The 57,671-nt window shown below is 54.2% G+C and carries 41 protein-coding genes and 1 tRNA gene (2 of these 42 cut by a window edge); 30 read left to right on the plus strand and 12 right to left on the minus strand.

What is annotated here, in order from left to right; all coding sequences use genetic code 11:
• Window positions 1-1,115, minus strand: the 5' portion of a protein-coding gene (gene hemW / locus FOE74_RS18030) for a radical SAM family heme chaperone HemW (protein WP_149100033.1). The gene continues 25 nt to the left of window position 1, outside the view; 1,115 of the gene's 1,140 nt are visible here — the first part of the coding sequence; it begins with the start codon at window positions 1,113-1,115; the stop codon falls past the left edge of the window.
• An 85-nt stretch (window positions 1,116-1,200) separates the two neighbouring features.
• Between hemW and FOE74_RS18035 the strand changes: the two genes are divergently transcribed.
• The 5 genes from FOE74_RS18035 (at window position 1,201) to FOE74_RS18055 (ending at window position 5,178) form a co-directional block, all read left to right on the plus strand.
• Window positions 1,201-2,997, plus strand: coding sequence for a BamA/OMP85 family outer membrane protein (locus FOE74_RS18035; protein ID WP_188686957.1), 1,797 nt, complete (start codon window positions 1,201-1,203; stop codon window positions 2,995-2,997).
• Between the two features lie 73 nt (window positions 2,998-3,070).
• Window positions 3,071-3,143: transfer RNA gene (locus tag FOE74_RS18040), tRNA-Met, on the plus strand.
• A gap of 478 nt (window positions 3,144-3,621) precedes the next feature.
• The gene (locus FOE74_RS18045; protein ID WP_149100035.1) at window positions 3,622-4,050 is read left to right on the plus strand and encodes a toxin; all 429 of its coding nucleotides are present in this window, start codon (window positions 3,622-3,624) and stop codon (window positions 4,048-4,050) included.
• Window positions 4,047-4,649, plus strand: a complete 603-nt coding sequence (locus tag FOE74_RS18050) for a type II toxin-antitoxin system MqsA family antitoxin (protein WP_149100036.1) — start codon at window positions 4,047-4,049, stop codon at window positions 4,647-4,649. The genes FOE74_RS18045 and FOE74_RS18050 overlap by 4 nt, the downstream gene beginning before the upstream one ends.
• Window position 4,650: 1 nt before the next feature.
• The gene (locus tag FOE74_RS18055) at window positions 4,651-5,178 is read left to right on the plus strand and encodes a hypothetical protein (protein WP_149100037.1); all 528 of its coding nucleotides are present in this window, start codon (window positions 4,651-4,653) and stop codon (window positions 5,176-5,178) included.
• A gap of 448 nt (window positions 5,179-5,626) precedes the next feature.
• Here the strand turns inward: FOE74_RS18055 and FOE74_RS18060 are convergent, their stop codons facing one another.
• Window positions 5,627-5,809, minus strand: coding sequence for a hypothetical protein (locus FOE74_RS18060; protein WP_149100038.1), 183 nt, complete (start codon window positions 5,807-5,809; stop codon window positions 5,627-5,629).
• Between the two features lie 1,192 nt (window positions 5,810-7,001).
• Between FOE74_RS18060 and ureA the strand changes: the two genes are divergently transcribed.
• The 13 genes from ureA to FOE74_RS18125 all read left to right on the plus strand — a co-directional run bounded on the left by ureA (window position 7,002) and on the right by FOE74_RS18125 (window position 17,352).
• Complete coding sequence (gene ureA / locus FOE74_RS18065; protein WP_149100039.1) at window positions 7,002-7,307, plus strand: urease subunit gamma; 306 nt, start codon at window positions 7,002-7,004, stop codon at window positions 7,305-7,307.
• A 31-nt stretch (window positions 7,308-7,338) separates the two neighbouring features.
• Window positions 7,339-7,752, plus strand: a complete 414-nt coding sequence (gene ureB / locus FOE74_RS18070) for an urease subunit beta (RefSeq protein ID WP_149100040.1) — start codon at window positions 7,339-7,341, stop codon at window positions 7,750-7,752.
• A gap of 26 nt (window positions 7,753-7,778) precedes the next feature.
• Window positions 7,779-9,614, plus strand: coding sequence for an urease subunit alpha (gene ureC / locus FOE74_RS18075; protein WP_149100041.1), 1,836 nt, complete (start codon window positions 7,779-7,781; stop codon window positions 9,612-9,614).
• Window positions 9,615-9,677: 63 nt separating this feature from the next.
• A complete protein-coding gene (locus FOE74_RS18080) occupies window positions 9,678-10,157 on the plus strand; it encodes an urease accessory protein UreE (RefSeq protein WP_149100042.1) in 480 nt (159 codons plus the stop codon).
• Window positions 10,158-10,167: 10 nt separating this feature from the next.
• Window positions 10,168-10,854 (plus strand): urease accessory protein UreF, encoded by a 687-nt coding sequence (locus FOE74_RS18085; protein WP_149100043.1) that lies wholly within the window; start codon window positions 10,168-10,170, stop codon window positions 10,852-10,854.
• A 25-nt stretch (window positions 10,855-10,879) separates the two neighbouring features.
• Entirely contained in the window at window positions 10,880-11,506 is a 627-nt protein-coding gene (ureG, locus tag FOE74_RS18090) for an urease accessory protein UreG (protein ID WP_149100044.1), read from the plus strand.
• A complete protein-coding gene (locus FOE74_RS18095; RefSeq protein WP_149100045.1) occupies window positions 11,499-12,512 on the plus strand; it encodes an urease accessory protein UreD in 1,014 nt (337 codons plus the stop codon). Before ureG ends, FOE74_RS18095 begins: the two co-directional genes overlap by 8 nt.
• A gap of 25 nt (window positions 12,513-12,537) precedes the next feature.
• Entirely contained in the window at window positions 12,538-12,888 is a 351-nt protein-coding gene (locus FOE74_RS18100) for a hydrogenase maturation nickel metallochaperone HypA/HybF (RefSeq protein ID WP_149100046.1), read from the plus strand.
• A gap of 18 nt (window positions 12,889-12,906) precedes the next feature.
• Window positions 12,907-13,623, plus strand: coding sequence for a hydrogenase nickel incorporation protein HypB (gene hypB, locus FOE74_RS18105; protein WP_149100047.1), 717 nt, complete (start codon window positions 12,907-12,909; stop codon window positions 13,621-13,623).
• Between the two features lie 6 nt (window positions 13,624-13,629).
• On the plus strand, window positions 13,630-14,115 hold the full coding sequence (locus tag FOE74_RS18110; protein ID WP_149100048.1) for an urease accessory protein UreE: 486 nt from the start codon (window positions 13,630-13,632) through the stop codon (window positions 14,113-14,115).
• A 186-nt stretch (window positions 14,116-14,301) separates the two neighbouring features.
• On the plus strand, window positions 14,302-14,988 hold the full coding sequence (locus FOE74_RS18115) for a hypothetical protein (RefSeq protein WP_149100049.1): 687 nt from the start codon (window positions 14,302-14,304) through the stop codon (window positions 14,986-14,988).
• 293 nt (window positions 14,989-15,281) lie between these two features.
• Complete coding sequence (locus tag FOE74_RS18120; RefSeq protein ID WP_149100050.1) at window positions 15,282-16,331, plus strand: helix-turn-helix domain-containing protein; 1,050 nt, start codon at window positions 15,282-15,284, stop codon at window positions 16,329-16,331.
• A gap of 142 nt (window positions 16,332-16,473) precedes the next feature.
• Window positions 16,474-17,352 (plus strand): extracellular catalytic domain type 1 short-chain-length polyhydroxyalkanoate depolymerase, encoded by an 879-nt coding sequence (locus FOE74_RS18125; RefSeq protein WP_149100051.1) that lies wholly within the window; start codon window positions 16,474-16,476, stop codon window positions 17,350-17,352.
• Window positions 17,353-17,878: 526 nt separating this feature from the next.
• On the opposite strand, the gene FOE74_RS18130 is transcribed toward FOE74_RS18125, so the two are convergent.
• A complete protein-coding gene (locus tag FOE74_RS18130; RefSeq protein WP_149100052.1) occupies window positions 17,879-19,216 on the minus strand; it encodes a M20/M25/M40 family metallo-hydrolase in 1,338 nt (445 codons plus the stop codon).
• 1,058 nt (window positions 19,217-20,274) lie between these two features.
• Between FOE74_RS18130 and FOE74_RS18135 the strand changes: the two genes are divergently transcribed.
• Entirely contained in the window at window positions 20,275-22,599 is a 2,325-nt protein-coding gene (locus FOE74_RS18135) for a T9SS type A sorting domain-containing protein (RefSeq protein ID WP_188686960.1), read from the plus strand.
• Between the two features lie 327 nt (window positions 22,600-22,926).
• Here FOE74_RS18135 and FOE74_RS18140 read toward each other — a convergent pair whose 3' ends face one another.
• From FOE74_RS18140 to FOE74_RS18155, 4 genes are all read right to left on the minus strand, one after another.
• Window positions 22,927-25,527 carry a family 20 glycosylhydrolase gene (locus tag FOE74_RS18140; RefSeq protein ID WP_149100054.1) on the minus strand — a complete coding sequence of 867 codons (2,601 nt, stop codon included), beginning with the start codon at window positions 25,525-25,527 and terminating at the stop codon, window positions 22,927-22,929.
• 58 nt (window positions 25,528-25,585) lie between these two features.
• Window positions 25,586-26,794, minus strand: a complete 1,209-nt coding sequence (locus FOE74_RS18145) for a glycoside hydrolase family 27 protein (RefSeq protein WP_149100055.1) — start codon at window positions 26,792-26,794, stop codon at window positions 25,586-25,588.
• An 87-nt stretch (window positions 26,795-26,881) separates the two neighbouring features.
• Window positions 26,882-28,585: a DUF4091 domain-containing protein gene (locus FOE74_RS18150; RefSeq protein WP_149100056.1), complete on the minus strand. Its 1,704-nt coding sequence runs from the start codon at window positions 28,583-28,585 to the stop codon at window positions 26,882-26,884.
• 1,367 nt (window positions 28,586-29,952) lie between these two features.
• Window positions 29,953-30,180, minus strand: a complete 228-nt coding sequence (locus FOE74_RS18155; protein WP_149100057.1) for a hypothetical protein — start codon at window positions 30,178-30,180, stop codon at window positions 29,953-29,955.
• A 410-nt stretch (window positions 30,181-30,590) separates the two neighbouring features.
• On the opposite strand from FOE74_RS18155, the gene FOE74_RS18160 reads away from it, so the two are divergent.
• The gene (locus tag FOE74_RS18160) at window positions 30,591-32,477 is read left to right on the plus strand and encodes a gamma-glutamyltransferase family protein (protein ID WP_149100058.1); all 1,887 of its coding nucleotides are present in this window, start codon (window positions 30,591-30,593) and stop codon (window positions 32,475-32,477) included.
• Between the two features lie 42 nt (window positions 32,478-32,519).
• On the opposite strand, the gene FOE74_RS18165 is transcribed toward FOE74_RS18160, so the two are convergent.
• Window positions 32,520-32,972, minus strand: a complete 453-nt coding sequence (locus FOE74_RS18165) for a hypothetical protein (RefSeq protein ID WP_149100059.1) — start codon at window positions 32,970-32,972, stop codon at window positions 32,520-32,522.
• Window positions 32,973-33,183: 211 nt separating this feature from the next.
• Between FOE74_RS18165 and FOE74_RS18170 the strand changes: the two genes are divergently transcribed.
• The 3 genes from FOE74_RS18170 to FOE74_RS18180 all read left to right on the plus strand — a co-directional run bounded on the left by FOE74_RS18170 (window position 33,184) and on the right by FOE74_RS18180 (window position 41,411).
• Complete coding sequence (locus FOE74_RS18170) at window positions 33,184-38,349, plus strand: ice-binding family protein (RefSeq protein ID WP_149100060.1); 5,166 nt, start codon at window positions 33,184-33,186, stop codon at window positions 38,347-38,349.
• Window positions 38,350-38,364: 15 nt separating this feature from the next.
• A complete protein-coding gene (locus FOE74_RS18175; RefSeq protein WP_188686962.1) occupies window positions 38,365-39,321 on the plus strand; it encodes a PorP/SprF family type IX secretion system membrane protein in 957 nt (318 codons plus the stop codon).
• A gap of 104 nt (window positions 39,322-39,425) precedes the next feature.
• A complete protein-coding gene (locus FOE74_RS18180; RefSeq protein WP_225840878.1) occupies window positions 39,426-41,411 on the plus strand; it encodes an OmpA family protein in 1,986 nt (661 codons plus the stop codon).
• Between the two features lie 576 nt (window positions 41,412-41,987).
• Here FOE74_RS18180 and FOE74_RS18185 read toward each other — a convergent pair.
• The 4 genes from FOE74_RS18185 to FOE74_RS18200 form a co-directional block, all read right to left on the minus strand.
• Window positions 41,988-43,781, minus strand: coding sequence for a hypothetical protein (locus tag FOE74_RS18185; RefSeq protein WP_149100062.1), 1,794 nt, complete (start codon window positions 43,779-43,781; stop codon window positions 41,988-41,990).
• A 2-nt stretch (window positions 43,782-43,783) separates the two neighbouring features.
• Complete coding sequence (locus FOE74_RS18190) at window positions 43,784-46,006, minus strand: DUF4175 family protein (protein ID WP_149100063.1); 2,223 nt, start codon at window positions 46,004-46,006, stop codon at window positions 43,784-43,786.
• 208 nt (window positions 46,007-46,214) lie between these two features.
• Complete coding sequence (locus FOE74_RS18195) at window positions 46,215-47,762, minus strand: BatA domain-containing protein (RefSeq protein WP_188686965.1); 1,548 nt, start codon at window positions 47,760-47,762, stop codon at window positions 46,215-46,217.
• Between the two features lie 113 nt (window positions 47,763-47,875).
• Complete coding sequence (locus FOE74_RS18200; protein ID WP_149100065.1) at window positions 47,876-48,361, minus strand: RNA methyltransferase; 486 nt, start codon at window positions 48,359-48,361, stop codon at window positions 47,876-47,878.
• 268 nt (window positions 48,362-48,629) lie between these two features.
• Between FOE74_RS18200 and FOE74_RS18205 the strand changes: the two genes are divergently transcribed.
• The 7 genes from FOE74_RS18205 to FOE74_RS18235 form a co-directional block, all read left to right on the plus strand.
• Window positions 48,630-49,880 carry an efflux RND transporter periplasmic adaptor subunit gene (locus tag FOE74_RS18205; RefSeq protein WP_149100066.1) on the plus strand — a complete coding sequence of 417 codons (1,251 nt, stop codon included), beginning with the start codon at window positions 48,630-48,632 and terminating at the stop codon, window positions 49,878-49,880.
• Between the two features lie 12 nt (window positions 49,881-49,892).
• A complete protein-coding gene (locus FOE74_RS18210) occupies window positions 49,893-51,374 on the plus strand; it encodes a TolC family protein (protein WP_225840879.1) in 1,482 nt (493 codons plus the stop codon).
• 403 nt (window positions 51,375-51,777) lie between these two features.
• Window positions 51,778-52,470 (plus strand): ABC transporter ATP-binding protein, encoded by a 693-nt coding sequence (locus tag FOE74_RS18215; protein WP_149100067.1) that lies wholly within the window; start codon window positions 51,778-51,780, stop codon window positions 52,468-52,470.
• A gap of 10 nt (window positions 52,471-52,480) precedes the next feature.
• Window positions 52,481-53,725: an ABC transporter permease gene (locus tag FOE74_RS18220; protein WP_149100068.1), complete on the plus strand. Its 1,245-nt coding sequence runs from the start codon at window positions 52,481-52,483 to the stop codon at window positions 53,723-53,725.
• On the plus strand, window positions 53,722-54,903 hold the full coding sequence (locus FOE74_RS18225) for an ABC transporter permease (protein WP_149100069.1): 1,182 nt from the start codon (window positions 53,722-53,724) through the stop codon (window positions 54,901-54,903). Before FOE74_RS18220 ends, FOE74_RS18225 begins: the two co-directional genes overlap by 4 nt.
• A gap of 189 nt (window positions 54,904-55,092) precedes the next feature.
• Window positions 55,093-56,475, plus strand: a complete 1,383-nt coding sequence (locus tag FOE74_RS18230) for a sigma-54-dependent transcriptional regulator (protein ID WP_149100070.1) — start codon at window positions 55,093-55,095, stop codon at window positions 56,473-56,475.
• Window positions 56,459-57,671: the 5' portion of a sensor histidine kinase gene (locus tag FOE74_RS18235; protein WP_149100071.1), read on the plus strand. Its footprint extends 119 nt past the window's final position; only the first 1,213 of its 1,332 coding nucleotides appear in the window; it begins with the start codon at window positions 56,459-56,461; its stop codon lies off the right edge, out of view. The genes FOE74_RS18230 and FOE74_RS18235 overlap by 17 nt, the downstream gene beginning before the upstream one ends.

A 57,671-nucleotide genomic window follows, 5' to 3' on the forward strand; every position in this document is an offset into this window, starting at 1 on the left:
AGGTCCAGGGCAATTTCATCGGCGAGCAGCTTACCGGCCTCTGTGAGAACCAAAATCCTTTGCTCTTTTCGCAGCAACCCCTGGGCTTCTATTTTTTGAAGGTAAGGTGCGTGCAGGGTGACCAGGTCTACGCCCCATTTCTCCTGGATGTAGGCCGTGTCACAGCCCCAGCTGGTGCGCAGGGTGGTCATCACGTACTCGTTCACCCGGTCTTCCACGGTAAGTTCTTCTACGGTGCACGGCAGTTGCCCCGCGGCCAGCGCCTGCACGTATTTGGGGTTGTGGGCGATGTTGAACTGGCGGCTCACTCCGTTGAAGGAATGCGCGCTGGGGCCTAGGCCCAGGTACGGCACCTGTTTCCAGTAGCTGCTGTTGTGCTTGCTCTCAAAACCGGGCTGGCAGAAGTTGGAGATCTCATAGTGCAGGAAGCCGTGGGCTTTGGCCTGGCTCATGAGCAACTCAAACTGCTGGGCCACGCGCTCCTCCTCGGCAGGTGTGAACTGGCCCTTCTTCAGCCGGTTCCCGAAGACAGTGTTGGGTTCAATGGTGAGCGCGTAGCAGGAAAGGTGTTGCACGTTCAGGGCGAAGGCCTTGGCTAAATCCTGCTCCCACAGCGCTGCGTCCTCGGCCGGAATGCCGTAGATCAGGTCTAGGGAGATGTTGTCAAAGCCCAGCTCCTGCGCCATCTGAATGCAGGCCGCGGCCTCTGTGGCCGTATGCGGGCGGTTCATGAGCTGCAGATGCGGGTCATGGAACGACTGCACCCCAATGCTGAGGCGGTTGATGCGGGTCTGGCGCAGGGCCTGCAGCTTCTCCAGGGTAAGGTCGTCTGGGTTGGCTTCCAGGGTGATCTCTGCAGCCGGGTTTACCGGGTGTTTTGCGTAAATGGCCTCTAAAAGACCGTTCAATTCCGCCACCGATAAGATAGACGGCGTGCCGCCTCCAAAGTAAATGGTGTTGATGGTCTCGCCGCCCAGGTAGTCTTTTTGCAGGGCCAGTTCCTGGTGCATGGCCCGGAGCACCTGCTCTTTGAGGCCCATAGACGTACTGAAATGGAAATCGCAGTAGTGACAGGCTTGTTTGCAGAATGGGATATGAAGATAGATTCCGGCCAAAATATAATAGGGCTATGGAAAGCGTTAGAGGTAAATGAAAGGGCCGTGGCCAACATTTGCCGCCTGCCCCGTACCTTTAGAAACAATGAAGAGCAGGTCTAGTTCCCGTCTGTACCAAAAGGTTGAGTGGCAAAGATACGCAATTCTGGGGCTGTTCCTGGGCTTGCTGCTTTGGTGTGGCCCTGGGCAGGCGCAAGACCGCAAATTGGTGGTGCAGGTCTCCTCTCCTGACCCTGAGGCGGTCAAGATCTGGCAGCGCCTTCAACCCAAATTCTCTTCCCGTGACTCGGTGGGGCTGCAGCAGCACCTGCGTAGCTGGCTAGCCCGGGTGCAGGAAGAAGGCTACCTCACCGCCTCTATTGACAGCCTGCGCCAGCGCCGTGATTCTGTGTGGCTGCAGGTGTACGTGGGCCGGCCGTATAACTGGGCATCGCTTAGGAATGGCAACGTGGGCGAAGGCTTGCTGGAGAAAGTGGGCTTCCGGGAGAAACTCTATAGTGGCCAACCGTTCCGGCCCGCCGAATTCGCGCAATTGCAGGAGTCCTTGTTGCGGGAGGCCGAGAACAGTGGTTTCCCTTATGCCGCCGTGCACCTGGACAGTCTGCGCCTGTACCAGGATTCCCTCAGCGGGGTGTTGCGGGTGGTGCGTGGTCCTTTGATGGTGATTGACTCCGTGCAGATCATCGGGAGTAGTCGTATGCAGCTGAAAACGCTGTACCGCTATACCCAACTGGCGCCCGGACAGCCGTATTCCTTGCAACGGATAGAGGCCGCCATGCGGGCGTTGCGGCAATTGCCGTTTGTGCGCATCACGGGCGAACCCCAGGTGCTCTTCGCCAAAAACCAGGCCCGCGTGTATTTCTTCCTGGACGAGAAAAAGGCGAACCAGTTTGACGGCATCATCGGGTTTCTGCCTGATCCAAGCTCCACCAAGGCTAAGCTGCTGATCACCGGCGAGGTGAACCTGCAGGTGCGCAACCTGCGGGGCAGCGGCAAGCAGATTGGCCTGCACTGGCGCAAGGTGGAACGCAATTCGCAGCTTCTGGATGTAGAATACCGGCACCCGCACTTCCTGAAATCGCCGTTTGAGGTGGCCGGGCTTTTCCATCTCTACAAACAGGACACGTCTTTCCTGAACCTTCGGCCCCGCCTGGAAATCGGGTACCCCTTGTCTACCACCAGCCGGGTCACCTTTTTTGCCGAGGTGGTGAGCACCCAATTGCTCTCGCCGGAGGCATTGCGGCAGCGCCGGTCAGATTCCTCGGCCATTGATGCCAACTTCACCTCTTATGGGGTGGCCTATGCCTGGGGCAACTTAGATGACCTGTATTTTCCGCGCCGGGGCAGCCAAGCCTTTCTACAAGGCGCGGTAGGCAACAAGCGCGTGCAGCGTAACGCGCGGGTAGAGGCCAGTTACTATGATACGCTCCAGATGAAGACCTCGCAGGCTTCTCTGTCAGGAAGGGTAGAGCGGTATTGGCCTGTCTCTAAAAATGGGGTGGTGCTGACGCGCCTGCGGGCAGAGGCTCTGATCAACGAGCGGCTGTACCTGAACGAACTGTTCCGGCTGGGAGGCCTGGCTTCTCTGCGGGGTTTTGATGATTATGCGTTTTATGCCTCTTCATACGCCATCAGTACCCTGGAGTACCGGCTGTACACCGGCCAGGATTCGTATGTTTTGCTCTTATATGACCAGGGCTACCTGCGCCGGGACCTAAAAAGCGAAAAAAATATTCAGTGGCCCAGCGGCGTGGGCGGCGGCATCAGCTTTTCAACGGGAGCCGGTGTGTTTCAGCTAGTTTACTCCGTAGGAAGGACTTCGCAAGAGGCCTTTAGCTTATCCAGGGGCAAGATCCATTTCGGGATTACGGGCCGTTTTTAGCCTTTTTTTGCAAAAACTTTCCCTTGGCGTTTGGAGCGTATAGAAAAAGCCCCTACATTTGTATTACAAACAGTGCGGGATGGAGCAGTTGGTAGCTCGTTGGGCTCATAACCCAAAGGTCACAGGTTCGAGTCCTGTTCCCGCTACCTAAAGTAAGATAAACCCTTGTAAGCTAAAACTTGCAAGGGTTTTTTCGTTTTACAGGTGACTAAAAAGGTGACATTTTCTAAGAATCATATCTTAATGCTTCTTAGAAGTTAGGTTGACATTCCGTAGTTCTCTAAAATTCCTGTATCCATTCCCTTTTAGGTGGACTTGGATTTAGCTTCTTTACAAAAAAATTACAGAAAACTGAGGAGTCTCCCTTCTTCATAAGAACGTGCCTGTCTCTTCGGGTACAGCGTCTCAACCTGATGTTCATTTAGCTCTGTGATGTTTTAAATAAGGTTGAAGTTTGTACATAAGTGCCAATTTGGCAAACTGAAAATAAGACTCTATTTTAGAGAGAGGGAGAATAGTGGCATTAATACATCTATTATGCAGAGAGTTATTATAGGGAGTTGCACTAGGTTCTTTAAAGGAATGCAACTTTTTAGTTGCATTCAAAGTTAAGAGGTGATAGTTTTGGGAACTGAACAAACAAGGATGCCATTTCTAGAGGAGGTAGAAGAATTTCTAAAAGAGCTACACTTTAAAATTGGATTTCGTGACAATGTCTTCTTTGAAGATGATAGGTTGAAAAACCGACTAGCACTTGCAGAGTTGCGCGATTGGGGCTATACGGGGCAAGACAGAATTAAATTTATTCAGAGTCTAACGGTCGCGAATTATTCTGAAGGGCCAAAAGCAGACAATCAAAATATCCCAAGCCAAGGAAATCTATGGATATTTGGTCTTGTTATCCAATCACAATTCAAAAAGAAAAAGAAGCTTGAATATTACATCAAGGTTCAATTAGGAAGTCCTGACTCTAACGTAGTGTGTATCTCATTTCACCCGGCGGAATCCCCTATCCAGTACCCAAAGCTACGGTCACAAAAAGCAACAATATGAAAAGCCCATATACAGGCGGGAAGGTAGAAATTATTACCGAACGCCAATCAGTACCTTTCAAAGGAGAGACTTTTGAAATGGATGTTGAAACCTTAGTGTGTGTTGACAGCAAAAAGAGGTTTACGACAGGTGAAATGGATGATAAATTTGTTGATACTCTTCACTCTTTATGGCGAGAACGCTATAAAGTACCTACAGCTCAACAGTTGAAGGCAGCTCGAGAAAAACTTGGGCTAAGCCTCAGGAGAATGTCTACCCTTTTAGGATTAGGTATCAACCAATATAGACACTATGAAGCTGGAAAGTTGCCAAAGCCTTCTCATCAGTTACTGCTTCGCTTGCTTGTTAATGAAGGGGCTCTTTCTTATATCTTAGCCCTACAATGCGATAAAGTGCCCAAAAAGACTCTTAAAGCATGGGAAAGCTACATTCATGGTGAAAAGAGCATCATAGAGGTTGAACATACCCCTAAGGTTAACAGGAAGCCTCTAATCAAAACTCCCGTACATGAAGAGGAGTATTACCGGTCAAACAATTATAAGGACATAATTGAAGCGGGTACTTCTTTAGAGTACTCAGAACTATATTCAGCAGCTTAGTATGACAACTGCAACAAGACCGATCATCGATTTCTCAAAAGTAATCTTGACCGAAGCCTCCTTTATAGAATTCAGCATAAAGAATTTAAAACCTACTGATAATCGCGATAATACTGTTGTTTCATTTAATAGCAAAGTAATTACACGTCATACTTTTAATGTTGAAGAAAAAGGAATCAAAGTAGAGATTGAAGTCACCGGACAAGGTGTTAACCAAGCTAATGAGCCAGCTGGCGCAGAAGCAACTTTCCATATTGGGTTCACTTACTTTATTGAAAACTTTGAAGAGTATTTGATACACTTCAATGACTCTGAAGAAGCGATACCTAGTCCTGTGATTATGATTCCATTAGTTGGAGCCGCGTATTCAACAGCTAGAGGTATGATAATTATCAAGGCTCAGGGTACCGCATTCGAAGGCTTTTCCTTACCCATTGTTAATGCTCAAAGTTTGATTACCCCGCCTGAAAGTCTGGTTAAGAAGAAAAAGGCTCCTAAAAAGTCAAAAAAAGATACAACTTCAAATTAATTGTACCAAGTCTTCCTTAACTCAGTGACTTTGCCATATGGTAGGGTTTTCTGTTTTAGCAGAGAAACTAAAACAAATAATTGGCCTGGTTCATTTCTAATCAGGATCTTAAACTTAATGCAAAACTCTAGATATTAGTAAATAAGCGTGCCAGATCACTAAAGACCCATCAAATAATAAGGCGCTAGGACTAAAGCTAAGCTCTGCCCAAATCGTCAACAAGCTTAAAAGAATAGACTTCCTCATTAGAAGAGGCAAGTAGTTCAACCTAAAATTGGCCCATAAGCTTTACTACATTAAGCTCTAACTTAGACGTAGTATCGTTTATTCGGATTCCGTTTGGCAGCTTACCTCCCAACAGCAATACATGGTTGCTACCTTATAAAAATGCGGCCGGCAGGAAACCCATTGGGGCTCCTTGCCGGCCGCACAAAAATAAAAGCACCGCTTATTGCCAGCCGCCGCCTAAAGAACGGTACAGGTGCACCGTGGACTGCAACACCAGTTTCTGGGTGTTCACCAGGTTCAGTTCGGCCTCCAGCACGCTTCTTTGCGCGGTGATGATCTCCAGGTAAGAGGCATAGCCCGCCCTGTACAACTCATTGGAAGTGCTCACCGCATTCTGCAGCACCTCTACTTCTTTGGCCTAGGTTTCTTAAGCTGAGCTGAAATTCTCAAAAGCCCTCAAATTCGTCATAACTTCCCAAGATCCCGTTTGCCCTGCCTTCTGGTAGTCGTAATAAGCCTGTAGTTTCTGAGCTTCAGAGTGGCTTAGTTGCGTTTTCAACCCGTTTCTATTGAGCAGCGGCGCCGACAAATTACCTACAATCCCGTATACCAATGATGTCGGCATAGAGAAAAGCAAAGAGGCTTTGAAGTCGCCCATTCCTATATAGGTGAGAGGTTCAGCGAAGGGAGAAACGCTTTTTGGGATGCAGGACCCACTAAACTTAATAAAGTACAGGAAAAAAGAACTCCCATTCACCAGGAAGCTTACCCAGTTTAGCTAGAGTAAAAGATTTTATAATAAAAAGATATAAAAAATTATAAATATGATTCAACTTTCGTATTATTACCAGCGTAAGATTTCAGCAGGAGGCAGTAATAAAACACTAGCGCGAGGGTGGCAACGCTAGCACCTGCTTCTGGCTCAACAGGCTCTAAGTCCTCCTCTTTGAAGGCAACCTTCAAATGAAATGACCCTCAGGAAAGGGTACGCTTCCTCGGCCTAAAATAGGCTCCCTCCCCCAGAGAAAGCGTTTACCCCTTGAAACTACTTCAAGTGCATCTTCTTTTACAGGACGCCTCCTCCTGCGTTCCAGAGCACAAGATGGTCCCATTGGCTGCGGTTAGAGTTAGTCCTGCTACATCAAAACTGGTTGCGGTATGTGCAGAAAGCTTTACGGTGTTTTGCTGCTCAGTATAGGTTTTAGCCTCTTGAGCTTACGGCCTGTTTTTGCTCAACACCACCCTGAGCGTGGAGATGGGCTACAACTAAACAAGAACAAAGGGAAAGACGACCATAGCCGTTCCATGGTCTGGCACCAGGTATGGGCCCGTGTGGCCGAGAACAACCCTGGCGCCCTGATTAACCACTTTCCTTAGAATCTACCTCTTTGATAGTACGTCTGCTGCCCTGCCGCGCGCCGGAAACGGGTTGGCCCCAGGCAGTGACTCCATCCTCCATTCCCCTAGCGCCACCACCCCTTCCACTACGCACAGAGACCGGTGTATTTTGCCGGTGGCCTGATGGACGGGTGCCAGGGTGAGTAGATCCCCTACTTCCAGATGTTTCTGTAATCATCATTTTTACCACCAGTACTATGCACTTAACCCCAGTTGAAACTGAAAAACTGTTGCTTCACTTGGCGGGCGAGCTCGCCACGAAAAGGTTGAAAAGAGGTGTGAAGCTGAACTACCCCGAATCCATTGCCTATATCTGTGGCATTCTGATGGAGGAGGCCCGTGATGGGAAGAAGTCTGTGGCGGAACTCATGAAATACGGCGCCCAGCTCCTGAACAAAGGCCAGGTAATGGAAGGCGTGTCTGATATGATCCCCTTTGTGCAGATTGAAGTGACCTTTCCAGATGGAATGAAGCTCATCACGGTAGACAATCCTATCCGCTAGTCCATGTTCACCACACCTTAACCACCTAGATATGAAACCAGGAGAATACATACTGCAAAAGGGCGATATAAAGGCGAATGAAAAGCGCAGAATAGCCCGTGTCACAGTGGCCAATACCGGCGACCGGCCTATCCAGGTAGGCTCCCATTACCATTTCTTTGAGACCAACAAGGCTCTTGCCTTTGACCGGGCAGCTGCCTTTGGCATGCGTCTGAACATACCATCAGGTACCGCCGTGCGCTTTGAGCCAGGTGAGAAGAAAGCAGTCTTTCTGGTGGAATATGGCGGCAACAAGCTGATCCATGGGTTTAACAACCTGGCCGAAGGAGATGTGTCAAAGAAGAACGTGCGGGACAAAGCCATAGAGAATGCTAAAAAGCAAGGCTACAAAGACGCTGCCGCGGCTACCGGAAATACCAAGACTCCTAAGAAGAAAAAGAAATAAACCACTTACTTATTTAACCAGAAACCATGGCAAACTGGAACAGACGCGAATGGATCAAGGTGGTGGGACTGTCTACTGCCGGACTTTCTTTGCTTGGCTTTGATGCATTGGGAGGTGACTCTTCTTCGGTGAAATACATAGACGGGGAGTTGTACATCCCCCGCGACCGCTATGCCGCCATCTTTGGCCCTACCACGGGTGATAAAGTACGGCTGGCAGATACAGAGCTTTTCATCCAGATCGAGAAAGATTACACGGTATACGGAGACGAGAACAAGTTTGGGGGCGGTAAAACCATCCGTGACGGCATGAGCCAGTCGGCCAGGGCTACCCAGGACGAAGTACTGGATCTGGTCTTGGTGAATGCCATGATCATTGACCACTGGGGCATTGTGAAAGCCGATATCGGGGTTAAGAACGGGAAGATCGTGGGCATTGGCAAGGCCGGTAACCCAGACACCCAGGAAGGAGTGACCAAAGGCATGATCATTGGTGCCGCCACGGAAGTGCAGGCCTGTGCGGGTATGATTGTGACAGCCGGTGCCGTAGATACCCACATCCACTTCATTGTGCCAGATCAGCTGGAAGTAGCGCTTTACAGTGGTGTTACCACGCTGATTGGCGGTGGTACCGGTCCTTCTGACGGTACGTTGGCCACCACCGTAACCCCGGGTAGATGGTGGCTGGAGCGCATGTTTGAGGCCTCTGAGTCAACCCCTTTGAACCTCGGCTTCACCAGCAAAGGCAACACCTCGTCCTTCAAGGCCGCGGCCGAGCCCGTGGAGGCCGGTGCGCTGGGCTTGAAACTCCATGAGGACTGGGGTTCCACGCCCTCGGCTATTGATATAGCCCTGCAGGTGGCAGACAAGTATGACATACAGGTTACGCTTCACGCAGATACACTGAACGAGGCAGGCTTCCTGGAAGATACGGTGAGGGCCATCAACGGCCGGGTGATTCACTCGTACCACACCGAGGGTGCCGGGGGTGGGCACGCACCAGACATCATGAAGATTGCCATGTATGCCAACGTGATCCCCTCTTCCACCAACCCCACCAAGCCTTATACCGTCAACACCGCAGATGAGCACCTGGACATGCTCATGGCCGTGCACCACTTAGACAAGAGCATTCCCGAAGACGTGGCCTTTGCCGAATCCCGGATCCGTCCGCAGACCATCGCGGCCGAGGATATCCTGCAGGACATGGGGGTGCTCAGCGTCATGTCATCTGACAGCCAGGCCATGGGCCGGATTGCGGAAACCATTCTGCGCACCTGGCAGACAGCCCACAAAATGAAGATCCAGCGGGGGCCGCTTCCGGAAGAGAAAGGCACTAATAACGACAACTTCCGCGTGAAGCGTTATATCTCCAAGTATACGGTCAATCCAGCCAGGGCCCATGGCATAGGCGACTATGTAGGCTCGGTAGAGGTGGGCAAATACGCTGACCTGGTGCTCTGGACCCCGGGCATGTTTGGGGTGAAACCAGAGCTTATTTTCAAGAACGGGATAGTGGCCGGTGCCCGTATGGGGGATCCGAACGGTGCTATCTCCTTGCCGCAACCCGTGATCTACCGCCCCATGTACGGTGCCCGGGGGAGAGCAGTCCATAAGAGTGGCTTCAACTTTGTTTCCGGCATCTCCATTGACAATGGCCACATGAACCGCTTAGGGCTGGCCAAAGGGGTATTGCCTGTGAAAGGTTGCCGGAAAGTCTCTAAGAAAGACATGATCCATAACAGTGCCACGCCCAAGATTGAGGTGAACCCCGAAACCTTTGTGGTAACCGCCGATGGTGTGGTATTAACCTGCGAGCCCCTGAAGATTGTGCCTATGGCACAGCGCTACTTCCTGTTCTAGTTTTCAAGGTGCTATGCCAGCTTTTGCCACGCTGAAGTTGTTTGGTAACCCTATTACCCCAATATGATTCTGGTAGAAAAGGTGCTAGGTAACCTGGCAGGCACGGACACAAACGGCAGAACCGTGGATTTCCTGGACCTGGATTGGTTTGACACCGGCAAGACTACGCTCAGGAAGAAGACCAGGGCGGGGCAGGAAGTAGGCATCCGGAAAGACACGACTCCGCTGGAAGACGGCGATCTGCTGTACCTGGACCAGGAACGGGCCATTGCGGTCAACATACTACCCTGTGCGTGCATTGTCTTTAAACCCAAAATTTTCAAAGACATGGCTACGGTATGCTTTGAGATTGGGAACCAGCACCTCCCCATTTTCATCAATGAGGAGGCCGAGGTGCTGGTGGAGTTTGAGAACCCACTCTACCGGCTACTGGAACGCTCTGGCTATGAACCGCGGCAGGAGGTACGAAAGCTCTTGAAAACCCATGCCTTGCGGGTACGCAGGCATGAAAACAAATACGCCCGCAAAATAACCATCAAATAAAAGAACCGCCATGCAGCCCTTGTTAACCCTCCTGCAGATCAATGATTCCATGTTCCCCATTGGAAGCTTCACGCATTCTTATGGGCTGGAGTCTTATGTAAGCCAGGGAATCGTGAAAGATACGCCTTCGGCTACTGCCTATGCCGAAGACATGCTGCGGCACAATATCTTCTATAATGACGCTGCTTTTCTGCAGATGACCTGGAAGCTGTTAGAGGCCAAAAAGCCGGCGCGGGAACTGCAAAAGCTGGACGAGTTGATAACGGCGCTCAAAGTGCCTTCTGAGATCAGGATGGCCAGCAAGAAGTTGGCGATCCGTTTCCTGAAGCTCACCCAGGGCCTGCACCCGGTCAAGCGCTGCAGCAATTACCTGAGCAGAATACAGGAGGGAGCGTTGCACGGCCACTACCCGGTCGCCTTCGGCTTGTTTGCCCATGCCCACGGCATCTCCTCAAAAGACGCCTTGCTCGCTTTCTATTACAACATGTTGAATAGCATCGCTACTAATTGTGCCAAGCTGGTGCCCATCAGCCAGAATGATGCCCAGAAAATCCTGTTCGACCTTCAGCCCATCATCATGCAGTTGGTAGAGGAGCAGGAGAGTCTGCAAGAAGACTTGGTGGGGCTATGTTGTATTGGGCAGGAGATACGCTGTATGCAGCATGAGAAGCAATATTCAAGGCTCTACATATCCTAAAGAAAACAACCTAACCAGATACTTTATGCCAAAGAAACATGTGAGAATAGGGGTGGCCGGGCCGGTAGGCTCTGGCAAGACGGCGTTGATAGAAAGGCTGACCCGCAAGATGGGCGAAGAGTACAGTATTTGCGTGGTGACCAATGATATCTACACCCGCGAAGATGCTGATTTCCTGATCAAGAATTCCAGCCTGCCCGCCGACCGCATCATTGGCGTGGAAACCGGGGGCTGCCCGCATACCGCTATCCGGGAAGATGCCTCTATGAACATAGAAGCCGTGGAAGAACTGGTGGAACGCCATCCAGACACCGAGATCGTCTTCATAGAGAGCGGCGGAGACAACCTGTCGGCTACCTACAGCCCAGACCTGGCCGACGTGACCATCTTCGTGATAGACGTGGCCGAGGGCGACAAGATGCCGCGCAAAGGTGGCCCGGGCATTACCCGCTCTGATTTACTTATTATCAACAAAACGGATCTGGCACCCTATGTCAATGCTGATTTAGGCGTCATGGAACGCGACTCTAAGAAAATGCGGGCTGACCGTCCGTTCATCTTCACCAACCTGATGAAGCTGGAAGGCTTGGATGAGGTGATCAACTGGATAAAGACGTTTGCTTTACTAGAGAAAACTGAGGCGCATGCTTAAAAGTAGCATCAAGATCAACGCGGAGCGGGAAGGGAAGCAGACGCTACTGAAAGAAAGCGGCTATAATGCCCCCTACAAAGTGATCCATTACGGGGCCCGGCACCTGCACGAGCATCTGGAGCTCATCATTATGAGTGCTACTCCGGGTATCATGGAGGGAGACGAGATTGATATCTCGGTGAACGTGCATGAAGGGGCGCATCTGAAGCTTTTCACCCAATCCTTCAATAAGCTCCACCCCATGGAGAAAGGAGCCGTGCAAAGAACCCATGTGCAGGTAAAGAAGGACGGTATCTTCCGGTTTATCCCGCACCCTATCACGCCTTTTGCCAAGTCTGATTTCAAGGCAGTCAATGAAATCCACCTGGATGAAAGCGCTACCTTGATCTGGGGAGACATCATTGCCTCGGGGCGGGTGCATTCAGGGGAGTCGTTTGAATTTACGCGGCTGCACGTGGTCACCAAAATTTACCGCAACAAGAAGCTCGTGCTGCTGGATAACCAGTTGCTGGAGCCCGGCAGGCAACCCATGAAATCCATGCTATTCTTCGCGGGTTATACCCACCAGGCCACCTTGATCTACGTGTCTCCCTTTGCCGCCGAGCTGAAAGCCGAACTGGACGAGATTCTGGTGGAAGAGTATGAGCAGATTGACTTCGGGTTCACGCAGTGCGCTCCCAACGCGGTTATGTTGCGGGCCATGGGAGATGAGGGCGCCAAGCTGCACGATTGGCTGAGTGCCATGGGGCGGTTGTGCTGGGAGTTTACAAGGTACAAGCAAGGGCTGGAGGAAGAGGAACCGGAAATGGAGCAGGCTGCCGCGCCAAGTCCCGCAGAAGCAGCGCCTGTTCCTGAAAAACCGGCAAGGCGAACCGGGGCAAAACGCGTAAAAAAAGGAGCGCCGGCAAACAAGGCGGTCAAGCCAACGGTTGCCTCTCCTGAAACTCCCGCAGAAGATGCCCTGGAAAAGCTATTGACCCAGACCGAAGCCGTGGCAGCGCCATAAGGCCGAAGCCCAAGCAAGTGAAACCATGCACGAGATCTCCATTGTACGGAATGTCTTTGAAACGCTGCAGGAAACCTACCCTGACAAGTTTGACCGGATCACGAAAGTGCAGATAGAAGCAGGGCTGCTCAGCAACATTCAACCCATTCTGATTCAGAACGCTTTTGAGGCGCTGATCATGGAGGAGCCCGAACTGGCAGACATAGAACTGGAAGTCCTGCTACTGCCTATCATTGCCCATTGCGAGGTCTGCGACCAGGATTTTGAAGTGGTGCGGCATAAGTTTGTGTGTGCCTGCGGAACTCCTTCCAAGAACATAGTGCAGGGGGAAGAATTACAGATCAGCCGGATTGAATTCGTAGAGAATGAACCATAAGGCCTAACCTATACAAATATGAGTACACCATCCACGCCTAAAAGCAATAGAATGCCCGTAGGCTCTGTGCAATGTGATAATACTACTTTGAACCTGTTGAAAGCCAATGACTTCGTGGCCAAGGCGATCAGGGATAGGCTGCCAGAGGTGCTGGTCATCAACGTGTGTTCCTCGCCGGGCAGCGGCAAGACCACCCTCATGCAGGAAACGGGCAAGCGCCTGCGCGACAAGCTGAACATGGCCGTGCTAGTGGGTGACCCGGAAACCGACCGCGACGCGGTGCGCATGAAGGAGGTAGGGATCAACGCCCTGCAGATCGTGACGGGCGGCATGTGCCACATTGAGGCCCAGATGATCCTGCAAGCCCTGGACCACATTGACCTGACCGGCGTGGATCTGCTTTTTATCGAGAACGTGGGCAACTTGGTGTGTCCGGCGGCCTTTGACCTAGGCGAGGACATCCGGGTGACGGTGCTGGCGGCCACCGAGGGGGACGACAAACCCAAGAAGTACCCGCGCATGTTCCTGACCAGCGAGCTGATGGTGGTTTCCAAAGCCGACCTGCTGCCTTACGTGCCGTTCTCAATAGAGGCCGTTACCCAGGATGCCCGGGAGGTGAACCCCACCATTGAGGTAATGACCATCAGTAGCCTGAAAGGCGACGGCATGGACGAGTGGTGCAACTGGCTGTTGGCGAAGGTGCAGGAGAAGAAAGCCAAACTGGCAACGGTTTAACACAGCATGACTGTCCCTTTTGCGGTGCAAACGGAGCCCATTGTCGTGACGCAGGCGCTGGAGAACCTCCATGGTTTAGGTAACCGAACCATTGACTTCTTTGTGATAGAATGGTACGAGGCCTCCAAGTCCCGAATGAAAAAGAAGACGCGGGGCGGAATTGACGTGCTGGTAGAGAAGGCCCATAGAAGCGCCCTGGAAGACGGCGACTTGCTATACCTGTCAGAGGAGCGGGCAATCCTGCTAAAGATAAAGCCCTGCGATTGCGTGGTGCTGCGCCCCCAGAGCTTGCAGGAGGTAGGCACCCTCTGTTTTGAAATAGGCAACAAGCACGTCCCCATTTTTATCACCCATGAGAACGAGGTCTGTGTCGCCTATGATGCCCCGCTGTACCAGTTGCTGCTGAGCGGGGGATTCAGGGCCGAGATAGAGGAACGGGTGCTGCACCCCTCGCAGATGATCAAGGCCTATGGCAACAAAAGCCTGAAGTAAATGCGGCCTCTGCTCCAGATTGCCCGAAGCAGTTCTTCATGCGGTTGGATAGGGCAGACAGGGCAATAAGGAGCGAAAAATGGCTGAAAAGCTTTCATCGTGAACAGGAACAGGTAAGGATTATTACTCCTTTGCTAAAACCAATGACCCGGCTACAGTAGACTCACCACGCTAACAAACCCAGGTATGACCGCTTTGCTTTTATCTGCCATCACCATCAGTTTTCTGCACACGGTTTCGGGCCCAGACCATTACCTGCCGTTCATTGTGCTCTCAAGGTCCCGCAAATGGTCTATGTACAAGACTGTGGGCCTGACTATTGTTTGCGGACTGGGGCATATCTTCAGCTCTGTGGTGATAGGTATGATTGGGATTGCCTTGGGTTGGCAGTTAGCCAAGCTTACCTGGTTTCAGGGTATTCGGGGAGATATCTCCAGCTGGGCCTTGCTGTTGTTTGGGTTGATTTACCTAGCCTGGGGAATCTGGAAAGCGTATTCCAACCGGCCACACAAGCACTTTGATGTGCGGGATGACCATTTGTATGTTTACGAGCACCAGCACGGCAGCACAGTGTCTCCCCAGCAACTGATCAAAGTAACCCCGCTGATCCTCTTCGCCATCTTTGTCATGGGACCCAGTGAACCGCTGGTACCCCTGCTTTTCTATTCCGGCGCCAGCAGATCAGTCCTGGAAATAGGAACCGTGATTGCAGTTTTTGCTGTATCTACGGTGCTCACCATGCTGGCCATGGTGCTGCTAGGGCTGTACGGGTTCTCCATCTTCCAGACGTTTAGGTTAGAGCGTTACATCCATGCCATCAGCGGGGCCGTGGTCACCGTTTGCGGGGCCGGCATGCTGTTCTTCGGGTGGTAATTCATTTGCCCCTCATCCAGGAACCACAGGTTTTCATCTGGAACGGCTATTCTTTCTGACACAGACAATAGCGTGATTTGACAGCTGCCTTCCCGAATAGGGTAACTAAATTTCTTCCAGCGGCCAGCTCTGGCGCGAGGGTCCAGGATAGCCTCCATTTTAATTGTTGAGACAAGCCCAAAGGGGTAAACCAGATTATCTGGTTTGCCCCTTTTCCTTTCATGTTTGCTACTTCGTGCTCCTCTAAAACCAAGGTGACTGAGAACAGCATTTAAATTCGTTTATTTGTCCTTATGTCAACAAGCCAAGTCCTTCTCATTCTACTCAGCGGCCTGGGGGTGCTGCACGGGCTTCTTTTGGCGGCCTTTCTCTGGTTTTATTCCAAAGGGCCAAGCGTCTCTAATAGACTGTTGAGCGTGCTGCTGTTGGTTCTCTCTTTCAGGGTAGGCAAGTCGGTGATTCTTGAATTTGACAAGGACGTTTACCTGCAACTGATTTTTGCGGGGCTTGCCTCCCTGCTGCTGATTGGCCCTCTCTTTTACCTGTATACCAAATCGCTGCTGGAGAAATCAATACAACTCACCAAAGCCCACCTGCTGCATTTTGCCCCGTTCTTCCTGGGGCTGTCTTTCAGTGCCTGGACAAACCAGGAGAACGTGAAAAGGACACCCATTGCAGTGTTCGTTGTGCTTTTCGTGCTTTACTACGGGCACTACCTGGTCTATCTCTACCTCAGCTATCAGCAGCTAAAGAAGTATACTGCCTCTCCAGCAAGAAATGAGCCTGTGGTTCAATGGCTGCGCCTATTGCTGGGCGCGCTATTGGCGTTATGGGTAGTGTATGTCTTGAATTTGGTAGAGGAAAACATCCCCTACATCTTGGGGCCCATCCTTTACTCCATTATCGCCTATGGGGTCAGCTTTATAGCCATCAGGAAAGGGTACCTGGCGCAGCTGAACCTGGTCAAATACAAAACCACGCCCCTCTCTGAGGAGGAGATAGACCAGGTATATGGCCATTTAAAAAAGCTATTGGAAGAAAAGGAACTCTACAAAGATCCTGATCTGACCTTGGGTACCGTAAGCAAAGCCTTAAAGGTGAGCCCCCAGAAAATTTCCATGGCCGTGAACAGCCGGTCTGGGGCCAACTTCAACGGGTTCATCAATCAGTACCGCATCAGAAAAGCGCAGGCTCTCCTCAAGGACGAAAAAGCCCGGGAGTATACCATCGCGTCCATTGCCTTTGAGGTGGGCTTTAATAGCCTGACCAGTTTTAACACCGCTTTTAAGAAAGAAACGAATGAAACCCCTTCGGCCTACCGAAAGGGGATTACGCAACCGTGAATCCCGTATTTCGCCTGTTTTCTGAATTCCAGCCTTAATCCAGGGCCTGACAAAATGGTGATGCGCGATAGGTAAATGGTCATTTTGGAAGAACCGCGCCGGCTGTAGAGGTTGATTTGCATAAAAAAACAATTTTATGCCCATGAAAACCTTACTCCTTGCCGCGGTGCTTTTCATTACCGCTCTCACCGTTTCCGCCCAGGTAAAACCTTTCAAGTTTGAAGGGGCCAAGCGAAAGTACCTCCTGTACCTTCCCGAAAGTTACCAGCCTAATCCCAGCCAATCTTTTCCGTTGGTGTTCAATTTCCATGGCGGCGGTATGACCGTGGCCGAGCAGATGTTCTACTCCAGAATGAATGAGGCGGCGGAGAAGCATAACTTCATAGTGGTGTACCCGGCTGGGGTAAACCAGGACTGGAACGTTGGCTTTGACATGTCTTACCAGAAAGGCACCAATGACATCGGTTATATCAAAGCACTACTGGACACCCTCAAGCGGCAGTACCGCATAGACCAAAAAGCGGTTTTCGCGACGGGCCTTTCCCGGGGCGGGTTTTTCTGCCATCGGCTGGCCGCCGAGATGCCAGAGGCCTTTGCCGCCATCGCCTCTGTGGGTGGCCCTTTGCCGGACTCCGTGAAGTACTTCCATAAAAATCCTGGCCAGGTAAGTATGATGCAGGTGCACGGCACGGCAGACGAGGTGGTGAAGTACGACGGCAAAGCCACCGGATACGCCTCCGCGGATTCTACTTTCCACTACTGGATGGAGCGGAACCGACTGTCGGGCAAAAAGGAAACGAAGCAGGTGCTAAACGCCAATAAGAAAGACTCCACGTCCGTCATTATCAGAGAGGTCTCAGACAAGAACGCGTCTGTTGCTTTGGTGACCATTGAAAACGGTGGGCATACCTGGCCCGGCAGTGATTCTTTCAACATCGGCTATCCTCTAGGCCATACTACCAAGGAAATAGACATCAATGACACCATCTGGCGTTTCTTTGCCAAAAACAAAAAAAGATAAAGAAAACGCTACAGACTCAGCTTAGGTGGAGGAGTGATTTTGAGTAGGCAAAAGCTTCTAGTTAGAGGCAAAGACAGTGACAACTGTTCTATTGTCCAAAAGGAGACTTTTAGCCAGATCAGGAACAAGCCAAACCTGCTTGCTTTCTTCACTGTCATCCTGTTATTGTCCTCCTGGAAGGATCTTGTGGGCGAACGGCAGTAGCGTTACCCAAGGTGCTTTCCGATTGGCTCTGAAGATCCTTTCAGGATACTAATGAGACGGATGCTTTGATATTTCCTCTTACTAAAAAACTCCTGTTTTTGCCCTCATTTTCTTTTTTTGGTGCATAAACGAGGCAGCCAAATGGCGGAAGAAGGTACGCCTAAGCCATTAAATAGTAGTGCCCAGTTTAGAAAGTTAATCGCTTTGCAGGCTGGGCACTATTTCTGATAAATGGCCTTTCATTGCGCCTTGTTTGGTGCTGATGTGCAGCCAACTTCAGGGTAATACCGTGTTGGGCGTTTCAGTCCTGTTTTTAGGAAAATTACTTCTTTCCTTTGGCCAAGCCTGTTTCTGCCAGCAGCAGGAGCAACGCCCGTTGCGTGCCCAGGTGCGCGTTCTTCTTTACCCACCATTCTTCTAGCGCGTGTGCTCCGCCGCCGGTGCCGCCACTGCCAATGGTCACGGCCGGAACACCTTTGGAGAAGGGAATATTGGAGTTGGTAGAGCCTACCCGTAACGCAGGCTCGGTGCCCAGGAACCTGGTGGCCGCCACCGCGCGCTGAGCCAGGGCTACGGTGGGTTCCATGCCTCCGGCCGGACGTTCCCCGATCAGGTTTACCTCTACTTTCAGGTCCGGTCCGCTGCGTTTCATCTGGTTTTCTTCCTGAAGCGCCCGCTGCACGGCAGCCTGCAACAGGCGGTCAATGCCCGCTACCCTTTCCGGGCTTTCAGAGCGCATGTCTACCTCCATCCAAGACTCAAACGGAATGGAGTTCACCGAGGTGCCTCCGCCAATCACGCCCACGTTATAGGTGGTACGAATGCCCTCTCTGGTGAACTTGTCGGCGTCAACGGCAAAGTAGTGGATGGCCCGGCCCAAGGCATTGTGGGGGTTGACCAACCCGAAAGCGCCGGACGAGTGGCCGCCGGGCCCCTTGAAGGTGATGCGGTAGCGGCGCGAACCAAGGCCACGGTTGGTCACAGCCCCAATGCCCGTGCCGTCTACGGCTATATAAGAATCGATTTTGGGCCCTTTTTCTGAAAACAGGTGCTTAACGCCCCGCAGGTCTCCCAGGCCTTCCTCACCCACGGTGCCAATGAACAAGACGTCTGCCTCCGTTTCCAGGCCGGTTTTCTCTAATACCTTCAAAACCGAGAGCACCATGGCGAGGCCCCGGGTGTCATCAGCAATGCCGGGCGCCAGCAAGGTGTCTCCCCGTTGCTTTACTTTCACATCAGTGCCTTCGGGGAAGACCGTATCCAGGTGCGCTTCCATCACCACCGTTTTCCGGCCGTTTTTCCCTTTTCGGCGCGCTAACACATTGCCTACTTCATCTATCCACACGGAGTCTGCGCCCGCAGCCTGCAACATTTGGGCATACTTCTTTCCGCGGGCCTCTTCCTTGAAAGGAGGTGCCGGAATCTCTGTGAGCAGGATCAGGTCTTGCAGCGTTTCCGGCTCCAACTCCATGATCACCTTGAAAGCATTTTTGACTGCCGGGTTCTTGGCGAGGGCTTTGACCTCGTTCTCGTAGCGCTTGTCTACCGGAACAGGTTTCTCAGGGCTGGCTGTGGACTGAGCGAAAGCAGGAACGGCCAAGGTGAGGGCCAGCGTGACAGGCAACAGCCCGCGGCGGAGAAGTTTGGTAGTGTTGGTCATGGTAGTTGGTAAGCTTGCCTCCCGCAGAGGGAGGCGAGTTTCAGGAAAAAAGAAGCTAGGTGCACCCAAGCAGAAACTAAAGATACAGAGGCTGAGAAGAAAGGCAAACAGTTGTTTTGGGCCTACCAGAATAATAGTAGGCTATTTGTCTGAAGTGAAAGGTTTGAAAGATAAATGTCCTGCGTTTTTCTATAAAAAGGAATCTTATGTTTTATTGATTTGCCAATAAATACATCCTTCCTGGTAAATAATAAATTACCTAATTGTAGGTATTGAAGGACTGTTTAGGTTTTGCTAGTTTAGTGGAATTAAATAAGATATATAAGATTTAATTTTGATAAAGGGATGAAGAAATATGCTTTTAAAATTCAATGCTTTAAAATATAGGTCTGCCTTTTGAATGCAGAAAAGGCTAGTGCTCTACTAAAAATTTCTCTCTCCCTTTAGCCTCAGAACTTCCCTTGCAGAGGTTCTGAGCTTATCTTGTTGTTGTTTTAAGGAAATAAAAGTTGGTTGTATTTACTATTTTATGGGTTATCTGGTGGCTGAAAAATGTCCCAGTTAGACTAGTTGTTATTTCTGAATTGAATTAATACAGATAATAATTATAGGAGCCTTTTTGGCTAAAAATAAAGGATATATAAGTAAAAGAGCGCAGGCGGCCGGGTGGTCAGGCGGTTGGTAAAAATAAGGAAGGGTCGTGAGACTCCTGATTTAAGTGGCGATTCCTCATAGAAGGGAATGGAGGATAGGGTGCCTCATGATTGGATGCAGCTGGCCTGTTGATAGGCAAAAACAAGCTGCTCGTCAAAAAGAGCTGCTCGGGCCTCAGGTTACCGGTTCTTCGCAAGTGAATTTTGCCCTAACATTTCTGCTTCAAAGCCAGGAAGCGGGGTAGGGTTAGGCTTGCTGTTGTAGGTATCTCCCACCTTAACTATACTTCTGCTATGACCAACCTCTATTTAATGCAAGCCCGGCTACAAAAGCCTTTACTCCGTCAAGTAACACCCTCCCCCAGAAGCACCTCTGTGTCAAAGCGCCCCCCAAGCTTGACCAGGGTGCTTTGGTTGTTTTTGGGGATGTTCTTTGCCGGGCACCTATCCGCCTACGCCAGCGACCTCAAGTTCCTGGGGGGAAGTCTGAACTGGCGCGATGTCACCGAAATCAGCGTTGAATTTACGGTAACCCAGACTTGGCAAACCAGTGGCCCTCCTTCGGTAACGGTAGGGTCTGTTGTCACCACTGGGGCTTTGATTTTTGGCGATGGTACTTCGGAAATCATCAACCTGACCGTGACTTCTGTTAACCCAGATGAGAATTGGTTTACCGGGGAAGCGAAGATCAGGCACACCTATCCTAGCCGGGGAGCCACCTACTGGGCTTTCTTTGCCGGTTGCTGCCGCTCTGCTTCGCTGGTCAACAACGCCGGGCAGGGATATTACATAGGAAGCTCGGTGCCCGTCTCCCGGGGCATGTCGCCGCCGGCAGTCAACATGCCCCCCTTCATCAAGTTGCCCGCCGGGCAGGCGAATGCCCGCTTTCTGGTGCCAGGCCATGCGGGTGGAGGGCCTCCAGCCACCTTCAGCCTGGCAACCAGCGCCGACCTGAGAAGTGCATCCTTCAGCAATGCGCCTGGGCTGGAAGTTAATTCGTCTACTGGAGAAGTCACGTTTAACACGGTGGGTGCCTCAGCGGGGCAACGCTATAATGCAGTCATTAAAGTCAGTGGCCTTCGCTCAAGTGTGTTGGTAGACTTTGTCATCCAGATCACCGAAAGCATGTCTGGGCCAATCTTTGATTATAGCTTGACTCCGGCACATGGGAAAAGCTACACACTTGCACCGGGTGAAACCGTGCAATTCACTGTTCGGGCCGCAGCTCGCGATTCATCAGAAACTATTCAGCTAAAAGGCTTACGGCTACCTGCCGGAGCAACCCTGACGCCCACCTTGCCCGCCATAGGCAACCCGGTTCAGAGTGTGTTTTCCTGGACTCCATCGCGTTTTAGTTCCATGCCCCAAACAGTCTACTTTGTGGCAGAAGACTCTAAAGGCGGAACGGCACTGACCGGGGTTACTTTTTTCTTGAGATGTACCTTGGGGGCCGCTGCCAGTATCACCCATGTCTCCTGTGGAACAGGTGGTGCCGTCGACTTGAGCCTGATGGGAGGTTTGCCTCCCTACCGGGTTAGATGGACAGGGCCCAGAGGCTTCAGGGCCTTAACGGAAGATATCAGCGGCTTGGAGTCTGGTGCTTACTCGGTGACTGTCACTGATGCACAGGAGTGCGTTGTAAGCATGAACATCGAGATTACGGGCGAAGCCGATGTAACGCCGCCAGTGGTGCTGGCCAGTGGCTTTACGGTGGTGCTGGATAAGAACGGGCAAGCCAGCATTCAGCCCGAAGACGTGGACTATGGCAGCTTTGACACCTGCAGTGGCATTGCCTCCATGACCCTCAGCAAGACTACCTTTGACTGCGCTGACGTGGGCAACAACCCTGTGACGCTGACCGTGACAGACGGCAAGGGCAACTCGGCTTCGCAGACCGTTACCATTGTGGTGCAGGACAAGGAGTTGCCTACGCTGCGGGTGGCGCGAAAAACTGTATACCTGGTCAACGGGAAAGCCACCCTCCGGCCCGAGGAAATTGACCAGGGCACGAGCGATAACTGCGGCATTGCCTCCTTGAGCATCAGCCGCACCACCTTTACCTGCACAGACCTTGACCCGCGCCATGATGGCTTCTTCCCTATCACCTTCACCGCTACCGACATTCACGGCAATTCCGTTAGCACCACCGTCTTCCTGACCTTGGTAGATGCAACGCCGCCAACGGTACTTGGGGCTGGTTTTGCGGTGGCGTTAGTGGACGGCAAGGCCATTATCCAACCCGAGGATGTGGATTATGGCAGTTTTGATGATTGCGGTGTTGCCTCCATGAGCTTGAGCAAAACCTCGTTCACCTGCGCCGACCTAGGACCTAATGACGTTACGCTAACGGTAAGGGACCATAGCGGCAACTCCACCAGTGCTGTTGTGACGATCAACATAACCGGCAGTTGCCCTGCTACGACCAGTGTAGCTGCCAGCGGCATAACCTCGAAGGGGCAAGAAGACCAGGCCCTGGTGTTCCGAGCCTACCCTAACCCTGTCATGGACCAAGCCACTATCCACTTCCGGTCGCCGGAAGGTGCCAACACCAAGTTGCTGGTATATAACAGCCTGGGCAGTCTAGTAGCCACCCTCTTTGAGGGCCAAACTGAAAGTGGCCAGGATTATCAAGTCACCCTTGATTCCCGCACCTTGGCCAGCGGGGTATATTTCTGTCGCCTTATCCAAGGCGGCAAGGTAACCCACCTGCGGGTGCTTGTGGATAAATAAGAGTTACCAGGATCATCCGTGTCTTGCATTCCAGCAGAGGGCTGTCTTATCGCTATCAGTAGACAGGACAGCCCTCTCAGCAGGGAAAGAAGACTTAAGCCGCCATTTTCTGGCAGGAACCATGGTAGAAGCAAGGTGCTTCTATTGGTATTGACTTATATAAAGCAAAAAAGGCTAAAGGTTAGGTGGGAACATGAGACCATGTTTCCACCTAACCTTTAGCCTTTTTCTCTGGGTGCCGAGGCAACTTTTGGATCTTTACTATCCTGGGTTCACGGTAAAAGACGTAGCCAAGAAAGCCCCACTGTCTGGTGGGCTGAATTCCTCTTAAGGTGCCTGCGGGGCGGTTTGGTTGGTATTCAAGTCTTTGGTCTCAAGAGGAACGAAGGTGAACATCCACTTGACGGGGTTCTGCCAGTCTTTGCCTTTGAAGCTCCCCACCGGCACTTTCACCAGAACCGTGTTCCAGCCTTTCTTTACTGGGGCGGTCACCGGCGCTCTAAAGGAATACCCTTCGTCTAGAAGCGGGATTTCTGCGTTTCCTTTCTGGCCCGGGCGCTTCCATTTGGGTGGATTCATGCGGGTTCCGTTCAGGAAGATGGCGCTGCTCCGGTCGTCCCAGGTGCCTTGGGCGGGCGAATCAGAATTATAAGACCGCGACAGATCCTGGAAGCCTACCCAGAAATGGCCTGTGGTGTCTGCATCGCTCCAGAACCGGGTGGTGGCGTACCAGGTGCTGTTCTCCTCCGGCTTGGCCAGGGCGCCTTTCACCAACGGGTCCCAGAAGTGCCGCAACACCACTGTTCCACCCACGGCCTTAGCGGCAGGATCCTTTCCTTTGAACCCTTTCTTCTCAGGCGCAAACGAGGCCGAAAGGTTGCCTTTGTTCTTGTAGGGGCCAAACAGTTCCCAGGTGGTCTCGGCCTGGGCGGCATAAGGGAATGGCAAGCCAGCGAAGTAAGATTTCTGGTGGTTGCGCAGGCGATGGTCAAATTCCTGGAACGCCTGCACGCGCGCGGGTTCGTCGGCCGGTACGTTGGTGATCCAGCCGGCATGGCCGCCGCCTTTCCAGCTGCGCTCCGCGAAGGCCAGCATGCCTGGGTACACTGGGTTCAGGCGAAGCACATCTTCCTGCTGGATCACGTTGCGGTCATTCCAGACGCAGAGGGTGCCGCCTAAAACGGCGTTGTCACCAGCCACCCGGTCACCGATCTGCCGGCTAAAGATGGTAGTCACGGCCTCCAGAGGATCCATGTGGTTCAGGTAGAGGTGGCGGGACTCAATGTAGGTATGTTTGGGGTTGGTAGCGCCTTCTTTCATCCAGAGCTGCCGGATGGTGTTGTCGGCCAGGTTTCCGCCCGGCTCCCAGCCAATGGTTTTCTTACCCCGGGCATGCAGCCAGGCGGTTACCTGGGGCAGGAAGTCTGGGTTGGTGATCTTTACCTCGTCTCCACCGATGTGCACATACGGCACGTCATAGGTGTCACAGAAGTCCGTGAGGATGTTCTTGAGGTACGCCAGCCCTTCTTTGCTTTGCATGTCTGCGCCCATGGCGCGGGTAAAGGCAGCGCTGTGGCCCGGCATATCAATCTCCGGCACCAGGGTGATGTGCCGGTCTTTGCAGTACTGGATCAATTCCTTCATCTCCGCCACGCTGTAAAAGGCACCCTTGTTGCGGGTCATGTGCTCCGGAGCAGTGAGTTGCGGGTAACGGGGCACTTCCAGACGCCAGGCAATGTCTTCGGTGAGGTGGAAATGGAAGATGTTGTACTTGTACCGGGCCATGATGTCTATCTGCTCTTTGAGCAGCTCCATGGTCTGGAAGTTACGGCCCACATCTACCATGTAGCCCCGCCAGCCGAAGGCCGGCCAATCCAGCACCTGGCACCCGGGGATAAAGGCATTGTCGCGCATGAGCTGGGAAAGCGTTTGCAGGCCGTTGAAGATCCCATGGGGCGTATTCGCTTTTAGTTCTACCTGATCCTGGTTCACTGACAGGGTATAGGCTTCTTCTGCCTGGCGGGGGGCATCTGTTTTCGCCAGTGCCAGGACGATGTGTGGCTCACCTGATGCCGCCTTTTGCTTTAGCTGTACCTTCAGGCCGCGGGCGGCCAGCATGGCTTTCAGGCGCTCGCCCTCTGCCTGAAGCGTAGGGCTTTGCACTACAATGGCGGTGGCCTGGTAAAGCGGAAAAGACTGGTTTGTCCATTGCAGTTGCTGGGGTTCCGGAAGAATGGCGGGCTTGGGCAACAGGTCATAGACCTCGTCAAAAACTAGGTGCTTCCAGAGCATATAGCCGTCGCCGTTCAGGTGCAGGCCGTCATTGGTGTATTTGGCGTTGAGTTTGCCGGTTTCGTCAGAGAAAGGGGTGTGCAGGTCAAGGTACGTGTAGCCCTGTTTGGCCGCATTCGCGTTTAGCTGCGCATTCACCTTTTTGATGAGTTCCGCCTTGCTGGTATGGCCGCTAAACTTATTGAACCGGTTGTTCACCGGCAAGATGCTTTGCACATACAAGCGGGTGGCCGGGGTTTGGCCTTTGAGGTAATCTGCAATCCAGGAGATGTTCTTCAGCAGGCTGTCAGCCGACTTTCCCTGGGCCAGGTCATTCGTCCCGATCAGCAGGAACACCTTCTCCGGTTTGCGTTGGGCTACTTCCTTGAGGCGGTAGATTATCCCGGCCGAGATATCACCGCTGATGCCCCGGTTCTTCACGCGGGTATCCTGGAACAACTCGGCCCACTCGCCGCCGTCACTGATGCTGTTGCCCAGGAAGATGATGTCTCCAGGAGTTTGGGGCAGGTTTTTGAAGTGGGTGGCCCGCTGGTGGTAATAGGTAGAGAACAGGCTGTCGGCCAGCTGCCCTGGTTTTACCTGCGCTCCGGCGGTACCGCCAAGGAACATGAGAAGGAGGAGAAGAAGCTTTCGCATGGGTGTAGAGGAAGATTAGAGAATTCTGGAGATGCCTTGGCGTAAAGTGGGGTTTGCTTTAAATCTTTTTTAAGCGGAACAGCTTGGTTTCATGCGACTGCACCTGCCCTTTCCACTTTTGGCCTTTGCCTACTGTTTTGTGCGCCCACAGGTCTCTTACCTCATAGGTGCCCTTCAGGCCCAGGTCTGCCCAGTTGAGGCTGTAGTTCTTGGCCTGGCCGGCGCGGTTCAGGATGGCCACGGCGTATTCCCCGTTCTGTAGCGGCTTCACAAACACGTTCCACGTGTCGTTCTTTATCTTCCGCTCAGCCTGCTTGCCCAGTGGGTCCTGGTTTACGGCGATCACTTCCTTGTTCAGGAGAATGCGCTTGGTGGCCTCGTTCATGTTACGCACGTCATTGGTGGCAATCAACGGAGCAGCCATGATGCTCCACAAACTCATTTGGCTTTGGTATTCGGTGTCGGTCATGCCTATGCCGCCCAGGTCACCGGAGGGGCCTTTCTTGCCGTAGAGACCCACCACCAGCATGTCCGGGTCATTCCAGCGGCCGGGGCCGGCGTAGGCGTGGAGGTCAGCGTTGATGTCCAGGATGTCCAGGATGCCTTCTGCGTTCTCCTGGTTGCTCAGGTTCTTCCACTTGTCGCGCACGTCATAGGTGGTGCGCCACAACTGCCCACCGGCTTCAGCGGCCCAGTGCCAGGGTTTGCGCTGGCCCCACTCGCAGATGCTGAAGGTGATCTCGCGGCCGCTCTTGCGCAGGGCATTGGCCATTTTGGTGTAGCGGTCCACCGCCGTAGCCGAGTCTTTGGGGGCATGGCAGTAATCATACTTAAGGTAATCCACGTTCCAGGAGGCAAAGGTCTTGGCATCCTGCTCCTCAAAACCCAGACTGGCCGTATAGCCGGCACAGGTCAGGAGGGCAGCGTCAGAATAGATACCCAATTTGATGCCTTTGCTGTGCACGTAGTCGGCCAAGGCCTTGATGCCGGAAGGGAACTTCTTGGGGTCTGCGATGATGTTGTTGCGGTTGTCGCGGCCACCTTGCCAGCCATCGTCAATCATGAGGTAGTTGTAGCCGGCCGCCACCATGCCAGAGGAAACCATCGCATCTGCCATCTCCCTTAGGTCTTTCTCGTTGATGTTGTCCCCGAAGTAGTTCCAGGTCATCCAGCCCATGGGTGGGGTGGGCTCTAAAACTTTCTTCTGCTGGGCAGAGGCAACGCATACAGTCAGGCAGAGCACGAAAAGTAGGGTAATCTTTCTCATAAAGGTGGTGGGACAGGGTTGTTTCAATGGGGGAACTTGAGTGAGTTATAAATCAAAAAGGCTAGGGATACTCAAAGGGTGCTTTGGTTACAGTTTATGCAGCGAAGCTTTGGCCGTGGCCACCAATGCAGCCGCTGCCGTGTTGTTTAGACCCTTGATTTCAAAGGCTGCCAGCAGTTTGTCCAGCTCCTGCAGCTTGGCCAGGTTGCCGGTGCGGGAGAACTCCTCGCGCAGCAGGCGTATTTTCTCAAAGTCCTGGATTCCCTCTATCAGTTTCTCAAACCGGATGGAGGTAAGCGGACCGGGATACACCTGGTAGGTGTCACCGGCGGGCCAGGTTTTGAACCGGCTGTCCTGCAGCGGGTGTTCTACCCAACTGTTGTAGGCCCAGCGCAGATAGCCCGTAAAGCCCTGTGCCGCCGCATACCATCCTAGCCAAGTATGTTCGGCTGGCGGGGAGAAGGTGAAACCGTTGGGGTAGGCTTCCTCGCAGCTGGTATAAAAGGTGCTGGGCTTTCCGCTGGCTTTGCGTGCCTGCCGCACCTGTTCTTCAAACTTCCACTTAGAGGCGATGCTGTAGTCAAAGATGTCTTTTTCTATTTCTGGGTGGTAAATGCCGGCCAGGGCGATCTTCCAGTCAGGGTCAGTTTCTTTCAGGAGCTTGATCACGGCCTGCATATCGGCCAGAGGCCGCTCATCCATGGCAATGGAGGTGATGGAAAACCAGCCTTTCTCTTTCAGGTGCCCCGCGAAATCCCGGAGCATGTGGCCCCAGAAGGCGTTGTAGGCGGGGGTGCCGGCTTTGGCGGCGAATACCGTGTCTTTTCCAGTGGCCTCGTCAAAGTAAGCAAAGGCCATCTTCCAGGGTACCATGGTGTAGCAGTTAATACGCTTGTTGATTCCGGTGGACATCACAAAGGAGACATACTGGTCAAAGAGGCGATAGTCATAGGCCCAGGTGCCGTCTTTGCGCTTCGTCCACTTGATCAGGCTCGGAAAATCGTCGTAGGTCTGGTGGTTCCAGGGTTCATGGATGATGCTGGCGGTAATGGTCTTCTGTCCGGCGGCGGCCAGCATGGTGAAGTAGGGCCGCATGTGGGTGTAATGTTCCTGGCTCCAGAGCGGTACCCCGTGTACCCGGGCAACGGCGGCCGGGTGCTGCCAAAGGTCCAGGTCAAACGCCCAGTCAGCGGGCGGCGGCAACTCACGCTCCTGCACGGTGAGGGAGATGTCTAGCTTGTAGGATTTTTTGGCCTGGACAATAACTGTTCCTTTGTAGGTGCCGGCGGGGGTGTTCCCAGGCACGTTTATGCTTAACCAAACAGGCTGCACGGTATTGGCAGCCACCGCGGTGACGGCGGCCGTGTCAATAGGGTCGGCTACGAGAGAGGAGTCAAAGTCGGTGGTTTTGCGGTGGCCGCAGCCCTTCCCGAACTCGTCGGTGATAACGTACCGGACAGCGCCCGCGGTGAGGTGAGAGGCCGCTATACGGTTTCCCTTCCCGTCTTCCAGCGCGGAGAAGCTTACCTTAAGTTTGGGTATCTTTTTGTTCGCCCAGACGAGCACCTGCGTGTGTACTTTTTCGCCTTTCCAGGCAATTGGGTTCCATTTGGTTTGTTGCGGCACTTGTGGCACCTGGTCTTGGGCAAAACGTGTGTCGCTGCTGGCAAAACTCACGTTGACCGGCTTTCTGAGAGCAGCCCAGGCACTCTTGCCTTTTTGCTGCGCGCGCAGGGAGGTGCCGGCCAGCACCAGGCAAAGAATGAAGGAAAGTAATAGGGTTCTTCTCATGTAAACTACAGCGTAACTAGCTCAAAGGCTTTATTTATGCATTGAAGGCGGTGATAACTGCCTCCTTTTTAAGGTTCTTTTCTCTATAGACCGCCATTTGGGGTGCTTTCTGGAGTACAAGTCAAACCTGGTCGTTTAACCAAGCCCTGCCAAAGCCAGAAAGCCTCCAGTAGGCATAGTTTCTAGGCTGTTATTCTGAAAAGTGCTTGGAAACAGATTAATATGATGCGTTTTCGAAGACGCTGTCAAATATAGAAGATTAATTAACTCTGGTCGCTTATATAATTCTCTCCAATTGCTTTATTTTCTCTTTATATGTACTACTTATTAGGGCGTTTTACTGCCGAAAAACCAAAATCATGGCCATGACAAGTGACTTGTCTTCTGCAGTTGCCCTTTTAAAGGAATGGCAACTACTTTTCCCATTTCTAAAATTCCGAAATGGCAAAGAAAGGCTTAAAATAGACAATGTTTTCGTAAACGCAAAAGATTGTCTAATCTGTCAGGGGGGCTTGCGACAAAGGAACCAAGGTCTACAGACACGAAATTTCAGGCCTAAGGGATCCTCCAGGCCTTTCTTTTCTGAGTGCAAGACTACCACGTTTGTCTGACTTAAGGAGTAGGGCTAGAGGATCCTCTTCATTAGGTGGTCCAGTTGCTTTGGGCTGCTGCCCGAGTCCACGCAAGAACTGCGGTGCTCGCTGATGCACTGCGTATATTCTGCTACGGAGAAATGACCTTCTCCTACATCGTATGCTGGAGAGGGTTTTTGGGTGGTTGTAGGCGATGAATGGTTGAATAGAGGATGTGGATCTTAACGAAACGGAGCAAAGAAGCCTGCTGGGCTCGGTAATCTTAAAAAGTCTTGGGGAATTGGAAGGCTGCCTGCTGTCGCCACGACTTTGCCTTAAAGCGCTTGGGCAAGGGGGCTTGCCCCAAAGAAGCAGCGGAGTGTCAGCAGTGTCCTTATTGATGAAATAGGGGAGATTTTTGGAAAGTAGGCCCTAAACGATCTGCCCATTAGCGCAGGGAAAAGACCATAGAAAGCCCGCCCAGCAAAAGCCAAAAAAGGCGAATAGCGGGTCTTTTCTGTTTTTCAGCCTAAAAACAGGGCCACAGCATTTGAGCTCAAGGTAGTGCCCTTCTGGGGCTAAGGCAGGTTTTAACTTCCTGGGTTGTATTTTCTGAGGTCAGGCTGAACGTTGGGCTCCTTTAGGCCTTCCTTTCCGGCCTAAAGGAGCGTTTTAGGGCTGTTTTCTTCCAAAGCCCCTGTAAATGGACGTTAGCAGGGGCTTTGGAAGGAAGGAAAAGGAGGCCATTGGAAGTTTCAGATACCAGTGGTCTTGGCCATCAAAGATTAGACTACCTTAATCACAGTCCAGTTTCACAGAGCCATCTTTCTCCTTTTTCTTGATGGTCACAATAGAGTTCGCAATGCAGCACTTCTTCTTTCCTTCACTGAAAGGATACTCCTCGTCTTTGACGATGCCCATGGTTGGGTCACTGTCTAATGCTCTTACAATGCCCGTGCATTTTTTCTCTTTTTCATTCTTCTTGGTGATGGGCGAGACGGTAATGACTGTTCCTCTTGGCATAACTATATGGGTTAATGGTTTATAAAAGGTTAGATGCGATATTTATTTCCTAAAGGAAGATAAAGGAAAAATGGGTAGTTAAAAAGCTTAATATCAATGGATTGGAAGGGGGAGGTGCTGGTGGGAAGTGGACGGGCGCGAATGTGAAGCCAATATGGCTTTTCAAGCGTGAATCAGGTTGAAAGGACAGAGGGTAAATGGGTTTTATAATGTGTATATGAAAAATTTAATATACAACTACTGCCTCCTGGTGTACTGCCTCCTGGTGATCTGGTCCTGCGCCGCTGTCTTAACTGCCAGAGATTTTGCAGATGGCAGGCCACCGGAATTTTCTATGGGGAGATTCTTCTTAGGTGGAGCATTGTTTTTAAGCTTTTTTGCCTACCTTCTATAGCTAAAACAAGATGATGATGAAGCACCTTCTAGCGCTGTTCTTCTGTGTTGTTATCCTTTTTTCGGCGGCGGCCCAGCAGACGCAGAAACCTGTCCTGCACGGCAAGAACTGGATGGCTATCACCGGCAAGCCCTTGGCGGCCACCGCCGGAGCCATGACGTTCCAGAAAGGCGGGAATGCGGTAGATGCGGCCTGTGCCATGCTGGCGGCTACCTGTACCATGTGGGATGTCCTGAGTTGGGGCGGGGAAACCCAGGCGCTTCTCTACAACCCTAAAACCAAGAAAGTCATCGCCCTCAATGCCATGGGGGTGGCGCCTACCGGGGCCACAGCCGCGTTCTTCAAAGGAAAAGGCTATCAGTTCCCTCCGGAGCACGGCCCGTTGGCGGCCACCACCCCGGGCACCCCGGGCGGCCTGATGCACCTGCTGGCAAACTACGGGACCCTGAGCCTGGAGCAGGTGCTGGCGCCGGCCATGGAGATGGCGGCCGGCTACCCCATTGAGGCGCAGACCGCCAACAGCTTTGAGCGGGAGAAAGAGCGCCTGAAGCAATGGCCCTATAGCAAAAAAGTGTTTCTGCCCCATCTGGGCCAGAAAAGGGAAGCCCCGGAGGCCGGGGAGATCTTTGTGCAGAAAGACCTGCTGGCCACCCTCACCAAACTGGTAGAGGCCGAAAAGAACGCCCTTCAGCAAGGCAAATCCCGCAAGGAAGCCATCATGGCCGCCTATGCCCGGTTCTACACTGGCGACATCGCGCAGGAGTTTGTGCGGGGCTGCCAGGAGCAGGGCGGCTTGATCACGATGCAGGATCTGGCCAAATGGAAGCCCCTGGAAGAAGAACCCCTCTCGGTGAATTACCGCGGAATAGACGTGTACAAGCTGCAGCAGTGGACGCAGGGCCCCGTGCTGCTGCAGGCGCTGAACGTGTTGGAGAACTTTGACCTGAAAGGCATGGGGTACAACAGTGCCAAATACATCCACACCCTGTACCAAGCCATGAACCTCACCTTCGCCGACCGGGATTTCTACTACGGTGATCCCGCTTTTGCGCCGAAGGAGCCCATGAAAGGTCTCTTGAGCAAGGCCTACGCCAAGCAGCGGGCCTCCCTGATCCAGTTTGACAAGAACAACCCCGGCATTGGCCCGGGTGATCCGTATCCGTTTGAAGGCAAAGGCCTCAAAAACCCGTATCTGAAACTTCTTAAGCAGAGAGGATATGAGATGGATACCACCAAACGCAACTTCGCGCCTACGCATGACATTAGAAACGGGTCTTCCATGGTGGACTACCAGCAGCGGTTATGGCTGGGTACCACCACCATGGAGGCGGCTGATAAAGAAGGCTGGGTTGTCTCCATTACCCCCAGCGGAGGCTGGAACCCGGCCTGTATTGCCGGTAACACGGGGGTAGGCATGAGCCAGCGCATGCAGAGCTTTGTGCTGGATGCCACCTTGAACCCCTTCAATGTGGTAGAGCCGGGCAAGAGGCCGCGGGTCACCTTGACACCCTCCATGGCGCTCAAAGACGGCAAGCCCTTCCTTTCCTTCGCGGTGCAGGGCGGTGATACCCAGGATCAGAACCTGCTCCAGTTCTTTTTGAACGTAGCCGACTTCGGGATGAATGTGCAGCAGGCGGCCGAGGCAGCCAACTTCAACACAAACCAGCTCTGGCTGTCACTGGGAGGCGCCAAGATGGACGACCGCAAGCCCAAGCCCGGCCACATCCTGCTCCATGACAGCACCCCGGAAGGGGTGCGGAGCCAGCTGAAGAAGATGGGCTACATCATGAGTTTTGATGACCGTACCAGCGGCCCCATCAACGCCATCTACTTTGACTGGAAACACGGCAGTTTCTGGGGAGGCTCCAGTAACCACGGCGAAGACTACGGCATTGGCTGGTAACGTTTACCGGTTGTTTTGTTGAAAACAGCCTGAAAGCATGGCTTAAGCGGGAAGCAGCACAAGGGGAGAGGTGCCATTTTCCGGCTGTTTTCTGCAAACCCCGCCTAAAACCAGAGCTTGCAAGAAGATGGCAGACGTGGCCAAGGCCTCTGCCGGGAATCGTGACGCCAAGCTTCCTTGTTTTCTTCCCTGACCCTGCCAGTAAACCGCCTGGGGTAGGGCTGCCCGCTGCTGTTCTTTGCCGGAACAGCAGCGGGTTTTCTGTTTTTGGCCCTTATTTGGTAAAACAAAGCCTAAACGCCTGGCTTTATCCTCTTCTTCGCCGCTTGGCCATTCCTCCTTTTGCCTTCTTCCCTTTAGGCGCGAACCCCAGGCCAAGGCAAGTGGTGCCTTCCTATGCTGAGAGTTTCTCCGGTGGCGGGTGGCGGGCAGGTTAACACAATGCATTTTTATCTCTGTGATATTGTATTTTATTTGATAAATTTGTGAACGCATAAAAATTTGTATTATAGCTATTTAACCAGAAGCGGTTAAACCGCTTTGAATTTCCTGCTGGCAAAGAAAATTCTTATTTATAAATACCTTAGGCAGTGGGTGTAAGTAAGGTTATATCATAATATGTATACTATTTATTACAATATATATCAATTAGTTACAATTGGATTAATACTCCAAGAAGTGGTTAAGTGAACTTGGGGGAGAGTGCATGAAAATACGGTTACTACTACTCTTATTCTTTCTGTTTTTCTGGTCTGGGTCTTTTGGTCAGGTGGCGCCTGTTTTGAAGGCCTTGCAGGGCGTGTCCGTAGCCGGTGGGGCAGGGTATGAGAGCAAGGGCGGCAGCAAGGTGGGCAAACGGATCCTGCCCTCGGCGGCCACGGCGCAGGAGTCATGGGCCGAGGTGGAGCGGGTGTACCAGGAACTGAAGGGCCAAAAGCCAACGGCCACCCTAACGGGCGAAGGTTTGTCGGGTGCCCAGCTGTTGCCGGGTGTGTACCGGGTAAAAGGCAATGCCCACCTTAAAAAGACCATGGAACTCATGGGAAGCAAATTCCCCGGGGGCGTCTTCATATTTCAGGTGGAAGGAGATTTAACCCTTGATCCTTCGGTGGCGGTAGCGCTTCGGCAGGGCATCAGGGCCAGGAATGTATTCTGGCAGGTAGCCGGTAACGTGCAGGTAGGGGCCAAAAGCTCCCTGGCGGGAACAGTGGTGGCCGCGGGCAATATCTCCGCCGGAAAAGAGGCCCAGGTAGAAGGCAAACTCTTGACCAAAGCGGGCAAAGTAGCCCTTTCCAATACCCAGGTGGGGGAATTGCGCACCGGCACGAACACCTCTGATCTGGAAGTGAAGTACGAGGCTAGCTCTGGTCCTTACCGGGTGGGTTTAGTGGTGACCTATACCGTTACCCTCAAGAACCTGGGCCCGCATGATGAAACCAACGTGGTGCTGAACTTTGAGACCACCTCCGGTATCCAGCTTCTGAGTGCGGTTACTTCCACCGGTTCATTGTTTGATCTGCTGCGCCGGGAATGGGTCATAGACGAATTTGCCAGCGGCAGCACCGCCACCATGGTGGTGAAAGGCAGTATCCTTAAACCAGAGTTCTCTTCCAGTATTGTCACCGTGACCGGCAACGGCAGAGACCCCAACATTCTGAATAACACCGCAGAGGGCTCTATCTGTGCCACGCCGTCGCAGCCCGGGCCCATTACCGGTTTAACCTCCCTTTGCGTAAATACCACCGGAAACGTCTACCGCATTGCGCCCTTGCTGGGAACCCGTAAATACACCTGGACCCTGCCGCCGGGCTGGACCATCACCTCCGGGGAAGACACCAACGTCATCACGGTTTCCACCGGCGCTGCTGAGGCCAACGGCACCATCTCTGTCAGGGCCGTGAACGCCTGCGGCGAAGGGCCGGAGTCTGTCCTGGATGTGAGTACCGTTTCCTTTCCCCCTCCCATGCCTTCGGCGATCACCGGGCCTTCAGACGTCTGTGTGGGCCAACGCGATATCATCTTTTCCATTCCTGCTATTGCCAGTGCCGTCTCCTATACCTGGGATCTGCCCTTGGGGTGGACCATTGTGAAGGGACATAACTCCCCTACCGTGACGGTAAATGCCGGCCTCTGGGGAGGAGACGTGAAAGTAACCGCCGAGAATGGCTGCGGGAAGAGCGCCAGTGCCAAAATCAAGGTAGACCTTTCTCCTGCCGCGCCGCAGCGCCCGGAGTCCATCTCGGGCCCAGAACAGGTGTGTGCCAATTCCACGGGGAACACCTACCAGATTGCCGCAGTGCCCTTTGCCACCAGCTACACCTGGGTAGTGCCCACCGGTTGGGCTATTGAAAGAGGCCAGGGTTCGGCCACCGTAGTAGTGCGGTCAGGCACCACCCCCGGACAGATCACCGTGAAAGCCCAGAACAGTTGCGGCATCAGCATGGCTACCACGCTGCCGGTAGGAATTTCCGCTGCGGCGCCTACTGTAGGAACCATTCTCGGAGAAACCGCCCTCTGTTCTTCCACCGCCAGCCACACCTATTCCCTGCGAGGGATGGAAGAAGCCACCACCTTTGTCTGGACCGTCCCCGCCGACTGGCAAATCCTGTCAGGCCACGGTTCCCGCACCATTGAAGTGCGGGCAGGCTCCGGCGGAGAAGTGAAAGTAGTAGCATCCAATGCCTGCGGTCAGGCTGCCCCCCTTGTCCTGAATGTATCGGTTAACTCGGGGCCGCCCGTGATGCCGGGGATCGTGAGTGGGCTGAGTGCGCCGTGCAGCGGGCAAGAAGGATTGGTGTATTCGGTTGTCCCCGTGGCCAACACTACCGGCTATACTTGGACGGTTCCCGCCGGCTGGACCATTGTCTCTGGGCAGGGAGAACCCTCCATCAGAGTAAAAGCTGGCGCAGCGGCCGGTGAGATTTCAGTGACGGCGAGCAACGGTTGCGGTAGCACTACGGCCAGGGTTTTACCGGTTACTCCCGCCCAGGCGGCTCCGGTAGCACCGGCGGCCATTGCCGGGGAAACCGTGCCTTGTATTGGCGCACGACAAACCTATTCAGTTCCCAATCCTGTAGCAGGTGTTACCTATACCTGGTCCTTGCCCACCGGCTGGACAATGATTTCAGAGCAAGGCTCTAGCACGATGGTCGTGACTGCCAGCACCGCCTCAGGCCAGGTGACGGTGACGGCCAGCAACCAGTGCGGCATGAGTGCCCCCACCAGTTTAGCCGTTTGGCCAACGGGCAGTGTGCCGGCCTTGGCAGGAACCATTCAGGGAGAGGGAGCCGTGTGCGCCTCTACGCAAGACCTTACCTACAGCATCATCTCATCTAATGCCGCTTCTACTTTTAACTGGCAGGTGCCGGCCGGCTGGAACATTGTCAAAGGCCAGGGCACTCCTGAGATCAAGGTGACAGCGGGCAGTACCGGTGGAAACATCACAGTCTCAGCGGTAAACGGTTGCGGGCAGAGTGATATCCGTACGTTGGCAGTAGCCGTTTCCGCATCTATTCCAACCACTGCCGGGCAAATCGCTGGGCCGGCTACGTTGTGTGCCTCAGCAGGGGAAGTGACCTACCGGGTGCCTGAAGCAGGAGGCAACAGTTTCACGTGGTCAGTGCCGGAAGGCTGGGCTATTGTGCGCGGACAGGGCTCCAATGCGGTAGTTGTTCTGGTTGGGGCTACAGCAGGGGAAATCAAGGTGCAGGCCAGGAATGCCTGCGGAACCAGTGCGGCCTCTGTGCTGGCGGTGCGTATCTCCACCTCGGCCCCGGCCGCTGTGGGCCCGGTATCAGGAGAACAGGCTTTCTGTGCTTCCCCCACGTCCCGTACCTATTCAGTGGCCGAAGTGACCGGTGCCACGGCGTACACCTGGCACCTTCCGGCGGGTTGGGAGATCCTTACTGGCCATGGCACAAAGGCAATCAATGTGCGGCCGGGGGCAACGGGAGGCTATGTGAAAGTGGTAGCCTCTAATGACTGCGGTGCCCGCGCAGACTCTACCTTAGTAACCGTCTCGCAACCGCTCAGTACGGCACCTTTTAGCATTTCTGGCGCCAAAGCCGCCTGTTCTTCCGGGGAACCCATTACCTACACGGTTCCCAACGTTCCGGGTGCCACCCACTATACCTGGAGTGTTCCGGCGGGCTGGCAAATCCTGGAAGGCCAAAATGGCACCACCCTTCGGGTGAAGCCAGGAACAGGGGCGGGCACGGTTTCTTTGGTAGCCACCAACGCGTGCGGAACCAGCGCCAGCGCCTCCTTACCGGTTACTATTTCAGACAACTCTCCCTTGGTACTAGGTGCCATCACGGGGCAATCCGTGACCTGTACTACCTCAAGAGTGACCTACCAGGTACCCGCAGATGCCAGCGTGAATACGTATACCTGGTCGGTACCTGCCGGTTGGCGAATTGAGTCAGGACATGGGACCCATTCTATTACCGTGCTTCCGGGGGCTACCGCCGGTCTGGTGAGCGTGATTGGTGTAAATGGCTGCGGAGTAACTTCTTCCCCAAGCACCCTGCACGTGCAGGTACAAGCAGAGCTGCCTTTGCGGCCCAACCCAATTCATGTGAATGCCGCCGCCTTGACGCCTTGTACCGGTCAAAAAGGGCTGGTTTTTAAAATAGACGGGGTAAACGGAGCTACTTCGTATGAATGGTCTGTACCGGCTGGCTGGAAAATAGAGTCGGGCCAGGGCGGCACCACGCTTACCGTTACCGCTGGCAACCAGCCGGGGCAAATCAGTGTGGTAGCCAAGAACGGGTGCGGGCAAAGTGAAAGCCGGGCCGTGGCGGTGGTTCCTAGCGTGGGAGCGCCGGTGATCAACGGGAACATCATAGGAAGCGCCATGGTCTGCGCCAATGCCGGCAGTGTTACCTTTAGCATCAACAGCACAGGTGCCACGCAGTTTTTATGGTCGGTGCCAGCGGGCTGGAATCTGGTCTCAGGGCAGAACTCCCCTACCATAACGGTCCTTCCCACAACTAGCGGTGGTACTGTCACCGTAGTGGCGCAGAATAGCTGCGGGGTAAGTGTGGTGAAAAGCCTGACGGTAGCCTCTAGTGAGGCCGGTACCCTGAACCCAGGCGTCATCACGGGCCCTACCGCTTATTGCGCCTCGGCTGAAGAACGCACTTACACCGTGTCTCAGGTGGCCGGGGCAGTGACCTATGAGTGGACGGTGCCTGCCGGTTGGAAAATCATCAGGGGCCAGGGAACCACCCGTATTGTGGTCAGCACCCAGGCCGGAACCGGCGTGGTAAGTGTGAAAGGGGTGAATGGCTGCGGAAGCAGTGCCAACGCCACTTTACCCGTGACGGTAGCGCCTGCGCTGGGCGTGCCTCCGGTGATTCTGGATGAAAGCTCAGCCTGCGTGGGGAACCAGTTCTCGGTGCCGACGGTGGCCGGGGTTTCTTACAAGTGGAGCCTCGTGTCAGACACGCCTGGCTGGACGATCACCGCGGGCCAGGGTTCACACCGAGTGATGGTGCAGGGCCCGGCCAACGCGCCAAATTCCTCCGCCAGAATTGTGGTAGAAGCCAACAACGGCACCTGTTCCACTACCTCTGCCTCGGTTGACATCACCCCTAAGTACCTGGCGTCTGAACTGCACCTGCCCAACGTTTTCTCGCCCAACAATGACCGCCAGAATGACACCTGGACCGTGCGCAACCTGCTGGAATACCCAGAAAATGACCTGGTGATCCTGAACCGGTGGGGCAGTGAAGTGTACCGCATGAAGGGGTACCGCAACACCTGGGACGGCGGCGGCCTGGCCGACGGAACCTATTATTACGTGCTCAAGGTGCGCCTCTGCGAAGGTCAGGAGGTAACACACAAAGGTTACATCACCATTATGCGCTAAGGAGAGATGAGGAGAATGAAAAACGCAGTAGTAGCTTTCCTGGTCTTGATAGCGGGCTCTTTGGCGCTGCCGCAGGTGAGCTTTGCCCAACAAGATCCCCAGTTCACGCAGTACATGTTCAACGGCCTGCTTTTGAACCCTGCCTACGCGGGCAGCAGAGGGTTTTCCAGTGTGGTAGGTTCGCACAGGAGCCAATGGGCAGGCTTTGAAGGAGCTCCCCAGAGCCAGACCCTGAGCTTTGACGGCAACCTGAACCGGAAGCTGGCCGGCGGGGTCATCATCTCCAATGACCGGTTGGGTGCGCAGCGGTTCACCGAGGTGTCCCTCAATTCGGCGGTACGCATCAGCCTGAGTCATTCTACCCGGTTGGCCGTGGGCATCTCTTTGGGTGCTACCCAGCAGACCTTAGACGGCACCAAGCTGAGGCCAGATGAGCCGAACGACCTGGCTATTCCGCAGGGCATAGAAAGGGCGGTGAAACCTTCTGCCCGGGTGGGCACTTACCTCTACAGCACCAGGTTCTATGCCGGCGTGTCGCTGGGGAACGTGGTCTTCTTCCGTGATGGCCTGCCCACTGATCCCAAGCCGCATCTGTTCCTTACCTCCGGTGGGGTGTTTGACTTGGGGCAAAAAATGAAGTTCAGGCCCAGCGCGTTGCTCAAAGAGGATTTCAACGGCCCTGCGGCCCTGGACTTGAACGCTTTTTTGCTGTTCAATGAGCAGTTCTGGGTGGGCACCTCTTATCGTACCACGCTGCATATCTTCAACAACCGGGAGTTCGCTACTTCCACCCGCCTGGGCAATGCCCTCGCCCTCTTGGTGGAACTGCACCCCTCTCCGCTCATGCGTATTGGCTATTCCTATGACTTCTCCCTGAACCAATTGCGCCATTACTCCAGCCATGAGATTTCACTGGGCGTCAATTTTTTGAAAAAGAAGTATGGCAGAATGTTAACGCCAAGGTATTTTTGACCTACTTGCTGAAGGATTAGCGCCCCTTGATTTGGGGCTGTTTTCAGCAAAACCGGCCTGAAACAAGCGCCCCATCACCCTCCAACTAGTGCAAGAACAGAATTGTGAAGATTTTTTACCTTTTACTGCTGCTGATCATCGTCCGTTGGGGAGCCCCTTCTGCCACCCTGGCGCAGGCCAATACCTCCAAGGCAGACAAGCAGTACAATAACTTTGATTACGCCCTGGCGCTGGAAGAATACAAGAAGCTTCTGGAGAAAGAGCAGCCTACCCTCCATATCACCGAGCGCATTGCGCATTGCTACCGGCTCATCAACCAGCCCGGCTCGGCCCAGTTCTGGTACCGGCAGGCCCTAGGCTTCCCGGGTGCTGCGCCGGTCAACCTTTACTATTATGCCAATGCCTGTCGCCAGAACGGCGAGTACGCCACTGCCAAGCAGCATTACCTCCTTTTTGCCGAACACGTGCCCGCCCGGCGCGAAGAGGCCCTTAAATTAGCCAAGGCCTGTGACCTGGCCCTGAGTTGGATAGACCGTCCGCTGGGCATAGACGTGGTGGCCGACAGTGCGCTCAATACTTCTTTCGCTGATTTTAGCCCGGTTTTCTACCGTGATGGCCTGGTGTTCTCCTCTGACCGCGGCCGCAGCCAGAACGGGGCCGACCAGAAAGTGTACGGCTGGACTGGCACGCCCTTCCTGCAACTGTACTCCGCTGAGCGGAAAGGGGCCAACTCCTGGGGCAACATCAAGCCCCTGGAGAAAGCCATCAACACGCAGTTCCACAACGCCATTGCCACCTTCGCGCCCGACTTCAACGAAATCTTCTTCACGCGCACCAAACGGGTGAAGAACCGGGTACTGCCCGATGAACTCCTCACCGAGAACAACTGGCAGCGCTACTCTAAGAACGACGAGTTCATCAACCGCCTGGAGATCTACAGCGCCACCTTCTCCAAAGGGAAGTGGCAGGACGTGAAAGCGTTCCCGTTCAACCGGGGTGAATCTTATTCCGTGGGGCACCCAGCGCTTTCGCCTGATGGAAAGGTACTTTACTTTGTCTCTGACATGCCCGGCGGCCACGGCCAAACCGACATCTACTTCACCGAGCGCCAAGCCAACGGCGCCTGGTCTACCCCCGTGAACGCCGGCCCCACCGTTAATACCAGCGGCAAAGAGGTGTTCCCCGTGGTGCACGCCGACGGTACCTTGTATTTTTCCTCAGACGGACACATGGGCATGGGCGGCCTGGATCTTTTCTCCGCCGAAGGGAGCCGCGCTTCCTGGAGTAACGTGGAGAACCTGTACTACCCGTTCAACTCGCCGCGCGATGATTTCGGGCTGATTTATGAAACAGACGGCAAAAGCGGCTACCTGTCCTCTAACCGTGAGGGCGATACCGGGTCAGACAACATCTACCGCTTCAAACCCACCGAGATTCCGTGCAACCTGGCGGGGGTAACGTATGTGCGGGTGCCTAACCGCAACGGGCGGGCCCGCCAGATGCCGGTGGGCGAAGTGAAGCTGGAAGTGATTGTGAACGGGGATGCCTCCAAGCCCCTGCAACTGGAAACCGACGCCAGCGGCCGCTTCTTCTTCGCCGTGAACGCGAACCAGACCTACTCCATCCGGGGAAGCAAGAAAGGCTACCTCACCCGTACGTTCCACGTCATGCCCGACTGCCGTAAAGTCACTGATACCATCCAGATTGAGATGGTGCTGGACCGCGATACGCCCAACCAACCCATTGTGCTGGAGAACATCTACTATGACCTGGACAAGCACACGCTGCGCCCAGAGTCTATTGCCGAACTGGACAAGGTAGTAGGCATGCTGCGCGACAACCCCACCATCCGGATTGAATTGAGTTCGCACACAGATAGCCGCGAAAGCCACAAATACAACCTCATGCTGTCCCAGCTTCGGGCCGCCAGCGCCGTCAAATACATCATCTCCCAGGGCATTGATGCCAAGCGGGTGGTAGACAAAGGCTACGGCGAAACCAAGCTGTTGAACCGCTGCAAAGACGGCGTGCCCTGTTCAGAGCAAGACCATCAGATAAACCGCCGCACCGAGTTCAAGATCATCAAGTAGGTTCGGTTATTTTTCTTTAGCGGTTTATAGGCTCCTTTTGCAGAAGAGGTGCAAAATCCTTCCGGGCTCATCGCGTTGGCTAAGTTGGCTTTCGCAGAAAGAGAATTTGGGTTACAGGTGAATGCCACACCATGCTATTGAATGCCGCGCCATCTCTTTCTGAAAAAAAGTTGGGATAGATGGATCTGGCGCTAAGGCTGTTTAGAGCCAGTTTTGGGAAAACAGGCTCTAAACGGGCAGGGCTGCTTTCATCTAGGGTATACTTTGTTTTGTGGCGTGACTAGAATGCGAGGTGAAAGCTTCACGGGAGTTCCAAACTCCCGGAAAGGTTAAGTCCAAGTTGGAAACTTGAACCAGAGATAGTGGCTGAATTTATAGGTAGTAGTGGGAACCAGTAACAGTGGGAACCAGAGATAGTAGTGGAAACCAGAGATAGATGGAACCAGAGGTAGCAGGGAATGGATCAGCTTTGCCTGAACAGGGAGAGCAGCTGACAAAGCGTGAAGAACAGGTTCACAAAGCGTTAAAACCGTAGTGCCCTGCCTTAAACTGTTGCCAGAAATCCTACCAGCCGCTCTACAGCTTTTCCTCCACCCACAAATATGCGAGTAGGACTAACAACACGGCTCCTATGGGCCACAAAGAAAGCGGCTCCTCCTTCTCTGTTTTCTGCGAATGAGCTACGGTGGGCTTTAGGGCCTCGGCCCGAAGAAGCGCCTTCTGCCGTTCCTGCACGTGCAGCGTCTGCCAGGCCGAGGCCGCATGCACGTACACCGGGGCTTGCACCTTTTCGTTTACCCGCAAGGTATGCCACCCGGCCGTCTGGGGCCAGGCTTGTCCCTGAAAAGAAGCGCCTTCCTGTTCGTCCTGCACGCCATATACCGCTGCCTCCTGGCCGTTTCTGGTAGCTGAAACAAGTACCGCGTCCGAACCCGGAACACTTAATTGGAACGGGAGCGGCTGGCCTACCTGAAAGGGGACAGGCGTAGTACTAAAACTCACCGGGGAGCTAGGTCCCGGTTTGGCCAGGGCGGTTAACAAAGTGGCCCAATACTGCTGATACAAGGTTTCTTTCCCTTCCAAGGCCAAAGGAAACGTCTCCGTTACCAGGCTGATGCCTACCTGCCCCATCCCTTTGCGGTACCGCAGGGCCAGCGTCTGTCTGGGGTTCTGGTGCCAGGCCAAAGCTTCTTGTCCTTCTTTTGGGTGCAGCAGCAGGTGGGGCAACGGCAGCATTGCCGTAGGGCCTGCCTGCTTTGGCCATTGCACCGCCCCTATTTGGGCCTGCTTTCCCTGAATTGCCCTGAAATCTCCTTCCAGGAAAAAAGAACTTGGTTTGGGCGCTTTCTGTGAAACGGTGGTCAGTACCCCCAGGCCCTGCGTCCGGACGGCCTGTTGCAGCGCTCCCTTCTCGGCAGCGCCCAGGCTTTGCAGGGTAGCCTCATCCAGCAGAACCACATCAAACTTCTGCAGTAAGCCAGGGGTGAGCCGGTTCAACGCCAGGGCGGGTAAATTAACCAATTCTGTTTGGTAAATGCCTTTGCTCACCTGGTTCTGGATGGCCACGCTATGCCCCTGCTGGGCCAGGGCGTTCTTCAGGAATTTGCCTTCAAAAGACGGCGCCGAGGAAAGCAAAAGCAGGCTCAGCTTCCGAGGGGTTTTCACAGTGAGGGGAAGGACTTCCTGGTGAAGGGAATCCTGCGCGTCTTTCCACTGTAGCGCGTACACAAACTGGCCCGTCGCCTTTGGGGTGAACCTGAGCGAAAATGCCTGCTCCTGCCCCTTCTTTACTACCACGGAATCGCGGGGCCGGCCAGCTGCCTGTAAGTACACCGTTATGTTTTGGTCTGTAGCGCCAGAGAATCTACCCTGTACCTGCACCTCCTCACCCAAGGTGATATCCTGGGGCCATGAAGCCGCCAATACCCCGTTGGGTACGGGGCTAAGGTGGGGCACCATACGGAGGCCAGCAAGTGCATTCAGTTCTTCGGCCGAGAGGCCGTGGCCCAATACGTGCACCCTCTTTACCGCCGGGTTCTCCCGCTGAAAGGTGCCCAGGTCTGCTACCGCTTGGGTTTTAGGCGCGTTTTGGCCAAAAGAGAACACCTGGGGCCGGGGCCGAAGTTTATTCAACAGCGCCTGCAGGGTGTCGGGGCTGTAGCCCGGGGTAAGGAGGATGGCCTCGGTGGCATTGTACGTGCGGGTGATGTTGGGCGGGGACAACAGCAGCACCAGGCAGGCCACCACGCCCCAGGTAACCAGCAGGCGCGAAACCAACCGGCAGCGGTCTGGGCGACGCAGAGCCAGCCACGTGCACCAGGCACCCAGCAGGGCCGCAGAAACCAGAAGAAAAGGCAAAGGAAGCGCCATGGTTAGTTGAGCCGGTTAAAATAGTCCTGCGCCAGTTTTTTGGGGCCGCCGGAAGAAACCGGTTTCTGCGGCGTTTTGGTGGAAACGGGCAGAAAACGGTGCAAAGCAGCTTCTACGCGCGTGAGGCAGTCCAGGCAAAGGGGACGTTGGGCCCTGATGGCCTGGGTGAGTTGCCGGATGTCTTGCAGGGCCCGTAGGTACGCGCCGGGTTTCCGCACGGCAGCCGCGCCTAACTCTTGTCCGGCCCGTTCCAGCAACGCGGCATCGGCGGCGGAAGGCGTGGCGCCTTGTCTTAACTGTGCCACGCGGGGCAGTGCTTGCCGGGCGCCGGTGGCTGTCTCCTGGGGTTTTACCTGCCGTTGGGCCTGTACCGTCTGTACTTTGCTGAGATCACCTGAGAGGCGTTTCTCGGGTTCTTTGAGGGGTGGCGGCTCAAACCCTGATTTCTTCACGTACACCCGCGACTTCTGTTGCACGTCTTTGAGTAGGCGCAAAGCTTTGTACTCAAAGGGCAAGGCTTCTTTGGGGCGGGCGGTGCGCAGCCGCAGTTCCGCCTCCCACATCTGCGCCAGGGCACCTTTGAGCTGGGCTTTGATGGCGGGCTCAAAGAAGGTGGCCGCCTCTTCCTGGTCGTGTTTGTGCAGGTAGGGATCCAGCAGTTCGTCCATCTTGGCTTCGTGCTCCGTGCCTCCCTTGGCGGGGATGGAGTGGTCGTGGCCGTCGTCGTGGGTGTGGCCTTCGGCTAGTTCCGGGGGCAGGGCGTTCTTGCCGATGGCGGATTCAAACTCTTCGCCCAGGAACTTGCCGTAGCGCAGGCGCAGCAGTTTTTGGTCTACCCCAATGTTGTTCGCCCGCTCCCGGAAAACCGTGGGGGAAAGGCTTTTCTGTTCCTGGAGCAGTTTTTCGGTGTCTATGATGATCTGGCGCTGGCTCCGGAAATACTCGGGGTTGGGATTCACGCCCAGGGAAAGGTCGTCCATGGTTTCCACCACAGTGGTGTCTTCGATCTCTACCAGAAAAGCCTCTGTGCGGGTGTAGCCGCGGTAGTTGTCCTGGGTTTGCAGGTAAAAGTAGAGCTCATCGCCGTAGGTCATGCCCAGGGCCTGCAGGTTCAGCGTCTGGTTCAACTGTACCTGGCGGGGCTGCCCGGCGAAGGAAAGACGGAGCGGGATGCGCTGCTCTCTGAACTTGACGGCTTCGCCTTCGCCTTTGGCCACCGTGGCCACCAGATCCGCGGAGCGGAGGCCGTAGTCATCGCGCAGCGTGGCCTGCACCGTCACGCGCTGCGGCTCCCCGAAGAGGATCTCGGTGTATTGCTTGGGTTTCTGGATGCTGATGGAAGGCGCCTCGTCTGGAATGACCTCTATGGAATAGAAGTCGGAGGCCTGACCGTTCAGGCGCAGGTGGTACAAGGTGGCCTGGGTGAGGGGGAGGGAGGCGGTGTAGGTGTTCTCCTGCCCCGCCACCCGCCGCAAAGCCATAGGTTTCTGGGTGCCCAGTACTAACTGGAAAGATGCCACGGCTTGGTTTGTCTGCACCGTCCAGGTTACCTGGGCTCCGACTTCAGCCTTGAACGAGGGCGTAGTGACGGCGTAGGGGGCTTTGCGCGTGTACCCCGGCGGCGTGATGCGGAGGTTCAATTGCTCTATGGCTGCCAGAATGGTCTTGGGTTGCGCTACCGGTTCCTGTACATTGGCTGAGGTGCCGGGGGTGGTTGTGGCGGTTTTCTCCGTGGTTTGCGTAAAATCGGGCAGAAACCAGAGGCCGACAGCTAAAGCTATGCCTAGGCTCAGCAGAATCCAGCCGCTTTTGAAGCTTTCGCCCACGGCTTCCTTCAGCGGAAGCTGGGGTAATACCGAGGCCACCCGTTGGCGTTGCAGTTGTGGTAGCAAGGCCAGCTGTTCTTCGGGCTGTAGCAACAGTTCCGTACTTTCTTCCAACTGCGGAAACTTCCGGTTCAGATGCCGGGCTATTTGGGGCAGGCCGGTTCGCTTTTGCCGTTCCCGCCATCGCATGGCCTGAAAGCCTGTGGTCAGCAGGATTACCAGAACGGCAGCAGTTCCACCCCCAACCCCGCCCCAGTCACGGTACATCCACACCAGCAAGGGGGCTACCACGCCCAGTTCCTGCAGCGCGAACAGCCCCACCTTCCGGCGAAGGTACTGCGCCCGTACCTGTGTTAGCAAGGTAGTGGGTGAGGTGCTATGGGAGGTGAGGTGGGGCAAAGCTTAAGCTAGTAGGTAAGTAAATATAAATGTAAGAATTAAGTCTAGGTGAAACATAGCGTCCTTTTCTCCTTTGTCATCTTGGAAAGATCTTGTGGGCGAACGGTAATAGCGTTTCTCAAAGCCTTTCTAGTTCGCTCACAAGATCCTTTCAGAATGACATAAGCTATGTTTATTCACTGGATTTGTACGCGATGTTGAAAGATGATCATGCCTTGCTTCTTACTTTTCTTCCTGCCAGCCACCGCTCCAACGCCAGCAACAGCGCCAGGGCTCCTATCAGCCACAATTTCAAATCCAGCAGTTCTTCTGTTTTAAGGCTGGTTTCTGAGATTTGGCCGGTAAACGGTTGGGGGCTTTCCAGGTCTTTTCTCAACGCCCGGGTGTCAAAACGGGTGCGCCAGGAAGGATTTTCCGGGAAGAGCAGGCGCAAAAGCAGTTCCGGGAAATGGCCGTTCTGGGGCAAGGCATTCCAGGAGGGGTGAAAGCGGCTGTAGAACCGGTAGTGGGTTTTTCCGGCCTCCTGGTGTTGGGTGAGCAGCGGGCGGCCAAAACCGTCTTGCCAAAGCATGCTGGCTGTAAGGTTTTCCGGGGCAGCGGTGCGTTGCTGGAGCGTAATGGGTTCAGTAATGCCGGGGATCTGCAGCCAGCTGTTGGTTTTCTGCACTTGGGCGGTGCCAGGGGCATCTTGCAGCGTTTTTACTGTGTTTTCAGGGAAACGGGCCAGAAAAGGTGCCAAAGGTTCATAGCTTAACCAGAAAACCCAGGCGGGGGCGGTAGTAGGCAGAGGCTGTGTTTCAGGTGATACTTGGAGCGCAAAAGCGACGCCCTTAAAAGCCAAGGCGGCTTGCAGGGCGGCCCGCAGGTACCGCACATCGGCTTGCCGCGAGGGAGCGTACCGCACCAGCACCTGCAGCGGAGATTTGGTCAAGACTATGGTGTTTCGGGCACCGCCCAATAGGGTCAGGGAATCTGCGTTGGCATGGGAGGTGAGTTGCACGGCAGGAGCGTCCGGTACGGAAACGGACTGCCCGGCGGCGGGTTTGGGGACTCTCCGCTCCAGAAAGGTCACTTTTTGCTCATCGCTTTGGCCTAGCCGCAGCAGGAGTTGGCCCGAGGGCGTGTAATGGGCTTCCTGCAACCATTGATTCGTTTGAGGTACGCTGACCGGAACCCAGGTGAGGCCCGCCCGCAAAGAAGGGTATTCGCCGCGGTGGTGGCGCAGCAAGTGGGTGCTGAAGATCCAGGCGCGGGCGTTGGCGGGCAGGCTTCGGTTGAGCACGCGCAGCATGGCCCAGGCATTGGTAGAATCTGAAAAAGCCTCGGTTTTCTGAAAGCTGCTGATAGACGTCTCCTCGTTTAAGAGCAGTTTGGGAAAACTAGGCTGTAATTGATGCACCTGCCAGCCTTTTCGCGCCAAAGAATCTACGGTGGCGGCTATCTGCGGCAGGTAGCGGGGCTGTAGTAGCTCAGGGTGGAGGTACACCCGTTGGTCAGGCACGGCGGGCACCTGGTGGCGCCAAACCGGCCCCGCCAGTACCAGGGCCAGCAACACCAGCAGAAGGCACCGCAACAGCAGCAGCCAGGGGGCCGTCAGGCGGAAGCTGCTCATCTTCTGGCTCACCGACGGTTGAAGCCAACGGATGCTGCCTACCTGCACCGTCTTAGGCGGCTTTTTATTCCATAAATGAATGGCAATAGGCACTGCCACGCTGGTGGCCGCCCACAACCACGCCGGGTTCAGAAACTGGAGCAAGGTCAGGAATCAAAAATTCAACAGGTACCACATAGCAGGCACCACTGCATGGGGCTGCCACACCCAATATATAGAGTGCTTCCTGAATATCCTATTCAAGCAATGGCAGAAGGCTACAGCTGCGGCGGGAGCGGCTGGGCCAAGTGGGTTTTGAGGTGCCGGTCATAGAGCATGATGGAACCTGCCGCCGCCACGTTCATGGAGTTGCTGCCAGGCAGCTGCACAAGGTGGTGGCAACGGGCGCGTACCGCCTTGGAAAGACCGTGGTCTTCAGAGCCCAACAGGTAAATGCACCGTTCCGGGTGGGTGAACTGCTCAATAGGAACCGCTTTCTCGTCTAATTCAATGCCTACCAATTGGCAACTGAAAGGCAGGTGTTGAAAAAGATCATCAAAGTCTGTGTAATGGAACAGCGGGATCTCCTTCCAGCTCTTACTTGTGTCTGACGACTGTTTCTTATATCGTCGGCCCACGGTGAAGAGGAAACTGGCACCCAGGAGCGAGGCCGACCGCCAGAGCGTGCCAACGTTTTCCTCGGTTTTAGGTTCCATGATCCCAATCCCGAAGTAGCCTTCAAAATGCGCCTTGTTTCTTGCCATGTTTCTAGGTCTCAGTGAAAGTGAAGAGCCAAAGACCAAGGCAAAGATAGTATTAGCCTTTCCCTTTCAAGGCTACTTTTCTGAAAACACGCTGAAAGCGATCTGTTTTCCTTTCCTGAAACCCACCTTCTGAAACCTGTCCAGTTCTGGATTCGCTGTCCAGAACTGGACAATTCTGTTGTGAAGAATAGAAGTTAACTATTTGTTAATCAATAGTATACACAATGGCATAGTGCTTGGATAACAGAGGAGGCAAACCTATACAGAAATGGACAGAGAATTATCCCCAGCCGTAGTACAACAAGCCAAACGCCGAAGGGTGTGGCAAATAGGCGCGGCGGCCGTGGCGGTGCTGCTGGGCGTCTTGGCGTTCAGGCTGGTGCTGGAAACGAACGTCTCCAGATCAGAGCTCCGGTTTGCCACCGTAGAAGTAGGCGCCGTGGAGGCTTCTTTGACCGCTTCTGGCGTGGTAGTCCCTGAAAACGAGGAAGTCATTGCCAGTCCTATCCAGGCCAAGATTGAGCGGGTGCTGCATACGCCCGGCGACCATGTGGCGGCCGGTGAGCCCCTCCTGCTCCTGGACAAGCAGACGTCGCAAACGGCGTTTGAAAAACTTCGCGATGAGCAGCAACTGAAGCAGAACAAAACCGCCGAACTCCAGAATGACCTGCAGAAAAACGTAAACCAACTCCGCTCCCGGTACGCCGTGCAGGAAGTGCGCGTGAAAAGCCTGCAGGCGGCGCTCGCCGATGAGCAATACCTGCTCTCTATTGGTGGCGGCACCCAGGAAAACGTGAAAAAAGTGGAATTAGACCTGAAAGTGGCCTCTCTGGAACTAACCCAACTCCAACGCCAGATCCAGGATGAGCAAGCCGCCGCCCGCATCGGGATGAAAGGCGTGGGTTATGAACTGGAAATGCAGCGCCGCGACATTGGCCAACTGCAGCGCCAACTGGAACAAGCCGATGTGAAAGCCGTGCGCAAAGGCGTAGTGACGTGGGTGAACGAGGAAGTGGGCGCCACCGTGAACGCCGGGGATCCCTTGGCCCGCGTAGCCGATCTGAGCAGCTTCAAGATCAAGTCTACCATTTCAGACACCTACGCTGAGCAGTTGAAAGTAGGCGGCCCGGTCACGGTACGGGTGAACAACACAGATTTGCGCGGCGAGATTGCCAATGTGCAGCCCAAAGTGGAGAACGGCATCATCACGTTCTATGTGCGGCTGCAGGAGAAAAACCACCCCGCCTTGCGCTCCAATCTGCGGGTAGAAGTTTTTGTGCTCACTGATTTCCGGCCCAACGTGCTGCGCGTGAAAAACGGGCCTTTCTTCACCGGCTCGCCCCAGCAGGAAGTGTTTGTGGTGCAGGGCGACAAAGCCGTGCGGCGCACCCTGAAAACCGGCGCCAGCAGCCTGGATTTCGTGGAACTGCAGGGCGACATTGCCGTGGGCGAACAGATCATCCTCTCCAACACCAAGGAGTTTGTGCACCTGCAAGAACTTCAACTCTCAGACGACTAAGGCCCCGTATCCATGAAATCTACTCTATTATATATAGTGTTGATCAGTTTCCTGAAAATGCCGGTGGCGCAGGCCCAGCAAAGCCCGCAAAACGCAGAAACGGCACGGCGCCTGACCCTGCAGGAAACCATAGATCTGGCGCTTTCTTCGTCTACGGCCTCTAAACAAGCCGCCACCAACAAGACCAGCAGCTATTGGCAATACCGCACCTTCAAAGCCGCGTACCGTCCGCACCTGTCGCTGACCGGTACGCTGCCAGATTTCTCCCGAAGCATTGTGCCGGTTATCCAACCAGATGGTACCACAGATTTCAAAGCCGTGTCTATCAGCAATTCTGAAGTGGGGCTGTCGGTGCGGCAGGCGGTAGGGTTCACGGGCGGCGAGATCTTTATTACCTCGCAGAGCCAGCGCTTTGATGACTTCAACCAGAGGTTGCGGCGCTACAATTCGTTTCCGGCCATCATCGGGTTTTCCCAGCCTATCTTCGGGTTCAACCAACTGGCCTGGGACAAGAAAGTAGAGCCCCTGCGGTTCCAGGAATCAGAGCGGCAGTTCTTGGAAGACCGCGAGACGGTGGCCACCACCGCTACCCAGCGTTTCTTTGAGGTGCTGTTGCAGCAGGTGAATTTTGAGATCGCCTCTAAAAACGTGGAAAACAACCAGTCCCTGTTCCGGGTGGCCCAGGAAAAGCATCGGCTGGGACGGTTGTCCAGAAACGAACTGCTGCAACTGCAACTGAGCCTCATGAATGCGCAAATGGCCCAGGCGCAGGCGGCCACTGACCTAAAAACCATGGCCATGCAGTTTGCCGCCTTTGTAGGGCTGCCGCAGGGCGAGAAAGTAGCGGTGCAAGCCCCGGTGGAGGTGCCCACCCTGGAGGTGAAAGAGCAAACCGCTCTGGAACAAGCCCGCCTGAACCGCAAAGAACGGTTCCAGTACGAACGCCGGGTGCTGCAGGCCCAGAAAGACGTGGCCGAGGCGCGGGGCAAAGGAGGGTTCAACGCCAATTTGTACGCCACCTTCGGGCTTACCAAAAACGCCGACAACTTCCAGGAAAGCTACGTGAGGCCTGAGAACCAGCAACAGGTAGCCTTGGGGTTCAACATGCCCATCGTGGATTGGGGACGGCAGAAAGCCCGCGTGAAAACCGCTGAAGCCAACCTGCAACTCACGCAGTACACCGTGGAGCAGGAGCAGACCAACTTCGAGCAGAGTGTCTACACCCAGGTAAATCAGATTGAGTTGCTGCAGGAACGCCTTAAGATCACCGCCGCCGCAGACTCCATTGGGCAGGAACGCTATGACATCACCAAGGCCACGTTCCTGGTGGGCCGCATCAGCATCACCGACCTGAACATCGCGCTCCAGGAAAAAGACCAGGCCCGCCGCGCCTACATTGCGGCCCTGCAAGATTTCTGGGTGGCCTATTACCGCCTGCGCGCCCTTACCCTGTATGACTTTGAACGAGGCGTGCCTTTGTTAGCAGAAAATTGATAGCGCTTTTCAAGTCTGTTTTCTGAAAACCGGGCTAAAATAGAGCACGCATTCCGTCCCCCTTTGAAGGGGGTAGGGGGATGACCAAGGCGGAAGAAGAACCTTAGGCAACTGCAAGGGACAAGAACAAAATGATTCTCGGGAATGCCATGATCAGCACGAGAAATCATCCCCCTACCCCCTTCAAAGGGGGACAAAGAAGTAACAGGCAACATCTGAATAAGGGCTGTTCTCCGGAAATCAGGCCTTAAACAGATTGGAGGAAATCATCACATTGCCACATTTTCAAATCTTCAAATTTACACATCAGCACATTACCACATCAGCACATTACCACATCAGCACATTACTACATCAGCACATTACCACATCAGCACATTAACGCATTAGCACATTATAACATATGATCCAGTTACAAGACATTGAGAAAGTCTACCGCACCAAGACCATTGAAACGGTAGCCCTGAACCGCGTGAACCTGCTGGTAGAACGGGGTGAGTTTGTGTCCATCATGGGGCCTTCTGGTTGTGGCAAGTCTACGCTGCTCAACATCATGGGCCTGTTAGATGAGCCTACCTCTGGCTACGTGGCCATAGACGGCAAGCCGGTCAAAACGCATTCAGACCGCCAGCTGGCCAAGCTGCGCAACGAGAAAATAGGCTTCGTGTTCCAGAGCTATCACCTGATCCATGATCTGAGTGTCGTGGACAACGTGGAGTTGCCGTTGCTGTACCGTCCTGTCTCAGCGGGGGAACGCCGCAAGAGCGCCCTGGAGGCGCTGGAGAAAGTAGGCCTGAGCACCCGCACCAAGCATTTCCCCAGTCAACTCAGCGGGGGGCAGCGCCAGCGGGTAGCCATTGCGCGGGCCCTAGCCGGAAACCCGGAGATCATTCTGGCAGATGAGCCTACCGGAAACCTGGACAGCGTGATGGGGAACGAGATCATGGACATTCTCCTGCGCCTGAACCAGGAAGAAGGTACCACCATTGTGATGGTGACGCATGACGAGCACATGGCCCTTAAAACCAACCGCCTCATTAGGTTCTTTGACGGGCAGCAAGTGGCAGATTCCATGGTGATAGAAGCGCAGATCTAACCGCACGGCTATGTTAAAGAATTACATCAAAATTGCCTGGGCGGTGCTGAAACGCCGCAAATTCTTCACCTTCATCAGCTTGTTTGGCATCAGCTTCACCTTGATGGTGCTCATGGTAGTGACATCGCTCTTTGACCATGCGTTTGGCCCCCAGATGCCGGAGCGCCAGACAGAGCGGTTGTTGTTTGTGAACATGATGCGCGAGCAAGGGGAACAAGGCTACAGTAGTAGCGGGCCACCCAGCTACTATTTCCTGGACCGGTACGTGAAGAAGCTGCAGACCCCGGAGAAAGTCTCCATCAACTCTGTGTTCACCACGGTCAACAGCTATGTGAACAACCAGAAGCTGACCTTAGACCTCAAGCACACAGACCGGGCCTTTTGGGAGATTCTGGATTTTGAGTTCCTGGAAGGCCGGGCCTTTACCCAGCAGGAAGTAGCCAACGCCAGCCACGTGGCGGTCATCAACCAGAACACCCGCCAAAAGTACTTCGGCGATGCTCCGGCCATTGGCCAGCGCATTGAAGTGAACCAGGTGAAGTACACCGTGGTGGGGGTGGTGAAAGACGTACCCGTTCTGCGACTCAATTCTTACTCAGACGTGTGGGTGCCCATCACCTTACGCCGGAATGAATTCCTGAACGACCGCTTGCGCGGTTCCTTCTTTGCCATCATCCAGGCCAGGAAACCAGGTGACCTCCCTAAGATAAAAGAGGAGTACGCCCGCATGATGACCCAGGTGGAAATCAAGAACCCCAAGGATGTGTCTACCCTGTACTCTTTCCCAGACACCATTCTGGAAACATTTGCGCGCACTACGCTAGGGGGCAGAGGCGAAAACTCTAATGTGGGCTATTTCTACACGCTTCTGGCCTTGGCCGCCTTTCTGTTTATGCTGTTGCCTACCATCAACCTGGTGAACATCAACATCAGTCGCATTATGGAACGATCTTCTGAGATCGGCGTCCGGAAAGCCTTTGGGGCGTCTTCCAAAGTCATCATTGGTCAGTTTGTAGTGGAGAACGTGTTCCTGACCCTGATAGGCGGTTTGCTGGGGCTCGCGTTTTCGCTTGGCGTCATGCACCTCATCAACAACAGCGGCGTCATTGCCTATGCAGACCTGGGCCTGAATGTGCGGGTGTTTGCCTGGGGTCTGCTGCTCTGCCTGGTATTCGGGCTGATTTCCGGGGTGTACCCCGCCTATAAAATGTCACGTTTACACGCCGTTGAGGCACTGAGAGGAGGTTCAAAATGATACGCCATCTGTTTAAACTGATCTGGAACCGGAAGAAAAGTAACTTCCTGCTGATCTCTGAGATTTTCTTCTCCTTCCTGGTGCTGTTTGGAGTGCTCAGCTTTGCGCTCTACAATTACCACAACTACCGCCAGCCCCTGGGCTTTACCCATGACAATGTCTGGCAGGTCTGGATTAACCCCAACACAGATTCTACTGCCCAGAACCTGGCGGTGCAGGAGCAATTGTTGCAGCGGGTCCGTAGCTTTCCAGAAGTGGCCCATGCTTCCCTGGCCAGTTCCAACACACCCTTCTCTTTTAACACCATGAACGGCGACCTGACCTATGAGAAGGGCAAGGAGGTGGAGACCCACAATTTTGAGGTGCAGGATGAGTTCAAAGACGTTTTGGGCCTGCAACTAAGCCAAGGCAGATGGTTTGGGCCCCAGGATAACAGCAGCCTTCACCCGGCCATTGTGATTAACCAAAAGCTGAAAGGTGACTTGTTTGGTTCAGAAGACCCTCTGGGGAAAAAGGTATCCGCCAATGATTCTACCCACTATACGGTCATTGGAGTGGTAAACCATTTCAGACCCGCCAGTGAGTACGCGGCAGAGGAAGGCGCTTTTTTTGGCCGTATCAATCTATCTAAGGACAACAAATACGTGTGGACTGGCCTTCTCATCAAGGTGAAACCTGGTACGGGGGTGGCCTTTGAAGAGAAAATGGTAAAGGAGATTTCGGCTATTGCCAAAGGCTGGTCAATTGAGGTGACTACGCTGGAGAAAATGCGCCAAAGTAAAGCTAAAATGACGCTGGTGCCCTTGGTGGCAATGGCGGTGGTCTGCGGGTTCCTGGTGTTCAACGTGGCCTTGGGGCTCTTTGGCGTGCTATGGTATAACATCAACAAGCGCACGTCTGAGATAGGCCTGCGCCGGGCCATGGGCGCTACCACCCGGCAGATCAGGACTCAGTTTGTGGGCGAGGTGCTGGTGATGGCCACTTTCGGGTTGCTGCTGGGGCTGTTGCTGGCGGTGCAGTTTCCGTTGCTGCAGGTGTTTCAGCTGTCCCCGGCCATCTACTGGCAGGGCATTGGTACCGCTGCGGTGCTCATCTTTCTGCTGGTCGCGCTCTGCGCGCTTTACCCCAGCCAACAGGCCTCCCGCATACAACCGGCCGTGGCCTTGCATGAAGAGTAGGATTGCTTCCTAAATCCAGCTGCCTTTGCGCCTGTTTTTCTGAAACAGGCGCAAAGCACCTCTTATCAACAAGGGTTCCAGCTGGCAAACCTGAGCCAGTAACAAAAGGGTTTGTTGCCAGCACTTTCTTGTCTTGTATTTCAAAAACAGCCTAAAAACGCTACCTTCACCTTCCCGCTTCCCAAGCCCATGATCCTGATTATTGACGATGATGTAGCCGTACGGGCTTCTTTGAGCTTGTTTCTGAAACAAGCCGGCTTTGCCACAGCCCAAGCCGAGGGGCCGGAAGAGGCCTTGCAAGTGGCGGCGAAACAAATGCCCCAGTTGGTGTTGATGGACATGAACTTCGCCCTGGAAACCACCGGTGAAGACGGGCTGCAGTTGCTGGCGCAATTGAAGAAGCTCTATCCGGCAGTGCCAGTCATTCTCATCACCGGTTGGGGATCCATCAACCTGGCCGTGGAAGGCATCAAAGGCGGCGCCGCCGATTTTATCACCAAGCCCTGGAACAACGACCACCTGCTCCAGTCCATCAGAACCGCGCTAGAACTGGCCCAGCCGACCGCGGAACCTACTTCAGGAAAACTCACCCGCAAATCTCTGGACGACCAGTACGACTTCTCTATGATCGTGGGCGAAGATCCCGGGTTGCTGCAGGTGCTCCGCAACGTGGGGCAGATCAGCGCCACAGATGCCTCCGTGCTGATTGAAGGCGACAGTGGAACAGGCAAGGAGCTTATTGCGGAGGCCATCCATAGAAACAGCCACCGCCGGAAAGCGCCGTTTGTGAAGGTGAACCTGGGCGGCATCTCGGGTAGTCTGTTTGAGAGCGAGATGTTCGGGCACCGGCGTGGCGCGTTCACTGATGCCAAAGCTGACCGCGTGGGTCGTTTTGAGATGGCCAACAAGGGCACTATTTTCCTGGATGAGATTGGCGAGCTGGACTTGAGCAGCCAGGTGAAACTGCTGCGCGTGCTGCAAGACCGTACCTATGAAGTCCTCGGCGACAGCCGCTCCCGCCACCTGGACATTAGAGTGATCTGCGCCACCAACCGCAACCTGCAGGAAATGGTGGCCGAAGGTAAATTTCGGGAGGATCTGTATTACCGCATCAACCTCATCACGGTAAAGCTGCCGGCTTTGCGCGAACGGGCGCAGGATATTCCCAGGCTGGTGCAGCATTTCGTGAATAACCTCAAGGTCACCTACCACAAGCAGGAACTGCAGGTAAGCAACAAGGCCTTGAAATGGCTGCGCGAACTGCCCTTGCCAGGAAACATCAGGGAGCTGAAGAACCTGGTGGAGCGCACGGTGCTGGTTTCCGGTAAAAGCCTGCTGGAGGTAGAGGATTTCCAGAACCAGCTGCAAGGCGGTTCCCGAAAACTGGACGAGAAACTGCTGCCCTCCGTGGGCGCCATGACCCTGGACGAGTTGGAGGCCAACATGATCAAAAAGTCCATGGCCTATTATAGCAACAATGTAAGCAAAGTAGCCAAAGCTCTGGGTGTGAGCCGTGGTTCACTGTACCGCAGGCTGGAGAAGTTCAACATTCCGTATGACACTGCGGAGTAAGTTTCTTTTGACGGTGGGGCTGCTCTACGCGGCCATGGGGGTACTGGCCTGGCAACTGCTCACCTACAACAAGATCATGTTTGTGGCCGCCGAGGGGTTGATTCTGCTCAGTCTGGTGTTCACGGCTAGGCTCTACACCGCGTTTGTGCGGCCGCTCCACCTCATCGCTGCCGGCGTAGAATCTATCCGCGACCGCGATTTTTCCATCAAATTCATAGAAACAGGCCAGAAAGAGGTAGACCAGCTTATTCAGGTGTACAACCAGATGATAGATGAGCTACGGCAACAGCGCGTGACCCAGACCGAGAAGCATTTTCTGCTGGAGCGCCTCATTGAAGCCTCGCCCTCGGGCATTATCCTGCTGGACACCTATGACCGGGTGGCGGGCCTGAACCCGGCAGCGGCTGTGCTGTTGCAAACCTCAGGGAGAGAGGTAGTAGGGAGGCCGCTGGAGGAGCTGCCCAGCCACTGGGGGAACTCGCTGGGGAAACTGCCCAAGGACGAGCAGCGCGTGATCAGGCCCAACGGCATTGAGACGTACCGCTGCCGTAAGATCCGGTTCCTGGATCGAGGCTACCACCGCTACTTCATTCTGGTGGAGGAACTCACGCAGGAACTGCTGGAGAAAGAGCGCAACGCCTACGAGAAACTCATCCGGATGATGTCGCATGAGATCAACAATTCCATTGGCGCGGTCAATTCCATCCTCCACTCCTTCTCCTATTTCTCGCCGCAACTAAACCAAGACACTCGCCCCGACTTTGACGAGGCGCTACAGGTCTGCATTACGCGCAACCAGAACCTGGCCGGTTTTATGGCCAATTTTGCCAATGTGGTGCGTATTCCGCCGCCCGTTCAGCAGCCCGCAGATTTGCATGCTTTGCTGCACAGCATCCACCGGCTTATGCTGCCAAGCTTTGAGCGGAAGCAGGTGCGCTGGGAATGGGAACTGGCGGCGCAGATTGGCCCCATTATGCTAGATGTGCAGCAGATGGAACAGGTATTGATCAACGTAGTTAAGAATGCTCTGGAAGCTACGGACGAAGGCGGCTGGGTGAGGGTACAGACCATTGCCTCACCGCCGCAACTGATGATTCTGGACAACGGCAAACCCATTACGCCCCAGGTGCAGGAAAAGCTGTTCTCCCCGTTCTTCAGTACCAAAGCCAATGGGCAGGGCATAGGGCTCACCATGG

Source organism: Rufibacter glacialis, assembly GCF_008271745.1.
Lineage (GTDB): Bacteria > Bacteroidota > Bacteroidia > Cytophagales > Hymenobacteraceae > Nibribacter > Nibribacter glacialis.

Excerpts from the sequence above, each read along its gene's own strand:
- FOE74_RS18215 (WP_149100067.1), top strand. The coding sequence starts at position 51,778 with ATGATCCAGTTACAAGACATTGAGAAAGTCTACCGCACCAAGACCATT.
- ureB (WP_149100040.1), top strand. The coding sequence starts at position 7,339 with ATGAAACCAGGAGAATACATACTGCAAAAGGGCGATATAAAGGCGAAT.
- FOE74_RS18050 (WP_149100036.1), top strand. The coding sequence starts at position 4,047 with ATGAAAAGCCCATATACAGGCGGGAAGGTAGAAATTATTACCGAACGC.
- FOE74_RS18160 (WP_149100058.1), top strand. The coding sequence starts at position 30,591 with ATGAAGCACCTTCTAGCGCTGTTCTTCTGTGTTGTTATCCTTTTTTCG.
- FOE74_RS18145 (WP_149100055.1), bottom strand. The coding sequence starts at position 26,794 with ATGAGAAAGATTACCCTACTTTTCGTGCTCTGCCTGACTGTATGCGTT.
- FOE74_RS18200 (WP_149100065.1), bottom strand. The coding sequence starts at position 48,361 with ATGGCAAGAAACAAGGCGCATTTTGAAGGCTACTTCGGGATTGGGATC.
- FOE74_RS18230 (WP_149100070.1), top strand. The coding sequence starts at position 55,093 with ATGATCCTGATTATTGACGATGATGTAGCCGTACGGGCTTCTTTGAGC.
- FOE74_RS18130 (WP_149100052.1), bottom strand. The coding sequence starts at position 19,216 with ATGACCAACACTACCAAACTTCTCCGCCGCGGGCTGTTGCCTGTCACG.
- FOE74_RS18095 (WP_149100045.1), top strand. The coding sequence starts at position 11,499 with ATGCTTAAAAGTAGCATCAAGATCAACGCGGAGCGGGAAGGGAAGCAG.
- FOE74_RS18170 (WP_149100060.1), top strand. The coding sequence starts at position 33,184 with ATGAAAATACGGTTACTACTACTCTTATTCTTTCTGTTTTTCTGGTCT.
- ureG (WP_149100044.1), top strand. The coding sequence starts at position 10,880 with ATGCCAAAGAAACATGTGAGAATAGGGGTGGCCGGGCCGGTAGGCTCT.
- FOE74_RS18125 (WP_149100051.1), top strand. The coding sequence starts at position 16,474 with ATGAAAACCTTACTCCTTGCCGCGGTGCTTTTCATTACCGCTCTCACC.
- FOE74_RS18100 (WP_149100046.1), top strand. The coding sequence starts at position 12,538 with ATGCACGAGATCTCCATTGTACGGAATGTCTTTGAAACGCTGCAGGAA.
- FOE74_RS18165 (WP_149100059.1), bottom strand. The coding sequence starts at position 32,972 with ATGCGTTCACAAATTTATCAAATAAAATACAATATCACAGAGATAAAA.
- FOE74_RS18120 (WP_149100050.1), top strand. The coding sequence starts at position 15,282 with ATGTCAACAAGCCAAGTCCTTCTCATTCTACTCAGCGGCCTGGGGGTG.
- FOE74_RS18175 (WP_188686962.1), top strand. The coding sequence starts at position 38,365 with ATGAAAAACGCAGTAGTAGCTTTCCTGGTCTTGATAGCGGGCTCTTTG.
- FOE74_RS18220 (WP_149100068.1), top strand. The coding sequence starts at position 52,481 with ATGTTAAAGAATTACATCAAAATTGCCTGGGCGGTGCTGAAACGCCGC.
- ureA (WP_149100039.1), top strand. The coding sequence starts at position 7,002 with ATGCACTTAACCCCAGTTGAAACTGAAAAACTGTTGCTTCACTTGGCG.
- FOE74_RS18035 (WP_188686957.1), top strand. The coding sequence starts at position 1,201 with ATGAAGAGCAGGTCTAGTTCCCGTCTGTACCAAAAGGTTGAGTGGCAA.
- FOE74_RS18115 (WP_149100049.1), top strand. The coding sequence starts at position 14,302 with ATGACCGCTTTGCTTTTATCTGCCATCACCATCAGTTTTCTGCACACG.
- FOE74_RS18110 (WP_149100048.1), top strand. The coding sequence starts at position 13,630 with ATGACTGTCCCTTTTGCGGTGCAAACGGAGCCCATTGTCGTGACGCAG.
- FOE74_RS18155 (WP_149100057.1), bottom strand. The coding sequence starts at position 30,180 with ATGCCAAGAGGAACAGTCATTACCGTCTCGCCCATCACCAAGAAGAAT.
- ureC (WP_149100041.1), top strand. The coding sequence starts at position 7,779 with ATGGCAAACTGGAACAGACGCGAATGGATCAAGGTGGTGGGACTGTCT.
- FOE74_RS18225 (WP_149100069.1), top strand. The coding sequence starts at position 53,722 with ATGATACGCCATCTGTTTAAACTGATCTGGAACCGGAAGAAAAGTAAC.
- FOE74_RS18150 (WP_149100056.1), bottom strand. The coding sequence starts at position 28,585 with ATGAGAAGAACCCTATTACTTTCCTTCATTCTTTGCCTGGTGCTGGCC.
- FOE74_RS18085 (WP_149100043.1), top strand. The coding sequence starts at position 10,168 with ATGCAGCCCTTGTTAACCCTCCTGCAGATCAATGATTCCATGTTCCCC.
- FOE74_RS18185 (WP_149100062.1), bottom strand. The coding sequence starts at position 43,781 with ATGGCGCTTCCTTTGCCTTTTCTTCTGGTTTCTGCGGCCCTGCTGGGT.
- hypB (WP_149100047.1), top strand. The coding sequence starts at position 12,907 with ATGAGTACACCATCCACGCCTAAAAGCAATAGAATGCCCGTAGGCTCT.
- FOE74_RS18140 (WP_149100054.1), bottom strand. The coding sequence starts at position 25,527 with ATGCGAAAGCTTCTTCTCCTCCTTCTCATGTTCCTTGGCGGTACCGCC.
- FOE74_RS18055 (WP_149100037.1), top strand. The coding sequence starts at position 4,651 with ATGACAACTGCAACAAGACCGATCATCGATTTCTCAAAAGTAATCTTG.
- FOE74_RS18210 (WP_225840879.1), top strand. The coding sequence starts at position 49,893 with ATGAAATCTACTCTATTATATATAGTGTTGATCAGTTTCCTGAAAATG.
- FOE74_RS18080 (WP_149100042.1), top strand. The coding sequence starts at position 9,678 with ATGATTCTGGTAGAAAAGGTGCTAGGTAACCTGGCAGGCACGGACACA.
- FOE74_RS18205 (WP_149100066.1), top strand. The coding sequence starts at position 48,630 with ATGGACAGAGAATTATCCCCAGCCGTAGTACAACAAGCCAAACGCCGA.